Annotated in this window: 43 protein-coding genes (2 of these 43 running past the window's edge); 18 read left to right on the forward strand and 25 right to left on the reverse strand. The window is 44.1% G+C overall.

The genetic code is table 11. The features are described from left to right. The 4 genes from P0M28_RS21270 to P0M28_RS21285 form a co-directional block, all read left to right on the forward strand. Positions 1-973 carry the 3' end of a sialate O-acetylesterase gene (locus tag P0M28_RS21270; RefSeq protein ID WP_302204944.1) on the forward strand. Its footprint begins 974 nt before the window's first position, so only the last 973 of its 1,947 coding nucleotides appear in the window; its start codon lies off the left edge, out of view; its stop codon occupies positions 971-973. Between the two features lie 125 nt (positions 974-1,098). Next, a complete protein-coding gene (locus P0M28_RS21275) occupies positions 1,099-1,857 on the forward strand; it encodes a YceI family protein (RefSeq protein WP_302204945.1) in 759 nt (252 codons plus the stop codon). Between the two features lie 145 nt (positions 1,858-2,002). Next, on the forward strand, positions 2,003-3,037 hold the full coding sequence (locus P0M28_RS21280; RefSeq protein ID WP_302204946.1) for a phosphotransferase: 1,035 nt from the start codon (positions 2,003-2,005) through the stop codon (positions 3,035-3,037). A 6-nt stretch (positions 3,038-3,043) separates the two neighbouring features. Continuing rightward, the gene (locus tag P0M28_RS21285) at positions 3,044-4,345 is read left to right on the forward strand and encodes an ADP-ribosylglycohydrolase family protein (protein WP_302204948.1); all 1,302 of its coding nucleotides are present in this window, start codon (positions 3,044-3,046) and stop codon (positions 4,343-4,345) included. 38 nt (positions 4,346-4,383) lie between these two features. Here the strand turns inward: P0M28_RS21285 and P0M28_RS21290 are convergent, their stop codons facing one another. Then, positions 4,384-5,499 (reverse strand): DUF1573 domain-containing protein, encoded by a 1,116-nt coding sequence (locus tag P0M28_RS21290; protein ID WP_302204950.1) that lies wholly within the window; start codon positions 5,497-5,499, stop codon positions 4,384-4,386. A 309-nt stretch (positions 5,500-5,808) separates the two neighbouring features. Here P0M28_RS21290 and trpS point away from each other — a divergent pair, with 309 nt between their 5' ends. Then, on the forward strand, positions 5,809-6,792 hold the full coding sequence (gene trpS, locus P0M28_RS21295; RefSeq protein ID WP_302204952.1) for a tryptophan--tRNA ligase: 984 nt from the start codon (positions 5,809-5,811) through the stop codon (positions 6,790-6,792). Positions 6,793-6,855: 63 nt separating this feature from the next. Continuing rightward, entirely contained in the window at positions 6,856-7,173 is a 318-nt protein-coding gene (locus tag P0M28_RS21300) for a hypothetical protein (protein ID WP_302204953.1), read from the forward strand. Positions 7,174-7,381: 208 nt separating this feature from the next. Here the strand turns inward: P0M28_RS21300 and P0M28_RS21305 are convergent, their stop codons facing one another. Both P0M28_RS21305 and P0M28_RS21310 read right to left on the reverse strand, forming a co-directional pair. After that, entirely contained in the window at positions 7,382-9,619 is a 2,238-nt protein-coding gene (locus tag P0M28_RS21305; RefSeq protein ID WP_302204955.1) for a M1 family metallopeptidase, read from the reverse strand. Positions 9,620-9,715: 96 nt separating this feature from the next. Continuing rightward, positions 9,716-10,129: a hypothetical protein gene (locus tag P0M28_RS21310; RefSeq protein WP_302204957.1), complete on the reverse strand. Its 414-nt coding sequence runs from the start codon at positions 10,127-10,129 to the stop codon at positions 9,716-9,718. A 245-nt stretch (positions 10,130-10,374) separates the two neighbouring features. Here P0M28_RS21310 and P0M28_RS21315 point away from each other — a divergent pair, with 245 nt between their 5' ends. The 4 genes from P0M28_RS21315 (at position 10,375) to P0M28_RS21330 (ending at position 14,930) form a co-directional block, all read left to right on the forward strand. Continuing rightward, positions 10,375-12,114 (forward strand): phospho-sugar mutase, encoded by a 1,740-nt coding sequence (locus P0M28_RS21315; protein WP_302204958.1) that lies wholly within the window; start codon positions 10,375-10,377, stop codon positions 12,112-12,114. A 321-nt stretch (positions 12,115-12,435) separates the two neighbouring features. After that, positions 12,436-12,774, forward strand: a complete 339-nt coding sequence (locus P0M28_RS21320) for a MerR family transcriptional regulator (protein WP_302204959.1) — start codon at positions 12,436-12,438, stop codon at positions 12,772-12,774. Positions 12,775-12,830: 56 nt separating this feature from the next. Further along, complete coding sequence (dprA, locus tag P0M28_RS21325) at positions 12,831-13,919, forward strand: DNA-processing protein DprA (protein ID WP_302204960.1); 1,089 nt, start codon at positions 12,831-12,833, stop codon at positions 13,917-13,919. 27 nt (positions 13,920-13,946) lie between these two features. After that, positions 13,947-14,930: a J domain-containing protein gene (locus P0M28_RS21330; protein ID WP_302204962.1), complete on the forward strand. Its 984-nt coding sequence runs from the start codon at positions 13,947-13,949 to the stop codon at positions 14,928-14,930. Between the two features lie 93 nt (positions 14,931-15,023). Here P0M28_RS21330 and P0M28_RS21335 read toward each other — a convergent pair whose 3' ends face one another. The 4 genes from P0M28_RS21335 to tamL form a co-directional block, all read right to left on the reverse strand. Beyond that, positions 15,024-15,662 (reverse strand): tetratricopeptide repeat protein, encoded by a 639-nt coding sequence (locus P0M28_RS21335; protein WP_302204963.1) that lies wholly within the window; start codon positions 15,660-15,662, stop codon positions 15,024-15,026. Between the two features lie 139 nt (positions 15,663-15,801). Further along, positions 15,802-16,701: an oxygen-dependent coproporphyrinogen oxidase gene (gene hemF / locus P0M28_RS21340; RefSeq protein ID WP_302204964.1), complete on the reverse strand. Its 900-nt coding sequence runs from the start codon at positions 16,699-16,701 to the stop codon at positions 15,802-15,804. Between the two features lie 111 nt (positions 16,702-16,812). After that, positions 16,813-19,353, reverse strand: coding sequence for a fibronectin type III domain-containing protein (locus P0M28_RS21345; RefSeq protein WP_302204966.1), 2,541 nt, complete (start codon positions 19,351-19,353; stop codon positions 16,813-16,815). A 196-nt stretch (positions 19,354-19,549) separates the two neighbouring features. Then, a complete protein-coding gene (gene tamL / locus P0M28_RS21350; RefSeq protein WP_302204968.1) occupies positions 19,550-22,060 on the reverse strand; it encodes a translocation and assembly module lipoprotein TamL in 2,511 nt (836 codons plus the stop codon). A 32-nt stretch (positions 22,061-22,092) separates the two neighbouring features. Between tamL and P0M28_RS21355 the strand changes: the two genes are divergently transcribed. Further along, the gene (locus P0M28_RS21355; RefSeq protein WP_302204970.1) at positions 22,093-22,860 is read left to right on the forward strand and encodes a TrmH family RNA methyltransferase; all 768 of its coding nucleotides are present in this window, start codon (positions 22,093-22,095) and stop codon (positions 22,858-22,860) included. 29 nt (positions 22,861-22,889) lie between these two features. Here the strand turns inward: P0M28_RS21355 and P0M28_RS21360 are convergent, their stop codons facing one another. From P0M28_RS21360 to P0M28_RS21375, 4 genes are read right to left on the reverse strand one after another with little or no spacing between them, the layout of a single operon-like run. Next, positions 22,890-23,699, reverse strand: coding sequence for a queuosine precursor transporter (locus P0M28_RS21360; protein ID WP_302204972.1), 810 nt, complete (start codon positions 23,697-23,699; stop codon positions 22,890-22,892). Then, complete coding sequence (locus P0M28_RS21365) at positions 23,699-24,616, reverse strand: ribonuclease Z (RefSeq protein ID WP_302204974.1); 918 nt, start codon at positions 24,614-24,616, stop codon at positions 23,699-23,701. The genes P0M28_RS21360 and P0M28_RS21365 overlap by 1 nt, the downstream gene beginning before the upstream one ends. A 3-nt stretch (positions 24,617-24,619) precedes the next feature. Beyond that, complete coding sequence (locus tag P0M28_RS21370; protein ID WP_302204976.1) at positions 24,620-25,018, reverse strand: STAS domain-containing protein; 399 nt, start codon at positions 25,016-25,018, stop codon at positions 24,620-24,622. Positions 25,019-25,059: 41 nt separating this feature from the next. Beyond that, positions 25,060-25,995, reverse strand: a complete 936-nt coding sequence (locus P0M28_RS21375; protein WP_302204978.1) for a phosphoribosylaminoimidazolesuccinocarboxamide synthase — start codon at positions 25,993-25,995, stop codon at positions 25,060-25,062. A 112-nt stretch (positions 25,996-26,107) separates the two neighbouring features. On the opposite strand from P0M28_RS21375, the gene P0M28_RS21380 reads away from it, so the two are divergent. Beyond that, positions 26,108-26,707: a sugar transferase gene (locus P0M28_RS21380; RefSeq protein ID WP_302204979.1), complete on the forward strand. Its 600-nt coding sequence runs from the start codon at positions 26,108-26,110 to the stop codon at positions 26,705-26,707. On the opposite strand, the gene P0M28_RS21385 is transcribed toward P0M28_RS21380, so the two are convergent. The 6 genes from P0M28_RS21385 to P0M28_RS21410 all read right to left on the reverse strand — a co-directional run bounded on the left by P0M28_RS21385 (position 26,697) and on the right by P0M28_RS21410 (position 30,951). After that, complete coding sequence (locus P0M28_RS21385) at positions 26,697-27,578, reverse strand: hypothetical protein (RefSeq protein WP_302204980.1); 882 nt, start codon at positions 27,576-27,578, stop codon at positions 26,697-26,699. The two genes, P0M28_RS21380 and P0M28_RS21385, sit on opposite strands and share 11 nt — an antisense overlap. A 5-nt stretch (positions 27,579-27,583) precedes the next feature. Continuing rightward, positions 27,584-28,123 carry an RNA polymerase sigma factor gene (locus tag P0M28_RS21390; protein WP_302204981.1) on the reverse strand — a complete coding sequence of 180 codons (540 nt, stop codon included), beginning with the start codon at positions 28,121-28,123 and terminating at the stop codon, positions 27,584-27,586. A 222-nt stretch (positions 28,124-28,345) separates the two neighbouring features. Continuing rightward, entirely contained in the window at positions 28,346-28,792 is a 447-nt protein-coding gene (locus P0M28_RS21395) for a c-type cytochrome (RefSeq protein ID WP_302204983.1), read from the reverse strand. Beyond that, complete coding sequence (locus P0M28_RS21400) at positions 28,789-29,442, reverse strand: SCO family protein (protein ID WP_302204985.1); 654 nt, start codon at positions 29,440-29,442, stop codon at positions 28,789-28,791. The genes P0M28_RS21395 and P0M28_RS21400 overlap by 4 nt, the downstream gene beginning before the upstream one ends. Positions 29,443-29,499: 57 nt before the next feature. Continuing rightward, positions 29,500-30,039, reverse strand: coding sequence for a CopD family protein (locus P0M28_RS21405; RefSeq protein ID WP_302204986.1), 540 nt, complete (start codon positions 30,037-30,039; stop codon positions 29,500-29,502). Between the two features lie 201 nt (positions 30,040-30,240). Continuing rightward, entirely contained in the window at positions 30,241-30,951 is a 711-nt protein-coding gene (locus tag P0M28_RS21410; RefSeq protein ID WP_302204988.1) for a sensor histidine kinase, read from the reverse strand. A 537-nt stretch (positions 30,952-31,488) separates the two neighbouring features. On the opposite strand from P0M28_RS21410, the gene P0M28_RS21415 reads away from it, so the two are divergent. Both P0M28_RS21415 and P0M28_RS21420 read left to right on the forward strand, forming a co-directional pair. Continuing rightward, positions 31,489-32,547 (forward strand): hypothetical protein, encoded by a 1,059-nt coding sequence (locus tag P0M28_RS21415; RefSeq protein ID WP_302204990.1) that lies wholly within the window; start codon positions 31,489-31,491, stop codon positions 32,545-32,547. 12 nt (positions 32,548-32,559) lie between these two features. Continuing rightward, a complete protein-coding gene (locus P0M28_RS21420) occupies positions 32,560-35,403 on the forward strand; it encodes a CHAT domain-containing protein (RefSeq protein WP_302204992.1) in 2,844 nt (947 codons plus the stop codon). Positions 35,404-35,552: 149 nt separating this feature from the next. Here the strand turns inward: P0M28_RS21420 and P0M28_RS21425 are convergent, their stop codons facing one another. Both P0M28_RS21425 and P0M28_RS21430 read right to left on the reverse strand, forming a co-directional pair. Further along, positions 35,553-36,398: a tetratricopeptide repeat protein gene (locus tag P0M28_RS21425; protein WP_302204994.1), complete on the reverse strand. Its 846-nt coding sequence runs from the start codon at positions 36,396-36,398 to the stop codon at positions 35,553-35,555. After that, positions 36,391-37,008, reverse strand: a complete 618-nt coding sequence (locus P0M28_RS21430; protein WP_302204995.1) for an RNA polymerase sigma factor — start codon at positions 37,006-37,008, stop codon at positions 36,391-36,393. Before P0M28_RS21430 ends, P0M28_RS21425 begins: the two co-directional genes overlap by 8 nt. 152 nt (positions 37,009-37,160) lie before the next feature. On the opposite strand from P0M28_RS21430, the gene P0M28_RS21435 reads away from it, so the two are divergent. Beyond that, a complete protein-coding gene (locus P0M28_RS21435; RefSeq protein ID WP_302204996.1) occupies positions 37,161-37,805 on the forward strand; it encodes a hypothetical protein in 645 nt (214 codons plus the stop codon). Between the two features lie 4 nt (positions 37,806-37,809). Here the strand turns inward: P0M28_RS21435 and P0M28_RS21440 are convergent, their stop codons facing one another. From P0M28_RS21440 to rimO, 3 genes are read right to left on the reverse strand one after another with little or no spacing between them, the layout of a single operon-like run. Then, positions 37,810-38,379, reverse strand: a complete 570-nt coding sequence (locus P0M28_RS21440) for a 5-formyltetrahydrofolate cyclo-ligase (RefSeq protein ID WP_302204997.1) — start codon at positions 38,377-38,379, stop codon at positions 37,810-37,812. Then, positions 38,376-39,944: a bacillithiol biosynthesis cysteine-adding enzyme BshC gene (gene bshC, locus P0M28_RS21445; RefSeq protein ID WP_302204998.1), complete on the reverse strand. Its 1,569-nt coding sequence runs from the start codon at positions 39,942-39,944 to the stop codon at positions 38,376-38,378. The genes P0M28_RS21440 and bshC overlap by 4 nt, the downstream gene beginning before the upstream one ends. Further along, positions 39,901-41,286, reverse strand: coding sequence for a 30S ribosomal protein S12 methylthiotransferase RimO (gene rimO, locus P0M28_RS21450; protein WP_302205000.1), 1,386 nt, complete (start codon positions 41,284-41,286; stop codon positions 39,901-39,903). The genes bshC and rimO overlap by 44 nt, the downstream gene beginning before the upstream one ends. A gap of 119 nt (positions 41,287-41,405) precedes the next feature. Here rimO and P0M28_RS21455 point away from each other — a divergent pair, with 119 nt between their 5' ends. Both P0M28_RS21455 and P0M28_RS21460 read left to right on the forward strand, forming a co-directional pair. Beyond that, a complete protein-coding gene (locus tag P0M28_RS21455; protein WP_302205002.1) occupies positions 41,406-42,323 on the forward strand; it encodes a DUF6452 family protein in 918 nt (305 codons plus the stop codon). Further along, entirely contained in the window at positions 42,301-43,050 is a 750-nt protein-coding gene (locus P0M28_RS21460) for a DUF6048 family protein (protein WP_302205003.1), read from the forward strand. Before P0M28_RS21455 ends, P0M28_RS21460 begins: the two co-directional genes overlap by 23 nt. Here P0M28_RS21460 and P0M28_RS21465 read toward each other — a convergent pair. From P0M28_RS21465 to P0M28_RS21475, 3 genes are all read right to left on the reverse strand, one after another. After that, entirely contained in the window at positions 43,037-54,406 is an 11,370-nt protein-coding gene (locus tag P0M28_RS21465) for a T9SS type A sorting domain-containing protein (protein ID WP_302205004.1), read from the reverse strand. The two genes, P0M28_RS21460 and P0M28_RS21465, sit on opposite strands and share 14 nt — an antisense overlap. Positions 54,407-54,514: 108 nt before the next feature. Further along, positions 54,515-56,098, reverse strand: coding sequence for a glycoside hydrolase family 140 protein (locus tag P0M28_RS21470; protein WP_302205006.1), 1,584 nt, complete (start codon positions 56,096-56,098; stop codon positions 54,515-54,517). A 56-nt stretch (positions 56,099-56,154) separates the two neighbouring features. Continuing rightward, a complete protein-coding gene (locus P0M28_RS21475; protein ID WP_302205008.1) occupies positions 56,155-56,826 on the reverse strand; it encodes a DUF952 domain-containing protein in 672 nt (223 codons plus the stop codon). Between the two features lie 113 nt (positions 56,827-56,939). On the opposite strand from P0M28_RS21475, the gene P0M28_RS21480 reads away from it, so the two are divergent. Beyond that, positions 56,940-57,671 carry the 5' portion of a trans-sulfuration enzyme family protein gene (locus P0M28_RS21480; protein WP_302205010.1) on the forward strand. Its footprint extends 402 nt past the window's final position, so 732 of the gene's 1,134 nt are visible here — the first part of the coding sequence; its start codon is at positions 56,940-56,942; its stop codon lies beyond the right edge, outside the window.

The following is a 57,671-nucleotide window of genomic DNA, read 5'->3' on the forward strand; positions in this document are numbered from 1 at the left end:
AAAGGTGGGTGAAACGGAAGGGTACAATGTGCTACGCACCTACGAAATTCCGCCTGAGCTAGTGAAAGGCGGCGAAAATACGATTACGGTGCGCGTGCTCGATACGGGAGGAGGCGGAGGCTTTTCCGGCCCCGCCGACAAAATGTACCTAGCGCGTGATGGTCAGCAGCTATCCGTGAACATAGTGGGCGATTGGAAGTACGATCAGAACCAGGAAGGAGACTTCCCGAACGTATCACCGTATCCGCAGGAGCCTACGCTGCTATATAACGCCATGATTAATCCGCTACTGCCGTACCCACTAAAAGGAGTAATCTGGTACCAGGGCGAAAGTAATGCGGGGCGAGCCCAGCAGTACCAAACCTTATTTCCTTTGCTAATTGACGATTGGCGCGCACAGTGGAGTATTGGCGATTTCCCGTTTCTGTTTGTGCAACTAGCTAGTTTCAGTGCTCCGGGTTCTCATCCCGAAAACTGGCCCCGACTGCGCGAAGCTCAGTTAATGACGCTAAGCTTACCCAATACTGGTATGGCGGTTACCATTGATGTTGGCGACTCTATCGATATTCATCCTCGCAATAAGCAGGATGTTGGCTACCGATTAGCATTAGCAGCCCGAAAAGTAGCCTACGGAGAAGAAAATGTTTACTCCGGGCCCATCTACGAATCTATGCGAGTAGCCGATGATTCCGTTATTCTTACGTTTGAGGAGGTAGGAGAAGGAATCTTTAAAATGCCGGATGAAAAACTACGAGGGTTTGAAGTAGCCGGAGAAGATCGGCGGTTTTACCCTGCCCAAGCTACAATCATCAGCGATACTGAAATTTCGGTGAAAGCCTCGGAAGTAGCTCGCCCGGTGGCAGTGCGCTACGGTTGGCGCAGTAATCCTGACGTGAATCTGTACAACTCGGAAGGCTTACCGGCTTCTCCTTTTCGTACGGATGACTGGGAAGTGCTAGAGATTGAAAGTTAGGAAATTGTTACCACCCATAAATATTGTAGTTACAATAAACAAAATCTGGTACTATTCGTTATAGTGACTTATTGTTCTTTTTACTGTCAACCCCGGAGCTTTTCCGGGACAAACCCTTAACAATTATGAACATGACTCGCATTTCCATTTTGTCATTATTTCTAGGTGCATTACTCTTTAGTTGTCAACAGAAGCCCGGCGGAACTGAAGCCGAAGTAAGCGAAGCGCAGGAAGTAGAAGAGGTAAGCTCTGCTGCTACTGACTATTCAGTAAATACTGATCAAAGTCAAGTAGATTGGGTTGGCTTTAAACCGACTGGTCGCCATAACGGAACTATCGGCATTGAAGATGGAGCTATCTCGGTTCTTAACGGCGATGTAGTGGGTGGAAGCTTTACCCTGAATATGAACGACATTAATGTAGAAGACTTAGAAGGTGAGTATAAAGATAAACTGACCAATCATCTTAAGTCGGGCGACTTTTTTAGTGTGGAAGAATATCCAACTGCTACTTTTGAGATTACCGGTGTAGAATCTTACTCGGGTGAAATGGCTGCTAATGATGGCGACGATAAAATGAAGTTAGTGGTGAATGAAGAAGAGGTAGACGAATATAGTCTGGCTGATCCTACTCATTCTATCACTGGTAATTTAACCATGCGGGGTACTTCGCTAAGTGTCACTTTTCCGGCTAAAGTAAGCGTAACCGATGGTCAGGTAACTGCTAATGCAAAGTTTAATATTGATCGTACCAAGTGGGGTGTAAACTTCCGCGAAGAAAATGGCTACGAAGCTCGGGCTAAAGATGAGCTAATCTACGATACCGTAAACGTAGGATTTGATATTACTGCTTCAGAAGGAGAGCCTACTGCAATGGCTAAGTAATTACTTCATCAAGAAGTTAAAAAGGAAAGGGAGCCTCATCAGGGTCCCTTTTTTTAATGCTCTAAACTTCTTCAGAGAACGTTGCCGACCAGACAATTAGCCTTACTAATCTTTCCCACTTCTATAAATCTTGGTAGCTTTGGGTATGGACGAACTTCAAGAGAAATTTCGGCAGCAATTTCCAGAGATACTGTACCTGTCAGCGGAAAATAGAACCGAACTGGAATATTGTTTACGCCAGAAGCAGTGGATACATGCGGATGAAAAAATAGTGTCGTTGGAAAAGCCAGGGGAGGGGAACATGAATGTAGTACTGCGGGTTGTCACTGACCGTCAGCGATTTATCGTGAAGCAGCCTCGTCCGTGGGTACAGAAATATCCGCAGGTAGCCGCACCTATGAACCGAGTTGAGGTAGAAACTTCTTTTTACGAATTGATTTCCGCTCACCGCGAGTTGAAAGAAGCTACGCCCAAGCTAATTGGATTTGACTCAGCCCAGTTTATTTTGGCTCTGGAAGATCTGGGTGACGGCAGCGATTTCACCTATCTCTACCAAAAAAAGCGGGAAATTACTACCGAAGAAGTCAGCACACTAGTTTCTTTTATTTCCCAGCTACACCAAATTCGCGCCGATACAGCTTCCGTGAATTTTCCAGATAATCGGGCGATGAAGGAGCTAAATCATGAGCATATTTTCAATTATCCTTTTCTGGAAGAAAACGGTTTTAATCTGGATGATGTGCAGCCCGGGTTGCAAGAAATATCACTGAAATATAAGCGGAACGAAGAGCTGAAAGCTAAAATCACTCGCTTGGGTGAGCGGTACTTGGCTACCGGAAACACGTTGTTGCACGGTGATTACTACCCCGGTAGTTGGCTAAAAACTGCTTCTGATATTGCTATTATTGATCCTGAATTTGCCTTCTTGGGCGACCCTGAGTTTGATATTGGAGTAATGGTTGCTCATTTGATGATGGCCGAAACTGCGCCAGAAATTATTCAGCAGGTTATGAATGAATACCAACAGCCAGAAGGTTACGACGAATTGTTACAACACGCCTACAGCGGAGTAGAAGTTCTACGAAGAATTATTGGTTTAGCTCAGTTGCCACTATCGCTTTCGTTAGAAGAAAAACGAGACTTGCTAACAAAAGCATCAGATTGGATACAGCAATACTAAGAAAATATGAGGAGCGGGATTTTCATTTTCGTAGTAGTGATGATATGGGTTTGGAGCTGTAACCCTCCTTTCGAACAGCCAGCTCCCGAAACTCCGGCAGACGATTCATTAATGATTAAAAAGGATACAATCTCGGTGAAGCTTTCTCATGATGAACTCTATGACAAAGTACTAGGTATGCTGGTCGGCTCGGCTATTGGCGACGCAATGGGCGCGCCTACCGAGATGTGGCTGCGGGAGGATATTGTGACTGATTACGGTTTTGTAGAAAAGCTTGATACAATGGTGCGCGAACCTTCTGCCGAGGGCACCTGGGATTATAACCTACCGGCTGGGGGCACCACCGATGATACCCGCTGGAAAAAACTACTGACTGAATTTTTACTAACCCAATCTAAAGAACTTAGTGCTAAAGATTTTGCTGGGTTTATTGTGAAAAAGTACGAACAGGAAATTCATCAACTAAAACAAACCGATGGTTTTGATCCCGAACCTTTTGAAATCAATGTTCGTCGTGTGGCTTGGTTGCAAGAGTGGGCCAGAGTGGCCAAACCCTACGCTGAAGGTAATTTAGATGAGTACTCCTTTGCTCTCAGCCGATTTTACGGGGGCGAAATGACTTGCGCCGGAATGCTGTACGCGCCCAGTATTGGTGCATTTTATCCCGCTCAGCCTAAACGAGCTTATCTGGAAACCTACAAACTGGCGGTGTTTGATCTGGGCTTCGCCCGTGATATTAGCGGGTTAGTGGGCGCTATGGTAGCAGCGGCCATACAGCCCCAAGCCACTTCCGAATCGGTCATTAATACACTACGCGATGTGGATCCCCACGGCTACTTTAAAAGTCGTTTGGTGGGGCGAACCGCTTATCGCTTGCTGAAAGACGCTCGCCGCATTGTTCGTCAGGCAAAACAAACACTGCCGGAGGGCGAAGAAATTAGTATTGAGATGCCCACCAATTCAACCTTAGATACGCTCACCTTCTGGCAGATGCAGCGAGCGTTTGCGCTGTTGGATGCTAAAAACCAGGATATGCCCTTCCACGCCGGCGAAATTTTTCTGGTAAACCTAACTGCCTTACTGTTTTGTGATTTTGACTTTACCCAATCAATGGCCTTCGTTGTAAATTTTGGTCGGGACAACGATACTACCGCTGCCGTGACCGGAGCTATTCTGGGTGCTTACTACGGCGCGGACCAATTGCCAGAAGAAATGGTGAATTCAGTATTATCCGTAAACGATACGGTACTGGATGTAAATTTGGAAGAATTGGCTAGCCAACTGACGGATAGAATATTATCACGATGATCTGTAAGAACATCATTAATGATGTTCTTACACTAAATTTATTGACCCGCGGGAGCATCCACATTGGCGGTAATACTCACCTGCTGGGTGGGTGCTGAAGGATCGTTGGAGAATACAGTAATTACTTTATTCTGCTTGCCCCGCCGTCCGCGCGGGTTAAACGTAACGCTGATTTTACTGCTTTCACCAGGGGCCAGGGTGTCTTTGTCCGGATTAGAAACGGTGCAACCGCAGTTAGCCTTGGTCGCCCGAATATTCAAATCGCTCTTTCCGGTATTGGTGAATGTGAAATCAGTAGTTACTTTATTATCCTGCGAAATAGTGCCAAAATCGTGTTTTTTGGCAGCAAAAGCCAACTTAGGGGCTTTCTCTAGCTGCTCTTCAGTCAGTGGTTCAAAATATTCTTCTACGGTAGCCATCACCGTAAACTCTTTTAAACTGTCTTCGCCTTCATCGGTAAACAAACGGATGCGATCAGTAGAGAAACCTAATCGCTTGCGGTCTACCGCATCGGTAGCATTGTAAGTTACTTTAATAGCTCCTTTCTGCTTAGGCTGCAATGTCTGGGGTTGAATATCCACCGAGACGTGACCGGGCGTAACCACGTTGGTAGCAAAAGTCACGGGTTGGTCGCCATCGTTAAACACGTCAAACGTTTTCTCTACTGGCTCATTGGTCAGCACTTTACCCATATTGAACGAACGGTACTTTACCCGCAGATTACCCATTGCGGTAGGGTAGTCGTCTTGTGGAGTTTTAGGCTTAGGATTTACGTTACCTTTAATGTAAAGAACACTAGTACTAGGCTCAGCATTGGAGGTAACCGTAATGGATTTACGAAACGCACCCGGACGATTTTTTGGATTATACTGCGCGACAATGGTTCCTTTTTTACCAGGAGCTACGGGTTCTTTCGTCCAGCTCGGCGTGGTGCAACCGCAAGATGCTTTCACGTTACTGACAATGACCGGAGCTTTCCCGGTATTGGTGAACACAAACTCATGCGAAATAGGCCCACCTTCTTCTTTCACCGTACCAAAATCATGATCAGTGGTTTCAAAGGTTAATACCGGACTTTGGGCGATGGCCACCGTGGATACGGCCATACTCACGGCTAGCAAGAAGGTAAATACAAACGACAATTGCTTTTTCATGGTTCGAGTTTGATTTTATAATCTTTTAGATCGATATGTAACTGCTTTATGCACTATTTACTTTTCGTACAACGATCAATTTCTATCAATCATCTATTTTCGCAAAACGAATTTAGATGTAAAAGTTCAGGGGTAGTTCCTTTTTTCGGTTATGCGTAATATTTTACCTTATTTTGCAGTAAAACAGAACAATTGAACGTCACTGCGAGCGAAATGAAATGAAGCAAGGCAGTCTTACGAAGTGTTAGATTGCTTCACTACACTACGTTCCGTTCGCAATGATGTATCAAATTTATCTATCCTCTTCACATGGCACGGATACTTACGGGAATACAGAGTTCGGGAAAACCACATTTGGGAAATATTTTGGGGGCGATTCAGCCCGCCATTCAACTTTCTCGCGACAAGAACGCGGATGGCCGCCCCAATGAATCCTTTTTCTTCATCGCGGATTTGCACTCGCTCACAACCATTAAAGATGCTGAAACCCGGCAGGCAAACGTAAACGCGGTGGCGGCGGCTTGGTTAGCCTGCGGTTTCGATACTGAGAAGAATGTGTTTTACCGACAATCCAAAATTCCCCAGGTTTGTGAGTTGACTTGGTACCTGAACTGCTTCACACCGTACCCAATGCTGGCGAACGCCCACTCTTTTAAAGACAAAGCCGATCGTTTGTCCGACGTGAATGCCGGACTATTCACCTATCCGGTACTCATGGCTTCGGATATTATTCTGTACGATGCCAACTTTGTTCCGGTGGGTAAAGACCAGCAGCAGCACTTGGAAATGACCCGCGATATTGCCTCCGCCTTCAACCATCAGTACGGCGAAACCTTTGTAGTTCCCGAAGCCAAAATTGACGAAAGCCGAATGGTGATTCCGGGTACGGATGGGCAGAAAATGAGCAAATCGTACCAAAATACCATTGATATTTTTCTGCCGGAAAAGAAACTCCGCAAGCAAATTATGTCCATCAAAACTGATAGCACTCCGCTGGAAGAGCCTAAAAACACGGAAGGTGATACGGTTTTTGCGCTCTACAGCCTACTGGCGACTGATGAGCAAATTGCTGAGATGCGACAGAAGTACGAAGGCGGAAACTACGGCTACGGTCACGCCAAACAGGAATTGTTTGAGTTGATTCAGGAGCAATTTTCTGAAGAGCGGGAAAAATACGATTACTACATGAACAATTTGCCCGAATTGCACCAAGAATTGGAAAAAGGCGAAGCTAAAGCCCGAGAAGTGGCGTTGGAAGTGCTGGATCGAGTAAGGGAGAAATTGGGGTACTAAAGTTGTGTTGTCACAAAAGTCTACTGATTTCGTTATATTTATACAGCAATAGAAGATTAGTTCATGAATTACGCTAAGGTACACGAAGCATTACGAAAGGTGCATAGTCCGGAAGATGCAGAAACAATTGTCCAGGGGTTTAATGATCTGGAGGTACAAAATCTGGATAAGCTCAAAGATGTGTTTGCTACCAAACAAGATTTGTATGATACCAGAGAAATGCTACTGAATAAAATCAATGAGACAGAAAAAAGATTATCAGATAAGATAGATAATAAAATAGACGATAAAATTAATAAGGTTTATTGGTTCTTAATAGGGCAAATCGCAGCATTGGTAATGCTGGTTTTGGCTATTCTCCGGTTGGTAAACGTTGTTTAAGAATCGAAACTTTGGACTTACTCTTCGCGACTTTCTCCTTCCTTAAACTGTTCAAAGCGTGATTTTTCTTCTTTGCGGGGAAATACGTTATCGCCAGTAAAATTAATAAGGTTTATTGGTTCTTAATAGGGCAAATCGCAGCATTGGTAATGCTGGTTTTGGCTATTCTCCGGTTGGTAAACGTTGTTTAAGAATCGAAACTTTGGACTTACTCTTCGCGACTTTCTCCTTCCTTAAACTGTTCAAAGCGTGATTTTTCTTCTTTGCGGGGAAATACGTTATCGCCAGTATCAGCGTCGGCGGTGGCTCGTCTAGGGTCTAGCACAATTTTCACAGCTTCTTTATCTTTGACAAATACTTTCGTGGCTTGCTGCTCATTTTTTCGCCAGATTTCTGCCGGAATATAATCGGTTTCAGTGGTGCCATCGGCGTAAGTAAATTCTACTAGTAGCGGAGTTACCAAGCCACCTTCGTTTTTAAAGGTTACCTCATACAGATTTTTATCGCCGTACTTCCGGCGAACCTCATCGTCGCTAGTACGGTTGCGGAATTCACCAAAGTAACGGTCATCAGTATCAGTAATAGTAAGTTTTTGCGGCGTATCCGGCCAGTTCTTAGCGTTCTCACTCGTTTCTTCGTCCTGACTAATTGTACTTTCATCTGCCGATACCGTTTTTTCTACTTCCTCTTCGGGATTAGCAACGCGGTACCATTTTACGTCATCTACCGCCACATCTACGTAATCGGTGGTGTAGAACCAACCGCGCCAGAACCAGTCTAAATCTACTGCCGATGCATCTTCCATAGTACGAAAGAAATCGGCCGGGCCTGGTTGTTTAAATTTCCAACGTTGGGCATATTCTTTAAAGGCAGCATCAAATAGTTCTGGACCCATAATGGTATTGCGGAGCAAGTACAAAGCAGCGGATGGCTTGGCGTAAGCATTATAGCCAAATTGAACAACCTGCTCTGAATTGGTCATCACCGGACGGATAAAATCCTTATTGCCCGACATATAGTTTCCGATAGTCTGCGGGGTACCAAAGCGAAGTGGCATATCAGGATAATGTTCTTCTGAAGTCTGATTTTGCAAAAACGTATTGATGCCTTCATCCATCCACGTCCACTGCCGCTCGTCGGTGTTCACAATCATCGGAAAGTAGTTGTGACCCACTTCGTGAATAATTACCGAAATCATACCCCACTTCGTTCGGTCGGAGTACGAACCATCGGGTTCGGGCCTACCAAAGTTGAAGCAGATCATGGGGTATTCCATCCCAATAGAAGCGGCGTGAACCGATATGGCTACCGGATACGGATAGTCGAAGCTGCGGTTGGAGTAGGTTTCCAACGTGTTTTTTACCGCAAACGTCGATTCTTTCTCCCACAGCGGGTTGCCCTCTTTAGGGTAGAACGACATCGCTAGCGGCTGATTGTTCTCTAGCTTCACCGCCATTGCATCCCAAATAAACTTTCGGGAGGTAGCAAAGGCAAAGTCGCGCACGTTGCTGGCACTATACTTCCAAGTTTTCTTACCCGATGATTTGGTTTGTTCATTCTCCTGAGCCTCTTCTTCAGTAACGATCATTACGGGTTGGTCAAAAGTGTTACGAGCTTTCTGTAAGCGTTGGCGTTGCTGAGAACTCAATACCTCTTTTTCATTCTGAATTGTTCCGGTAGCGGCTACAATGTGATCGTCGGGTACGGTAATTTCTACCTCGTAATCACCAAAGGTAAGGGCAAACTCCCCTTGTCCCAAAAACTGCTTGTTCTGCCAACCGTTCAGATCATCGTATACTGCCATGCGAGGGAAAAACTGGGCGATGGTGTACACGTAATTATCATCTTCCGGAAAGTACTCATAGCCCGAGCGTCCCCGATCCATCATCCGGTCGTTGATAGGGTACGACCAATCAATGCTAAATTCAACCTGCCCCTTCGGTTGTAACGGCTCGGGCAGTAGCACTTTCATCATCGTTTGGTTGATGACGTATTGCAACGGCTTGCCCTGAGCATTTTTTACTGATTTGATTGTGTAGCCACCGTCAAAATCATCGTCATGCATCACCCGCGATTGTAATAAGCGAGCGTTGATAGAATCGCGTACTTGGGAGGTTTCTATCTGCGGAGTTGCCGAATTAGCCGACCGCATGTTTTGGTCAAGCTGTAACCAAAGATACGAGAGTGGATCAGGGGAGTTATTGTAGTAGGTAATTGTTTCCGAGCCAGTAATGGACTGGTTTTCATCGTTCAACTCCACCTTAATTCTATAGTCAGCCTGCTGTTGCCAATATTTGTATCCGGGTGCACCCGAAGCCGAACGGTACTCGTTGGGAGTAGGCAATTCGGGATCAAGCTGTTCAAACTTGCCTTGGTACACCTGAGCGAATGCGGGAGTAATTAGTCCGCTAATCAGAATAATAACCAGTAAGTAAGTATATTTCATAGTATACGTAGATTTGGTTTAGCCCAACAACTCCACAAATTACTAACGGTATTGGGTTCTTTTACTGAGTACTAAAAACGGCGATAAATCAGAGGATTAGGACAATCGCCAAACTTCTTCTTCTTTTTGTCGGCCCACCTGTAGCATCAAACGAGTTGGGCTAGGCACTAGCACTAAACGAGTGAGATGGTTCGGATATTCGTCTACGTCTACAATTACACCCCCTTCAGCTGCTTGGTAAGTTACCGTATCACCTTCTTCCTGTTTCACGTACTTATTAGCCAAATATGCCGTAGGAAGCAATACATCATCGTCAGGGCATAGTTCGTCGTGTACGTCAGCTAAAATATCCTCCAGAAAGTCACCGTACTTTTCTAGTAAATCATCTTCTTCATCGTGAATGGCCTCTTCCAAGTCGTCGTACTTAGCGTCGTTATAGTCAATACTGGCTAGTTGGTTTTTCTTCTCCACCAAAGCGATCAAAGCTTTCTCTAGTTCTTCATTGTTCATGGGCTTGTTTGTTATCTTTTCAATAGTTTGGGATAAAATTCCTAACATTTAACACAAGAAGCAACGATAGTCTCTATAAATTATCGGGGCTTACCTTATAGTGATTTGATCTTGCCAATACTTATTCCGAAAAGAACAGGTGAACCACCTGATGAACCGGTAAATTTTGTAAATTGCCTCTCCGGTAATTGCTTACTCTACAAGTATTTTTTAAGACCTTTAATTTAAACCTATTATTCTCAAATATGGATCAAGCCGTGAAAACTAAAGCTGAGCAGTGGCTCAACAGTAGTGCTATTGATGCCGATAGCCAATCCGAAATTCAGCGCCTTCTTAATCAGGATAATGAGACTGACTTGGTAGAAGCATTTTATAAAGATTTAGAATTCGGAACCGGTGGTTTACGCGGGATTATGGGGGTGGGTTCGAACCGAATTAATAAATACACGGTAGGCATGGCCACGCAGGGATTGAGCAACTATCTACTAAAAACGTATCCTGACGAACAAATTAAAGTAGCCATTGCCTACGACAGCCGGAATAACAGCCGCTACTTCGCGGAAGTGACCGCCGATGTATTTTCGGCTAATGGCATTCAGGTTTATTTCTTCGATGGGCTGCGACCTACCCCGGAACTTTCGTACGCCATTCGCCAATTAGATTGCCACAGTGGGGTGGTGCTCACGGCTTCGCACAATCCGAAGGAATACAACGGTTATAAAGCTTACTGGAACGATGGGGCGCAGCTCGTGCCTCCGCACGATAAAAACGTAATTGAGGAAGTGGATGCCATTGAAGGGTTGGAAGCGGTGAAGTTTGATCGGGATGATGCGAAGGTGCATATGATCGGAACCGATATTGACGAGCAGTACCTAGCCGATATAAAAGCGTTATCTCTTTCTCCCGAAGCCATTAAAAACCAGCACGATCTAAAAATTGTCTTTACTCCAATTCACGGTACGGGAGTTACTTTGGTGCCCCCGGTACTCAAAGAACTAGAGTTTACCAATGTGCATGTGGTAGCAGAACAGGCCGAACCCGATGGCAACGGAGATTTTCCTACCGTAGTTTATCCCAATCCGGAAGAAAGCGAAGCATTAAGTATTGCTCTAAAACAGGCAACCGAAATGGATGCCGATCTGGTAATGGGCACCGATCCCGATGCCGACCGAGTAGGTATTGCAGCTAAAAACCTAAACGGCGAATTTGAGATATTAAACGGAAACCAAGCGGGTAGTATGCTGGTGCACTATCTGCTAAAAAAATGGAAAGAAGCCGGAAAACTAGACGGGAAGCAGTTCGTAGCTAAAACCATTGTAACGACCGAACTGATCCGAAAAATAGCCGAGTACTACGACGTAGATTGTTACGATACCCTTACGGGCTTTAAGTACATTGCGGCTCTCATCAAAGATAAAGAAGGCCAGCAAACCTTTATTGGCGGAGGCGAAGAAAGCTACGGCTACCTGATTGGCGATTTTGTGCGCGACAAAGATGCAGTAGCGTCCTGTGCTATGATTGCCGAGATGACCGCCTACGTAAAAGACCAAGGAATGAGCCTCTACGATTTTTTGCTGGAAACCTATGAGCAGTTTGGCTTGTACCGCGAATCCTTAGTTTCTCTTACTAAAAAGGGAAAGAGTGGGGTAGAAGAAATTCGCCAGATGATGCGCGACTTACGGGAAAATCCACCCCAGACCATCGTGGGTGAGCATGTCACCACCGTGATAGACTATTTGAAGGGAACCGAAACCGATACTGCTTCCGGTACTCAGCGACCCATTGAATTCCCGGAGTCCAACGTATTACAATTCTTCACCGAAAAAGGAACTAAGGTATCTGCTCGCCCATCGGGTACGGAGCCGAAGATCAAATTTTACTTCAGCGTGAACGATCAGCTTCCTAACCGATCAGAATTCGCCCAAAAATGGACTGCACTGGGTAAAAAAGTGGATGCGGTAATTGAGGATATGAAACTGAAATAGCTAAGATTCCTTCTTACCAAGAGAGCAAACTCAATTTAATTTTGAGCAGGTATGTCTGTTTTTTTAGCAATTCAGGCATAACCTTACCAAGGTAAGCTATAGAGCAACCGAACGAAGTAAAAATCAGCCTTTCTGGGCTCTGATGCTCTCATTTTCGGTCAAAAAGAGGGAATAATAGCAATCATACTGTACGGCAAAGAACGAAATTACATGTAAGAAATAGTCACTTTCATGTAAATATTTGTATAATTCTTATGAATTATGGCAATATTTTATTAATTTAGCCTTTAGACAAGGGCGTATACTAACTATACCATTGCTATGTCCTACAAAGAAAAACAAATTGAAAAAAAGTACTTTTCCATTGGCGAGGTAGCTAAAATGCTAAATGTGGCTGCTTCGCAGATTCGCTTTTGGGAGGGAGAGTTTGACATAATCAACCCCCGAAAGAATAGAAATGGGAAGCGACAATTTACCAAGGAGGATATAGAGAAAGTAAAGTTGGTTTACCACCTGGTAAAAGAAAAGGGCTATACATTGCAGGGAGCCAAAGATAAATTGAAGAGTGGCACTCAGGCTACTAAGGATACTATGGAGATGATTGATACTCTGAAAGAGGTTCGCTCTTTTTTAATTGACCTAAAAGAAAAAATGGATTAGTGGCAGTAGAAGCAAACGATACAGTTAACACAACAGCATATGCCATTGCACTGAGCATGACACCTATGGTTGGTGGAGCTACGGCTCGTCAACTAATTAATCATTGCGGTTCAGTGGAGGCCATCTTTCGGGATAAACCTCATCATTTAAGCCGAATTCCGGGTATCGGGCCAAAAATAATCAGTTCGTTAAAGAACAATCAGCATTTACTACAACAAGCCTACGAAGAAATTGACCGTTGCCATCGCCAAGGTATCACGATACTGGGGTATGAACATCCTCAGTACCCGGAGCGTCTCCGCCATATTTACGACATTCCGTTGGTGCTGTATTATAAAGGAAAAGCCGACTTAAATCACCAGCGAGTAATTAGCATAGTAGGAACTCGTCAGGCTACATCCTACGGCTTAGATGCCGTGGAAAAGATTGTTGCCACACTGGCTAAGTACGATGTGCTGATTATTAGCGGATTAGCTTACGGAATTGATATTCAGGCTCACCGGATGGCTATGCGGTACGGCTTACCTACGGTAGCGGTGATGGCGAATGGAATAGACCAGATTTATCCGGCTGTACACCAGAAGGATGCTTGGAGTTTTGTTGAAAAGGGTGGGCTACTTACTGAGAACCCTTTAGGGACTAAACCCGAAGCGAAAAAATTTCCAGCTCGTAACCGAATTATCGCTGGCTTGGCCGACGCGGTGGTAGTGGTAGAGGCTGCTTCTAAGGGTGGTGCTTTAATTACCGCCGATTTAGCCAATGATTACGATCGAGAAGTTTTTGCCGTGCCGGGAAGTATTCATCATCAGTATTCACGAGGATGTAATCAACTGATTCGGCAACATAAAGCGCACCTACTAAGCCAAGGTGAAGATATTATCACCATGCTTAACTGGGATTTAGAGAAAGATATAAACTACCTAACTAATCAACCTAAAATTTTTGCGCCACCGGAAGAATTGAATGAGGATGAGCAAAAAGTATATAAAGTGCTCACTCAGCACCCCGATGGTTTATTATTAGATAAAATTAGTTGGTGTACCCAACTATCAATATCACAACTAGCCGCAGTACTACTCAATCTAGAATTTAAACAATATGTGCGGGCACGACCCGGAAACAGGTATCAACTTCGAACAGTATGAATAAGCAATGGGGGAAAGAATTGAGCTATGGAGAGTTACCAAGATTATTATCAAGTGCTGGATGTAGGCTATAATGCTTCATCAGAAGACGTAAAGTTGGCCTATCGTCAGTTGGCCAAACGTTATCACCCCGATGCTAATGCGGGCGATAAGGACAAAGAAGAGATGTTTAAGCTGATAAGTGAGGCTTACAATGTTCTCTCTAACACTGATAAGAAAGCTTCTTACGATTTATCGTTACTGCTAGGGCTGTATGAAGACGAAAAATCGCGGACAACCCGTACCACTAGGGCGCGCACTCAGCCACAGTACACCTACCGTCCACCGGTGTCGGTCTATTATTCAAAACTAACTTACGTAGGAATGACTGTGCTGGTATTGGCTCTAGTTGCCTCTATCTTGCTCGTTCCATTTGCTTTATCACGTTATTCTTCCTCCTATCATTACGATAAAGGATTAGAGTACTATCAGAATGAGCAATATTACGCAGCCCTAAACAGTCTAGAGCGATCAATCTTAGACTTTGGTAGCAAAAATGTAGAAGCTTGTCTACTAGCGGGTACTATATTAAGTGAAGAATACGGTCAGTTTAATTATGCAATTGATTATATGGATCGTGGTTTGGAAGTTGCTTCCTCCGATGGGGAAAGAGTGCAGTTGCTGTATTGTAAAGGGCAGTATTTACAGGGCAGTGGCGATTATAATGGAGCTATTGAGCAGCTCAACCAAGCATTAGAGCTATGGCCACAGTACGATAGTCTATATCTTACAATTGCCAGTATTTATGCGTTTAACCTAGACCAGTACGACAATGCTATTGAATATTATAAGCAGTTACAAACGGGCGGGGAAGTATATGATGAAGTAACTTACGGGTTGGCCTATTGCTACTATAAATTGGGTGACGTTGATCAGTCGGCTCGCTATATCAATAAATATATGGTAAATTATGGCATTAGTACTGAAGCGTATTTGCTACGAGCCAAATTAAATGCGAAGCGGGGGGAATGATCGGTTGGCGTGTGAGGATATAAAAAAGCCTCCCGGCTGCATTCCGGTGAGGCTGAAAATTTGGCTAAATACTATTGTATGTAAGGTAACTCCTTATTTGGTAGCTTTATTGCATACCTGACGAATCATTTCGTAGGCTTTTAGATCACCCAACTCTCCGGCTTTGCTAAGATCTAAACAGCCTTCTTGGTGAAAACCTCGTTCAATTCGAATTACTCCGCGTAAATAATAGGCATCAGGATTCTTTGGGTTTAACTCAATAATTTTGGTGAAATCATTAATAGCATCTTCGTAAACTTGTAGTTCACGGCGAGCCTTTCCTCGGTAGTAATACGCCTGAATCAGGTTTTTGTTGAGTTTTACGGCCTCGCCATAATCGGCAATAGCCCCGTAGTAATCTTGCAGTGAAAATTTTACATTTCCGCGTTCAAGATAGGCTTCAGCAAAGTCAGGATCAGCCTCAATAGCCGAATTATAGTCCTTCATAGCACCGTGATAGTCTTCAAAAACCGTTTTGGTTTTTCCTCGCAAATAGTACGCGTGAACATTAGAAGGGTTGGCTTCAATAGCTTGATTAAATGCCATGATAGCCTCCTTGTACGAGCCTTCCTCAAAAAGCATACGCCCTTTAGTGACTAAATCGTCTGAACCGGGAAGTGCCAGTAGCGATTGAGAAATTAAGAGAGCTATAGATAAAATACAGATGGTAGCCAGATTTTTCATTTGTTTCATATAATTGGTGTCAGTGTTCTTCACTATTATTATATACGCAAAAATGAGTATAAATAATGACTTTCTGTAAATGGGTAGTACTAGCTATGCGTAATTTTATAGTAATTATGTAAATTATTATACGATAAATCTTCAAAAATTAAAAATCAATCCAATTAATATCTTTCTTTAGATGGGAAAGAGTTTTAGCTTCTGTACTGTCGGAAGGAGGGGTGTGGTTGTACTGCCAAGTAGCCAAAGGAGGTAAACTCATAAGTATTGACTCGGTGCGTCCATCAGTATCTAGTCCAAATTTAGTACCCTTATCCAATACTAAGTTAAACTCTACGTAGCGCCCCCGGCGAAGATACTGCCACTGCTTATGCTGATCCTCGAAGGAAAGATCTTTATTTTTATTCATAAAGTAGGTGTAGGTCGGCGCAAATACTTGACCTACCGCCTGCACGAAAGCGAATATATCGGTTTTCTGCTTTCCCTTTTGGGCGGTTAGGCGGTCAAAAAATATCCCACCAATACCTCGGGTCTCCTGGCGATGTTTGATATAAAAATAATCATCAGCCCATTTTTTGTAGGTAGGATAATAGGAGGGGTCAAAACGGTCGCAAACTTCTTTAAGTGTAGCGTGAAAGTATTGAGCATCCGCACGGTCTACGTAGTGAGGAGTAAGGTCAATACCTCCCCCAAACCAATAGACTCCGTTACTCATTTCAAAATACCGGACATTCATGTGAATAATCGGGACAAAGGGGTTATGCGGGTGTAGCACAATTGAAACTCCGGTAGCGTAAAATTCAGCCGAATCAAGATTGAGCGCAGTTAGAATTTTAGCAGGAGTTTCTCCGTGTACGGCCGAGAAGTTGACTCCCCCTTTTTCAATGACCGAGCCGTTATTGAGAACCCGGGAAGTACCACCACCACCGCCCGGTCGGTTCCAGGTGTCGGGGATAAATTGCCCACTACCATCAGCCTCCTCAAGAGTGGTACAAATATCGTTTTGAAGATGCTTAAACCATTCTGCTATTTTTTCTTTGGTAATCATACTGCTAAGAATTATCGAACTTTCTACCCGCGCGAAGATAGCGGTTTAGCCAATATGATTCACAGGAAGGCGAAAACGATTCATTGAGGTACTAAGCTAGATAGGATAGTTTTAGGGAAGTATGATTGCCAATGATGATGTGCTGATTCGGCCTTCACGATTGGCTGATATAGCTACCGGATCACTCCAATCACTTGCGGATATGCCATTGATTGACCTAATACGAATGTAATATAGCTGACCAGATAGCAAAACATCTTTAGCTAGCAATAATGAGTTATCCTTAGTAGTTTGATCTGCTACTAAATGCTGAGAAGAGAGTTCTTCCAGAAATATTTGCACTTGGTAATTATGCGCTGATTCGGAATGGGGCCACTGAATTTGAGATTGTTTGGAGTTTTCCTGATAGCGTAATCGCATATCTTGTACACTGGGTGCAGTGAGACGATGAGTCACTACTATATCGTCTAAAATTGCTCCGCTGGCAAAACCATCCGACCCTAAGAAGCTACGATCTCCTACATGCTGAAAACGGATAATAAATTGATCGGTATAGTTAAGCGCCAGAGTTTCTATCAGAGAATCAAGGTTGATAGAATAGCGCACATACTGCCGAGGTACTGAAGGACGGAAACTATACGCATGCTGGTAGCTTTGCCCTCCATTTTGACTAACCCAGATGCCGTTTTCTTTCTGGCTTTCTGCCTTATGGCTGTACATACGGAAGTTTAGCTCAAGGTTTGATTGATAAGATAAGTCTAAGTGAAGATCGTAGGCACTAACGCCTAATTCTCCATTGTGAGCCCGCCCCAGTGCCAAAGCGTGAGGTGAGCTGTGTCCTAACCCATCTATTATCTGAGCACTGGCATCCGGACGAATTAGTTCTTCATCGGCGGTTTTGGATAAATTACCTGCTCGCCAGAATTTGGTTAATGAATCAGATTCAAACGTTTCTATAAGTGGCAATGCGGCGTAGTATTGGTGCGGAGGTTCCTGAATGCTGATGTTGTCTAAGTAAATACCATCACTCACCGTGCGGGTACCTTCAAAGTCATCATCATCGTGCTGTTGAAAGCGAATGACAAAATGCTCGGTTAATGCGAGTTGGTGGTTGGCGGCTATTGCTCGAAGGTTTAGTGCGTTAAATTCACCCCAGGCTTTGGTAGCCCAAGAACTTCCATCAAAGTGAATAACTTTGGTAAAGTGTTGCCCGGCATCATTACTGAAGTAAACGCCATCTAGCGAATGAGTTTCGTCGTAGTGATTAAATATTTTGAAACTCAACTCAGGATTTTCAGCTTGACTCAAGTTAATGTGCAGATCAAGGGCATTGGTGTTATACAGCCGATCTACTGTGTTCCCCAATGCTATAGCATATCCCTTCGCATGAGGAACTAAGGCTACATGCCCCGTGGGAGCTACCGAAACTGCGGTATCTCGCGTATCAGGCACACTTACTTTCCAGTAAGAAGCCAGTGAGCCGTGATTAAAATCCTCAAAAAGCGGATACGAAGCATAAGTAGCCGTAGCCTTCCGGAGTTCAATATCATCCAAATAAATACCATCGCTGCTGAGCCGACTTCCTGCAAAATCATCATCATCGTGCTGCTGAAAGCGAATAACAAATTGACTGGTTAGCGGAATTTTATGCTGCTGGGCCAATCGGTTAATATTTATTGGTGGGTAAGACCCAAACTCCTTTTCTCGCCAAGCTTCCAAGTCAAAGTCAAATACCTTAATGAATTGCTGACCACCGTCGGGGCTAAAGAAAATACCATCTTGCGGATGCGTTTCATCACCGTTGTTCAGTATTTTAAATAAAAGCTCAACTTCTTTCTGAGATGATAAGTCTACTCGCAAATCCAGCGCATTCGTAGTGAGTTGTTCGTCACGCTGGCTACCCATTCTTAGGATTTTTCCGCGCAGAGAATCATAGTAGACCGATTCTACTACGCCAAAGGGCGATAGCGGCTGATTAGGTTCGGTGATATTTCCTACTGATAAGGACGGATGCCATGCTTTGCTCTCAAAACTCTCTTTAAAAGGAATAGTGGTATAAGTATCTTCAAAGGCCAGCACCTGAATATTATCTAGTTGTATGCCATCACTGTATTGGGCACTTCCAATAAAATCGTGGCTACCGTATTGCTGAAAGCGAATAATGGTTTGGTTATTAAGTGAAAGACTCTTCTTACGGGCTAGTAGTGTTACATCTAGGGGAGAAGGAGTGCTCATGGTTCGGGCACTCCATTGGTCAAAAGAAAAGCCATAAATCTTGGTAAAAAATTTCCCTCCATCAGTACTAAGGTAAATACCATCTTGCGGATGGCTTTCTTCTCCGTAGTGAGCAATGTCAAACTGTAGTAACACCCGGGAATGAAGCGATAAATCCAAAGGTAAGTCCAGGCGATTTATTACTAGCTGTTTGTTGCCATCGTGCAGCTTTCCTAGTCGTATCACATAATTGGTATCCGGTGCAGTAAGTCGGTAGGTATTAACTACTCCGTTATCTATTCCCGGTTTAGCAACCCAGGCATCTGATACAATACCGGCCTCAAAATCATCTGAAAAAATAACATTTTGAGCTAGTGCAGTAGTAGCACTCAACCAGCTAATAATGAAATAAATGATAGGTATAGGTAATTTGCTCATTTAACTATTCATGTAATATTTAGTGTAAATTTACAATTTTTTAGTTAAAAAATTAAATTAATTATTATATTTTTTATATAAATATGCTTCCAAGGCTGTTCTGTCTTGTTTGTAGAAATACAGTGAACAAGTAATAGATACCTATAATTTAAAGAAAAAAGAAAGGGAAATCGAAAAAAGCGATAAATCGTACTTATCAGAACGGGTAGCCAATACCAATATTTAAGACCCCATTAGCAATTTCGTCCCACACATCAAACTTCTGACCAATCCACCTTCCGGTAGGCTCGTCTTCGTTGCGGTCGTATACCTCACGGGCAGGGTCATATATTTTTATACCGTAGTCGAAGCGCAGGATTAAAAAAGAAAAATCGAAGCGAAGGCCTGCCCCGGCTCCAACTGCGATTTGGGGAATAAAAGAGTTGAAGGCAAACTGAGCTGAACCTTGGCGAGATGGGTTAGGATCGGTGCCAGAATCAGTTCGAAATTCTCTCAAACGCCACACATTCCCGGCATCTACGAAGAGGGCACCATTTACAAAACCAAATAGGTTTTGGCGGTACTCAACACTAGCTTCTAGCAGTATTTCTCCGGGTTGCTCCAGGTTGTATTCAAAATATCCGTTAGAGTCTACGCTATCAGGACTCACTGATCCGGGACCCAAACGACGAGGGAGCCAAGCCCGAATACTGTTGCTTCCTCCCGCAAAAAAGTACTTCTCGTAGGGAAGCACCTGATCGTCGGGATCTTCATTGTAGGGAAACGCGAGGCCAACATTAACTCGATATGCTAATGTCTTTTCTTTAGAGAGCGAGATATACTGACGAAAATCAGGATTGAATTTCAAGAACTTGAAATACGCTAATTCGGCATCATCAAGGGTTTCGGTTCCAAAGAAATTGAGTAAGGTTCCTCCGCTTTCAAAAAATAGTCGTAGGTACGATGGAGTACCTTGATTTTTCTCTCCTAATAAAGGATTGGCACCATAATTATTAAAATTGAACGTAGCCGTGAAGCTGGTGCTGGTTACGAAAGATGGCTCGAAAGACCGATTTAGCGGAATCCCGTAGGTCTCTAAACTATTATTCAGAATGGTTTGAAAAGTATCTAGTTTAATTCTAGAGTCAATAAAGTTAAAGTCAATTGGAGTTAAAATATACTGAGCTTTCTGCCCTTTTTGCCAAGTATAGGCCATTGAGGTCTGAAAATTGGTTCGGGTGTACTCGGGTCGATCTACGTAGTTGTAGCCCGTCTGAAGCCGGGTCTTAGGGTTGAATCTACCTAAGTCTTGCTTCCAGCGTTCAGGAAGCGGAAGTATAAACTGCGGAAAGGTAAGCGATAGGTTACCCCCGGCTTCGCGACTGGCAAATACTGCGCCACCAGTAGCTTCTCCAACCACAGGAGGCACTCCTTCAATACCCGCCCGCCCGCTGAGTTCCAGAATCTCTAACCCACCAAATACATTACGCACTTGTAATGAGGCATTAACAAATGGCCCTGGCAACCCCTGGCTTACATTTAAGCCTACCTCGGTTGAAGTCTGAAATTTCTTAAGAGGGCTGGCGTAGATATTGGCAATAAACTTACCCCCGGTGGTATCATAGTTGATGTTAATAAACTTAAAAACATCTAGGTTGGAAAGTTGTCTTTGGGTCTCTAGTGTTTGCTCTCGGCTATACGGATTATTCTTATCAATTAATACCCGACGCCCAAGAATTTTTTTGTAGTACTGATAGCGGTGGTAGCGATACGTAACATCGTTGTAAGTACTTACCTTTCGTTCTCCGGTATAACCTCGCACATCAGCATCAGTAGTAAAAATAATAGAGTCTAGTTCAAACTGTTTGTGAAAACCTCGTTTGGCTGGCTCACGAATCAGCGTATACACTCGTACTTTTCGCTCGCCAATAGTAGAATCTACCCGAAACTCAATATACTGTCGGCTAAAGTCGTAGTAACCGTTATTCTTGAGCAGGTTTTCAATGCTCTCCCGCAACCTTCCCAACTTATCTTGATCGTAAATTTGATTCTCTTTAATGATTTTATTCCGAATGTTGTCCTGAACCAGAGTGAGAATGGTGGTATCATCACTCAAATAATTCATTGAATCAATCCGATAAGGCTCCTTCTCAATAATTGTGTAGGTAGAAGTTACCTGTCGATCTTCCACTCTAACGTTACGGCTGACTTCTCCTTCAAAAAAACCTTTTGTATGAAGGTAACTCTCCATCTGTCGGCGAGTGGCTTCAGCCTTGCTACTGTCATACACTGACAAAGGCTCTCCCCAGCGCATAAATAAGGTGCCCTCTTCTTTTTTCTTCTCTAGCTTGGCTAATTTTTCATTTTGTTTTCGCTCGAGTCGTTGTACTTTTCGGTCTTTTCCTTTGCGTTGGGCTTTGGTCACCTTCTGCTCATATTTCTCACGAACTTGCTCGGCTTCTTGCTCAATTTTTTCCAGATCATAATTTTTCTGGCCTTCGTGGTACAACCAAACATAGGGAGCAATGGGAAGAATAGGCAAACGACGATTAGGCTCTTGACGATAAAAATCACTTAATTCGCTTTCGCTCACTCGTTGGGCACCTTTTATTCGCTGTTCGTAGAGCAAATACTCGCCTTGTTCAAGGTAGCGAGTCCCTAAACAACCAGTGGCTAGTAGGCTTACTAAAAATAGAAATATATTGTATATACTTGGTCGAGCGGTCACAGATTGCTTATAAAAAATACATTACTACTGGTATGGTTCCTAAAAAGACGCTGAAACTAGTAAAATCTCTTCAGCTAAAAAAATACCGACAACAGGAAAAATTGTTTTTAGTAGAAGGGGTTAAGAGTATTACTGAACTCTTGATTTCTTCATTCAGAATTAGAACGTTAGTTGGTACCTCAGTGTTCATCGATCAACATAAATCCTTAATCAGTAAGCGTTTACCTGAATCGGCTATCTACCAAGCTAAAGAATCGGATATTTCATCGGTAAGCTCTTTCAAAAACAATAACGCTGGGGTGGCGGTCGTCGAAATGCCAGCCTTGCGAGCTCTACCAATAACGCTATTGGGTTACGCTTTAGTGTTAGATAATATCCGCGATCCGGGCAACTTAGGAACAATTATTCGGATTGCCGATTGGTACGGTATTTCTACTGTCATCTGTTCGCCAGAAACTACCGATGAGTTTCATCCTAAAGTAATTAGTGCTAGCATGGGCTCGTTTCTTCGGGTCTCCGTTTATCGAGCCAACTTGACTACCTATTTGCAAAAAGTAAAGCTTCCCGTTTACGGTACACTGGTGAGCCAAGGGACGTCCGTGCATGAGCTGAATTTTGCGCCACAGGGATTGATTCTACTGGGAAATGAGTCAGAAGGAATAAGTGAACCAGTGAAAGAATACATAACCGATGCGGTACACATTCCTCAATTTGGTACGGCAGAATCGTTAAATGTTAGCATTGCTGCTGCCGTAATCTGCGATAATATGAAACGGAATACGACAAAAAACGTCGGCTAGTTTCTTACGAGAAACCGTCTATTACCCTTCTAAAAAAAAGAAGTGTCGTGGCTGGCCTCAGCCATCATTTCTTCGGAGAGTGCTGGGCCCAGATAGCGATCAATAACGTAATGGGCTACGTATAGTAGGGGAGTAATAGCAATGGCAATAATGAATTTATAGCTATAGTTGACAATTCCCACGGCAACCACCTGAGAAATAGACCAGCGAGTACCTGCCGGAGCTAACAAGTAAAACGCAATAAATAATACTAAGTAGCTATCAATTAGCTGAGAAACTAACGTAGAGCCTGTTGCCCGTAGCCAGATACGGTTACCACCTGTTATACGTCGTAGCTTCTGAAAAACGAATACGTCTAGCAGTTGACCGAGCAAAAAAGCGGCGAGAGACCCTACAATAATTCCCATTCCCTGGCGGTAAACTTGATTAAAAGCAAAATCAATGTTAAACGGATTCCCCTGGGCATCTTCACGGTTTACATCCAGCCAAAAATCAGCTGGGGCTAAGCTGGTAGTGATAGCAATGGCTACAAAAGCATACGCAATAAATCCGGCCGTGAGGAAGCTAATTTTGCGAACTCCATTCTTTCCATAGTACTCGTTGATAATATCAGTAGTAATGAACACAATAGGCCACAGCACTACTCCGGCTGAAAGGTTGAAATCCAGCACAAAATCACCTAATAAATGTAGTTGAGCCCGAGGAACGCCCAAAGTATCTTCTAGTGAAAATACCTTTACCCCAATTAGCTCGGCAACAATAGCGTTAGTCAGAAAGATTCCGCTGAGTACAATGAATAAATTAGACTTTTTACGGGAAGAGGAGGTGGTGCTGGGCATTATTCCGGTATCGTAAAATCTTGACCTTCTATCGCTAACGATGTGTTGCTGAAAACGGTTTTTGCTTCTTCTAAAAGCGGTGAAAGGTCGCGGTAGCGACTGGAGAAGTGACCAATAAGCAGCGTTTCTACTTTCGCTTGTTTGGCAACCTCGGCTGCTTGTAAAGTAGTGCTATGGTAGCGCTGTTCTGCTAGTTCGCGCTCCTGATCCATAAACGTGGTTTCGTGGTAAAGCAGATCTACCTCACTCACCCATTCGGCCAGAGTTTCAAAATAGCGGGTATCTGCGCAGTAGGCGTAGCTACGGCTTTTGCGAGGGGGTAAGGTGAACTTTTCGTTTTGGTAGCGAATGCTTCCGTCAGTATTTACAACATCCTGACCATTTTTTAGGGCAATAATGTCTTCTACCGAAAGGTCGGCAGGCATGGTATCCTTATTAATTCGTCGTGGCTTGGGTTGCTCTCTAAACAAGAATCCCCAGCAGGCAATTCGGTGCTGTACCGGAAAAGTGGTTACTGAAAGTTGAGCGTTCTCATAAATAACGGTTGGCTCAGTAGCGCGTAGCTCGACGAAATGGACTGGAAATCCTAACACCGCTTGTGAGACTCTAAAATGAGCGGTTAACACATCATTCAAACCTGGCGGCCCATACAAGGTGAGGGAGTTTTTTCTGCCTACCAAGCTAAGCGTATTAAGCAGGCCAATCAGTCCAAAGTAGTGATCTCCGTGGAGGTGACTGATAAATATTTGGCTAATCCGATTCGTTCGAGCCCGATAGCGACTCAACTGCATTTGGCAACCTTCCCCGCAGTCAATCAGAAAGTAGTGAGAACCTACCGTAAGTAGCTGACTGGTTGGGTAGCGACCAAATGCGGGAGTTGCCGAATTAGAACCGAGTATTTTAAGTTGGAAAGACAATAATTAATCCTTACCGTTCTCGCTTTCTGAAGCTTCGCTGTTTAGATCATTCTCTAGCTGATTTAGAAATACAGCATCTACCGCTTCTTGAGGAGTAGGATAGATAGTAAGTACACTATCCAATTGAGAGATTTTTACCAGTTTCACTACATGGTCGTTTAGTGCTGAGAGTACAAATAGGCCCCCATCCTCCCGATATACCCGATTACCGACCAACAGCGCGCTCAATCCTGACGAGTCGGTGTACTTTACGTTAGACATGTCGAGGATCATATTTTGAGCACCCTCAGCGTGCATAGTGATGAGTTCTGATTTAAGTTCAGGGGCTACTGATGCATCTAATTTTTCTTCGTTGAGTTTGACGATTGTGTATTTTTCTTGTTTATCAACTGCGTATTTCATGGGCTGAAGCCAGATTAATGTGAATAAAATTGTAAAGTTAACTATAGGGTATTCATTATGTTTTTCTCAATCCTCTGTAGAATATCATCGGTTTCTCCCCTAATAAATTGCCGATTGACTAATTTTTCATACAGCTCTATGTAACGATCGGAGATAGTTTTTACTACCTCATCGGTCATTTTTGGTATTTTCTGTCCCTCTTTTCCTTGAAATCCTTCTGAAATGAGCCACTGCCGTACAAATTCTTTAGACAACTGCTTCTGAGGCTTACCTCTCTCTTGACGTTCTTCGTATCCGTCGGCGTAAAAATAGCGTGACGAATCAGGCGTATGCACCTCATCAATCAGATGAATTTTACCATCAAAAGTACCGAATTCATATTTAGTATCCACCAAAATTAACCCCTGGTTTTGGGCGTAGCGAGTGCCTAAGTCAAATAATTGTCGGGTATACGCTTCTAGCTGCTCATATGCTTTTTCTGGAACAATATTTTGCCGAATAATTTCTTCCCGAGAAATATCCTCATCGTGCCCTTCTTGCGCTTTGGTAGCAGGGGTAATAATTGGTTCAGGAAACGGGTCGTTTTCCCGCAGTCCCTCAGGGAGAGATACCCCGCAGAGAGTCCTTTTTCCGGCTTGGTATTCCCGCCAAGCGTGTCCGGCTAGGTAGCCCCGAATTACCATTTCAACCGGATAGGGGTGACACCGAAATCCGACTATCACATTGGGATCAGGAGCGTTTGCTACCCAATTGGGAATAAGGTCAGCGGTAGCAGTTAGAAATTCAAAAGCAATTTGGTTGAGCACTTGCCCTTTGTACGGGATGGGTTTAGGTAAAATAATATCGAAAGCCGAGATGCGGTCGGTAGTAACCATAAATATCTGACGATCTAGGTAGTATACATCACGAACCTTACCCCGGTAAAAATCCGTTTGGCCAGGAAACTGAAAATTTGTTTCAGAAATAGTTTGGCTCATATAATGGAGAAAGCGAAAATGGGTGTTATTGGAAAAAAGGTGGCACAAATTTACGAATTATAACGATTTTTGTGCGAGCTTCGGATGTTTATTGCGCCAAACGTCGCTGTAAATGGGATATGTTATTGTAAAATACGGAGTGGATTGGATAGTGGCACTGGTTTTACTGCTGCTATTAGCCCCGGTTATTAGCGGATTATTATTGCTCCTTACAATAGCGGGGCAAGAGTCACCCATCTTTTCTCAGGCCAGAGTGGGGTACCGGGAACAGGTATTCACATTGTACAAGATTAAGACGATGTATTCAACTGAAGTGCTTAAGCAGCAACCTTGGCTGGGAAGTTTTTGTCGGTTTCTTCGCCAGTATTCCGTAGATGAAATTCCTCAATTGGGGAATGTGCTAAAAGGAGATATGTCGTTGGTGGGGCCTCGCCCGTTGCTAGTAGAATATTTGCCTCTTTATAGTAATCAACAAAAAAGGCGACACCAAGTGAGGCCGGGCATCACGGGCTGGGCGCAAGTACACGGTCGTAATGCCCTGGATTGGCCGAAGCGATTTGCGTTGGATGTTTGGTACGTTGATAACTATTCACTAAAGCTGGATGTCAAAATCCTGGCTCGTACCCTTGCCCATTTAATACACCCCAAAGGAGTGCGTCCGGAAGGGTTAACTGATTTTGAAAAGTTTCGGGGCAATTCGGCTAATCAATAGCACTTAGCTTATTGAGCTGTTTCACTAAGGTAGTATCCCGAATAAGAATCATGGGCGAAATTTTGGTCTGCTCTTCTAGAAGGTAGTAGTTTTCAGCATATCGAAGAAAGAGATTGCGGTCACTTTTCGTATTGAGTGCTATAATTTTATAGGGTTCTTCCGCAAAATCACCGTGTAGAAACAGCTTATCATCGTAAAACTGGTAATGAAAAGAATATACCTTATCAACAATCCGTTCTATGCTAATATTCGTCTCGCCAGCATCGTTTGCCTGTAAGGCTTGCTTCTGAGGCATCTCAAAATCACTGTAGTCTACCTGAATCGCATCTTCAGAAAACTCTGTCGCAACTGCCGGGCGACGAACGGTAGGCAACTCACGGGTAGCAGATCGCTGAATTGTTGTTGGGCGAGCGTCAGCGACTAAGGTGCTTTCGTTGGGTTCAGGGATTACCACATCGGGAATGGGTTCCAGAACTGTCGCTGGCTTGGGAGCTTGAACTATGGGTTGCTCTTTCGCACTCAGTGTTTCGGGTGAAGCTATGTCTACCGGATTAAAAGTACTATCAGAAGGGGTAAGCGTCAGGTACGTACCTACCGAAGCAACAAGCAGCCCTGATACAACCGCAGCTACTCGGAAAGGAGAGCCAATTAACCAAGGTGACTGCTCAATCGGTATCTGATTTAAACGCGCTTTGATATTCGCTTTTCTAGTTTCGCCTATTGCCTGAAAAATCTCCTGCTGAAGCTTTACATTATTTTGCAATAGGGGGTCTTGTTGTATCTTCTCATCAAACGCAGCTCGCTCACTCGCTGAGAGTTTACCTTTCAGGTAGCGATCTACTTGTTCAGAGTATGTAAAATGTTGATCCATAGGGTCTAATCTAGAAAGTCACTGGCCGAATAATTGGTTTTTACTAAGTTATCCAACCGTTTTTTGCATTTGTACTTCTTTGTTTTTGCCGTTTCCGTATTCGCAAATCCTAATTTTTGGGCAATATCTTGTAAAGACATATCGTCAAAGTAATAGTACATCAGTATCTTTTGGCAGGTGTCGCCCAACTGTTGAATACAATCTCGAATAATCTTGTTTCGCTCTTGGCTTTCATTATCAATATATTCAATTCCGTCTTTTTCTTCGTGCGTTAATCGGCCTTTCCGGTCTAACTCTTTACGCCATAAGTTCAGGCAAATACTGTAGAGATACGTACTAATTTTAGAAGTAAGTACCAATTGATGACTTACTGCTTTTTGCCAAAAAACAATTAACGCATCCTGATAAATATCCTTTGCTTCCTGCTCAGTGCCATTATTTTTAATAATCGCCCGCGTCATCATTCGGTAGTACTTTCGATACAGCTCATCTAATGCTTTTTCGTCCCCTTGGCTGATGCGGTCTAAAATAACACTGTCTTTCATTACAAAAGCCTACAAAGGTTAATACTACAACTTAACAAAACGTAACCGCCCACGTAAGGTATTTCTTTAAAAATACTGTTCTTGGCGGTTATGCAGATACTTACTGAACGTTTAATTTTCGCATTTACTACAAATAAAGCAACTTTCGTACTAGTTATCTATTGTATTCAGGTAATTACAGATAGATGTAATTTTACGATAAAATATAAATAAAATAATATTCTATTGACATTTATTTATTTCTTCTGCTACTTTTTTGACTGGAATATACCCTTGCTCATGCCCCCATGAATTATATATATAGGTAGCAATTTGGGCTATTTCAATGTTGGTTAATTGCTCATTGGCTGGCATAGGTTGATTGTAAACTTCCCCATTAACTACAATCTCCTGATTTAAACCGTACTTGATAACGCAAAACGTTCGGGATTGATCGCTCAGCATATAATCAGATTGGAACAAGGGGGGGATTAACTGGCCGAGTCCGGTTCCGTCGGGTTGGTGGCAATTACTGCAATGCGTGGCGTAAAGTTGTTGCCCCTGAATCATGTACTGCTCGTAGTGTAGTTTATCAGCCCGGCTCAAGTTTTGAGTTGCCGAATTTTGGAACTTACCACCATCGCAGCCCGATAGAAAGCAGCATATTGAAACTAAAACGCACAGCTTCATGAAGAGGCCATTCGTTCTTCCTTCTGAAGCAGGCGACGAATATCATTAATGAGTACATCTACCTGTTCGGCTACGGTGCCATCGTAGGTGCCCCGGATGCGCCGTTGTTTGTCCACTAAGATAAATGCGCCACTGTGGATAAGCCCTCCCGGAGCTTCTTCGTCTTCCATCGCAGTTACCATGTAGCTCTTCAGTCCAATGTCAAATATTTTGTCTTTATCCCCGGTAACGAAGTGCCAGGTGTCGCTGTCAACCCCCAGTCGCTGCGCGTAGTCGTGCAGTAAGCCTACCGTATCGTACTCGGGGTCAATGGTGTGGGAAAGAATTGCTACTTGCTCGTTGTCTTTAAATTCTTCGTACACTCGCAGCATTTCTTTTTTCATAACAGGGCAAATGGTAGGACAAGAGGTGAAAAAGAAATCAGCTACGTAAATTTTATCTTCAAAAGTAGCCGGAGTAACTACGCTACTGTCTTGGTTTACGAAGGAAAAGTCGGCTATTTGGTGGTATACGGTATCTTGTAACTGGACATCGTAGTGACGCTCCCCGTAAATGGGCAGGGTAGCAGCTTCTTGAGACGAGGGGGCACCACAGGAGTAGAAGCCACCAACGAATAGACTATTAATAATAATTTTGATAACTCTCTTCATAGCTAGTGTATTGTGAAAATATAACGGTAGAAAGAAATGGCAAATTCCCGGTTTACCCTAAATTTTACGTTTAGTACGCATACGTTTATAAATCTGAATAGCGACCATCAGAATTGCGGTAAAGGCAACCAGCCCTACCAAGCCGTAAACCATGCTAAGTGTACTTTTCAGCACAACCAAAAAGACCACGGCCACCAAAATAATAGTGGCTACTTCGTTCCAGATGCGTAGTTGTTGCGAAGTGTAACGCACATCGCCCCGTTGAAGTTGGTGGTAGATGCGGTGACAAAGCAAATGGTAAACATATAAAAACACTACAAAAACTAGCTTAATCCACAGCCAATCCGGCATGTTGTTCGCGTAGAAGTGTAGGAAGTAGGAGCCAAGAAGTAGAGTAATTACAGCAGAAGGCCAAGTGATAGCGAACCATAGCCGCTTAGACCATAGTTTAAGGTTTTCTAGTAGAATAGACCGTTTGGGTTCATCTTCCGTGTGGGCTTCTACAGTGTAAACAAACAGGCGAACAATGTAAAATAGCCCGGCAAACCAGGTAACAACAAAGATAATGTGAAGTGCTTTAATGTAAGAATAGGCCATAGGTGCGTGCTTGCGCTCTCAAAGATACGCAGCATGGCGAGAAAAAAAATTGTGGTGCTAGGGTGTCAGTGTTTTTAGGTGTTCATGTTTTGAATTCAGAGTTCTAAGTTCAGAGTTTGATAATTTTGAACACTTGAACACTTGAACACTTGAACACTTGAACACTTGAACACTTGAACACTTGAACACTTGAACACTTAACTAAAGTCGCTCTCGGATAGGAAGGTTAATGAATACATTGGTACCAATTCCTTCTTCGCTCTCTAGCCAAATGCTGCCCTGGTGTTTTTCTATGATGTTCTTAGTCAAATATAAGCCTAAACCAGCAGATTCTTCTCCATTAGTACCTCGGCGAGCTGCTTTGGTAAACTTACCAAATAAGTAAGGACGAAGCTTTTTAGGAATACCAATTCCTTGATCGGCGATAGAAATATTAGCCACATTGGCGTAGCGAATAACTTTAACAACAACTTCGCTATCGGGTTGAGAAAATTTAACGGCATTGGATAGTATGTAGGAAAAAGCGCGCTTTATGGCCTGAGGGTCAATCATAATATGAATAGGATCGTCAATATCCTCAAAATGAAGTTTTACACGCTTTTGATAGATAGCTTCCGATTCATAACTGTTTACAATTTCCGATAAAAAGCGGTTTAAATGGGTAGGAGCAGGCTTGAGGTTAGGGTTTTCCTCATAGCAGCGGTCTAGATCGATCAAATTATGAATGATACTTTTCAGATCGGAACAATCTTGCTCAATCGTAGAAAAATACTTTTTATGATCTTCATCAGCCACGCTTTCAAAGAAAGTGGTCAATGTTTGGTTACATGAGCGAATTCGGGCAATTTTATTCTGCAACTCTCGCCCAATTTGGGTTAATACCTCTTCTCCCGAAACTGAATCATTAATCATAATAGCCTATAGTAAATACCTGTTATTTAGCTCTTTACAATTTTACCAAAAGAAATCCCAATATTTTTTATAGAAAGGTGTAATTAAGCAGTCATGTACTATATCTTTATATAATACAATTCATACTAAGCCGTATAGAAGCAAAAAGACGTCTATAGTGAAGAGTAGCGAAAGTACCCGACGGGTAAGTTTGTTAAACCGGGTACTTATCTATAGATAATATAAATTGACAAGGGATCAGTTTTTTACATCGCTGATTGTAGCGGCTCAGTAGCGGTTTTGCGAAAATTATAGGGCAAATTGGGATGTATTCTTTTGATAATAGAAAGCGACAGTTTGAATAAACTTCTAAAATCCGGTAATGAGTAAGTAGTTTGTAAAATAAAAAATATTAATAGGTATATACTTTACTACTGAAAATGTGCTATTATTTAAAATAATGAAAATAATTATTTAAATAAATCAAAAAAGTAGATACTTTTAATAAGAAATAAGGTGACATGACCGATAGTTTTACCACTAATCTAAAACAGTATCATGCACAAACTAACTACCAACCTACTAACATTAATCTCAATAGCAATACTTTTTTCCGGATGTGAATACATCTGTGATTGTGAAGATGATGGCCCAGAGCCTTGCGCCTTCTCCTACGAAAATATCGTCTACACTCCCAACGGCGCCCCCGGTGACCAACTAATTTCACCAATATTTGATGGTGATATTCCCGAAGGTAGCTTCTCCGCTACCCCTGCTGGTTTAGTCATTGATACAGTAACGGGAGCAATTGATGTAAACGCCAGCGAATTTGGAAAAGAGTATAATGTGAGTTTTCGCATTAAAGACTCTGAAGTGGTTTGCGAAACGAATATTTTTATTGATAACCCCGCCGACCAAACTTGTGAGTTAAATTACGAAACGAGCGTAATTGCTCCTGGGGAGAAAGATTTTCTCGCCCCATTTTTTGCTAATGGTTACGTACCCGATGGGAAATTCAGTGCCTATCCGTCCGGATTAGATATCAGTCCAGACAAAGGAATTGTAAGCGTAAGCACTAGTACCTCGGGTGTTCAATACTTTATTACTTATATCTCTAATGATAAAAAGACAATTTGTCAAACTACTCTATTGATTACGGGAGTAGATTATCCTGAGCGAATTATTGACCTTAATGCAGGAGATACTGTCTTAAGTCCTTACTTCAATGAGCAAGGAGGCGAAGAGGGAAGAACATTCGGAGAATACAGGGTGTCTCCAGCTGATTTAGCATTTGCTGATGGGACAGTAGAGCCTGGTGTAAGTATCTCGGATGGCGATATTAACATACTAGAAACAATTCGTAATCAAGATCCTGAGGAGCTATTTCCTGAAGAAGGTTTCTTTTCTAAAGACTATACAATTACTTATCTTCTGAGTAATGCGGAGAATGCACTATCAATAGAACTACGACTATATTACTTCCCCGATTTAGCTACATTAGAGGAGCTAGCCCCTGAGTTGCTGGAAGCTATAGAAGACCGGGAGCAATACATCGGAAACGGACGTATCGAGAAGAAACCAAGGTATTGTATAGCTATTGGCGATGCATTGAATTAAGTTTTCGTACTTATGTTCAATTCGAAAGTATTGGTAAGTACTGCTCTTGTTGGCTTTTTTAGCTCGCTCTCTGCGAAGTCTCAAGTACTAGAACCATCATCATCTAACGCTGAGGTTTATTTTGAGAAAGGGGAAGCTTTATTTAATTTAGATGACGCTACTGAAGATACTTATGATCTTGCTCTAGAGTATTATCAACGGACAATTAACCTCTTAAACAATCAAGATACTTTAACCACTACCTTAGCTCAGTGCTATCAGAGAATTGGAAGTATTTATTTGGATCGCGACGCATTAGAGGATGCATTAGAAATGTATCATCTATCTCGCTCTATCAAAACGGCTACTATCGGTATAAAAGATTCTCTACTATATAGCGATTACGTTCTAATTGGAAATGTCTACTACTATACTGACCAGTATGATTCGGCAGAGTACTACTACGGTCTGGCAGAAAACGTTGCATCAATCTACGAGGATAATCTAGCTGATATTGAGAGGCTGTACAACTCACTTGGAGTTTTCAACTTCACATTGGGAAACTACCAAAAAGCTACGACATATTACGATAAGGCTCTTTCTGTAATGCCTGAAGAAGGCTATGATTATGTAATTGCCAAAGTGATTTTTACTTACCACATTGCTTTAGCGAGGCATCGACTCAACCAGCATGATGAAGCAATTAAGCGTTACTATGATGCATTAGAATTTGAAGAACAGTTACCTCAGGTATATCGCGCGCTCATACATTCAGGGCTCGGTAATACTTATCTTGCTTCGGGTCATTATGATAGTGCGCTTCTCCATCTAAATCAAGCACAAAGAGCGGAACTACCATTTCTAAGAATGTCTAACAGTAACCGGTTAGGCAACTTGTTCATGAAAAAAGACCAACTAGGTATAGCCACTGAATATTATGAGCAGACTATACAGATTAACAACAATGAGAAGAGAGGGAAGAATACTCATGTGGCCACTGCGTATCAGGGATTAGGTGATGTAGCTTTAACAGGGAATGCTATCCAAAAAGCTCTAAGGTATTACCAGCTATCGCTTATTAATACTACATATGGCTTCAATGAGACTGATATAGCAAGGAATCCGAACAATAAATATCAGGCAATATTACCATTGAAGCAGTTTAAAGTTTTACATCGGAAAGGTAATGCCTTCGTGAAGTACTACGAGCAAAACCAAGATACTACTAATCTACAACATGCCTTAAATTGCTTTCAAGAAGCGATTCGGGTGGCGCGGTATACGCAGAAGACGTACGATAACGAGGAGGCGAAGTTGTTTTTTGTTAATCAGGTACACTCGCTGTACGAAGATGCTATTCGTACCACGTACCAACTTTACCAGCTTTCTGGTGATGATAGTTATGCTGAACTGGCACTACAGTTTTCGGAAAGAAGTAAAGCTTCGGTGCTTACCGAAATTCTGCGAGAAGTAGATATTAAAGCATCGGGTGAAGTAAACGATAGTTTGGTTAGCGAAGAAAGGCTGCTTAAACAACAAATTACGGCTAATCGCCTTAAGCTAGTGGAAAGCAGCGATTCAGCGCAGAATGAAGAATTCCGGAAGAAAATAAATGATCTGGAAATTGCGCTGGCGCGGGTGGTGAAACAGCTACAGCAAGACGAAAAATACTACCAACTCAAGTATCAGGAAGATACACTTGATCTATCGGTTTGGCAATCGCAGTTGCTGAGCGAAGATGATCTGCTGCTAGAATATTTTATGGGAGAAGAGCAGCTTTACGTTTTTGCAATTGAGCAAAACTCTTTAGCAATGCACCAAGTAGCGTTGGATACGGCTTTCCGAACTACCTGGAAAAAGGTGCAAGACCATCTTTTTGCCTATGATTACGGTGATACATACCAACCTCAGTGGAGTGTACAACTGTATCGCAAGCTGATTGAGCCAATTGCCGGTTCGCTGACTCAGAAAAAGCGGTTAATTGTAATTCCGGCGGGGGAGCTAAGTTATCTACCGTTTGAGATGCTGACCGAAAGCCCCCAGGAAGATAAGTTTTTATTACACGATTATACTATCAGCTATGCCTTTTCTGGCACATTGTTGTACAACGCCCACCTTCGGGAGACCACCCAAGCAAGTAAGCAAGAGGTGCTGGCAATGGCTCCGTTTGCGGGTCGTAATGTTCGCTCGGTGCGCGATAACTCGCTTAGCCCACTGTATTTTTCCCGGCAGGAGGTCGCCAGTGTGGGAGGAAGTTTGTACCTAGAGGAAGAAGCAACTAAACAGCTATTTTTGAAAATTGCTGGCTCCTATAATATACTGCATCTGGCTACTCATGCTTCGGTGAATGATGAAAATCCGCTACAATCATTTATTGCTTTTTATCCGCAAGAAGGGCAGTCTATTGCGAGCCACCGGCTATTTACACATGAGTTATATAACCTGCGGTTAGACAGTGTAAACTTAGTAGTGCTCAGCTCCTGCGATGCTGGAAACGGTCGGTTGGTGAAGGGGGAGGGAATTATTAGCCTGGCTCGGGCTTTTGCTTACGCGGGTTGCCCCAACATTATCACTACGCTCTGGAAGGCCGATGATAAAGCCGCGGCCGATATTGCTTCAAAGATGCATCAATATCTTAAAAACGGCTACGCCAAAGATGAAGCACTGCGACAAGCTAAACTCGATTACTTACGCGACCCGGAAACGAAAGAACTACGTACTCCGTACTACTGGGCTAATTTTGTTTTTATTGGCGATCCAACTCCCATTTACGAGAGTTCTCCTGGGGTGTGGTGGATTATCAGCGGGGTAATTATCTTGCTTCTAGCGGGGAGTCTTATCATCATTGTTAAACGACAGCAACGCTCGAATAGATAAGTCGTGTAGTAGGCTTTGCAAAAAAAAAGAGACTCGATGAATCAAGCCTCTACTCAAAACTCCATGCTAATGGGCGTTCAGCATTATGGAAAGGATGATAAACAGATAATCATTCACTATCAACTGTCTATTATCAATTGTCAAATGCTCTAATATTTCATTTTCAGTAAGCGCAATCGCCACAGGTACAAACTGCTTAGAGAGTCCTCGTAGTCGTGGTCATCGTTTTTACGAATTCCTTCCAACATACCCACAGCTGTTTCAATCTGCCCATCCTGAAGGTACGCGAGTGCTAGATAGTATTCAGCTTTGTCCTTAATCATGAACGCATTTTGATCCTGCATTACCCGCTGGAAAGCCGCAATAGCTTCACCGGTACGTTCTTGTTCCAAGTAGGCGTATCCAGCCCGAAATGTTTCGGCAAAGGTGGGGGTTTCTAACTCGCCGTACAGGCGAAGTACCTCTTCATAATTACCAAACTGGTACTCAACCCGCACTTGGTCGGCTATAGTATCTTCTCGATCTTCCATACTTCGGTTAGAGAGGCCAAGGTACGGAGGCTCACTGGCAATTTTCTCTTCGTACAAACGCTCGGGTGAAAGTGTGGCGTACTGAATGGTTAAATACCCTACTAATACAATAGCCAATCCGGCCGCTACCCGACCCATCCACTGGTACATTGGTACTGCTTTCACGTTTTCTTCAGCTTCTACTTTCGATGGTTTCTGCTGAGTAGAGAAAGTACCAGCACCCTTTTCAGCTAACTCCGGTTGGCTTTCTTCGGCTTTCATAGCTGCTCGCACGGCTTTTATCTCATTCTTGAGTCCTTGGTGCTGAAGTAGAGCCTGTGCTATCTGGGTATCTTCAACCTCTTGCTGTAGTGCGGTATCCTGCTGTATTTTGGCTCGGAACTGCTGAAGCTCTTCCGGATTCAGGTTATTTTTCAAATAGCGGTCAATCCACTCTTCCCTACTCATATCGTTTGATTTATCCATTTGCTAATAAACTTCTAAAGCTCTGTTTCATTTCAGGATGCTCATTGAGCAAGCCCTTTAGTTTGTTCATACAGCGATATTTCATGTTACGGGCCACCTGTTCCGTTTCGTAGCCCATGTGTTGAAATATCTCTTTCATGGGCAGGTTCTCATAGTAGAACAGCAAAAGAATTTTCTTACAATTATCGCCCAGCTTTTCCAACAAGTGGAGTAACTGGTCTTTGACTTCATGTTCACCAATACTCTCCTGAATATCCTGCTCTTCTTTTTCAGTTTGTTCGTAGTAGTTGGTCTCGCGCATTAATACCCGGTTCTGCCGTTTTAGCTCGTTGCGCCATAGGTTGCGGGCAATAGAGTATAAAAATGTTTTAATACTACTGTCACCTCTGAAATTTCCTTTACGAACAATATTGATAAAAACCACAATTGCCTCTTGAAAGAAATCCTCGGCATCTTCATCATTACCACTGTTTGCGCGAATATAGCTGGCTACACTGTCAAAATTAGTATGGTACAAATGGCGAATAACTGGATCCAAATTCTTGCTATGATTTATCGCTTCTATTATGTCTTGGTCTTCGTAACCCGTTTGTATTTTTTTAGTATTCATAGCTTGGTAAACATGGGGTAGTAAATTGTAACTAAAATAGAAAAAAAATTTTCTACTGTAAGAAATAAGTCCGAAGGGTATGTCGTAATTTTTTGGCGTATTGGGTGACAATAGGAGTGGTAAAACTACTAATAACAAAGGAAACTTCAACCATGCCCCCACGCTTAGCTCTACTACTCGGTACAATTCTCGCTGCCCTAAGTCTCACTCGCTGCGACCATCAGGTGCGCTATCGGCAACTCCCTTTCTGGGTACACCAGCACTTTCAGAAGCTATCCGACTGGCAGTATCCCCAAAAAATAGAAGTTGATCGCTACCAACGAAAAGTATACTGGCTTAACAAACAGGGCGAGATTTGGTCAATTGGGACAAATGGTAAAAACGAAATAGTAGTTAACCAAGGAATTGGTGCTCAAGTCGGAATCACATTTATTAGTGATTTTACTATTGATGATTGTAGCGGGATTTTATACTTTACTGATCTGATGGATATCGGTACCGGACAGGGCGCACTAAAGAAATCTGATTTAAACGGTAACCACACCCAAGTGATCGCTACGTTTCCTGACGAAGTGCCCTACGCCGTACATTGGGACGAGCCTGATAATCAGCTCTACTACGCAACTAGGCAAAAAAACAGTCAGCTTCATAGTTTACGTCAGTTAGGTAAGAACTTTTCTTTAATGACAACTACCCAAAAGGTGAAAAATATTGCGGCGATCGTCAATTTGCCTTCATCTTTACACTACCAGTCGCCGTTAATGGCTGACTACCAGCTAACAGATACTAAGAAATAGCTGTTTAGCAGGAAAATACTTGAGTGGGGGTGACGACAAAATCAAGCGGAATATCGTACTGGTCAATATCAGTAATTTGGCCAACAGGTGGTTCTAGCGATAATCCAATCTTCATGGCGTCGGAACGGCACTGCGGTAGAAAGCGATCGTAGTAGCCTCCCCCGTAACCTACCCGATAGCCTGAATCACTGAAGGCTAGCAGCGGAACCAGTATCCAGTCTATCTCCTTCTCGATAACCGTAGGTTCCGAAGCCAAAGGCTCCTGAATATTCCACTGATTAGTTTCCAGACTTGTATCGCGAGTGAAGCGATGATGGGTAAGCGTACCGTTAGCGTGGCTGCGAGGAACTATAACTTGTGCCTGCGATTGATTTAATAAATAGCTGATAATCAGACTAGTACTAGCCTCTCGTTTTTCTTCCGAAGACAGATAGCAATGCACGGTGATTGGTTGAGTAATTGGAAAGCGTTGCTGAAAATGCACGAAGATTTGCTCGTTGCGCTGAGCGTATTCTTGGAGAGTTAAGGCGTTTCTTTTGGCTTTATACGCTTTACGTAATTCAGCTTTCATCATCTGTCTTCTCCTTCACTTAAAATATGAAATTGAAAGTCAAATGGACTAAACACTGCCAATAGCTCGTCAATAAAATTATAATTATTCAAATAAAAATTAAGAAAATTTTCTTTCCGTTCTTGTAGCACTCCTGCGGGAAATAATTTTTCCTTTAACCCTTCCAATTGCTTCACTGAGGTGGCTTGATTTTGCTCTTCTGCTTTCTTGAGTCTTTTCTCAATATTGCTCAAACTTTTAAACGACTGGTTAGCTTCCGAACCGATAAATCCTTCCAGACTACCATCTACCGCGCGGACTTTTTCTTTAATTTTCTCAAAAACTTGAGCCAAAGCGGCTTTCTCCTCCTTTAATAAAATGCTAGCACTGGCATTATCTTCTACAAATTTCTTAACCAACGATTGGGCATCCAAAAATAGGTCTTCCACCGAAACGCCTACCTTGTGCAGTTTTTTTGCATTGGTTTTGTTAATAACCAGCGCGAAGTTTCGTGGCATCAGAATAGGGAAAGCTACTTCGTAGTGGTCAAAGACTGGCTTTAGCTGCAACCAGTACGATAGCTCGGAAGGGCCACCGACGTAGGCCAGGTTGGGCAGAATTACCTCCTGGTAGAGTGGGCGCAAAATTACGTTGGGACTAAAGCGTTCGGGGTGCTCTCTTAACTCCTGAAGTAACTCTTCTTCCGAAAAAGTGTAATCCGTATTGAGTGCCTGAAATTTTTCTTCTTCCCGAACAATTCGTTCCCGACTTGCTTCGCGCAGGTAAAACAAATTAATCTCTCTCGGGAAGACCTGAGTCTTGTAGTCCAGTTCCTCTAGTTTAGCCGAAGTTTCTTCCACCTTTTGTTTAGCGGTATGATTCAGCAAATCATCCTTCATGACAGTGATAAAGGACGATTTCAACTGGGCATCGTCAGCATCCAGTACTACTAACCCCTGTTCTCCGAACAACGCATTTACGTAGTAGCGCACAGCATCGGCCAGGGTTTCTTGCTCGCGGTAGGCTTCCTCAAAAATAGGAGCTTTCTCCGGTAGCTTATCCAGCACGTCACCCAAGCCATTGAGATGAAAGCGACCCACTGCGCCCCGCTGATCGGTTTCCCAGGTATACGTTTTTCCGAAAAGATTAAAGTAGCTGATTTCCTCAAAATCATGATCTTCCGAAGCCATCCAGTACACAGGCACAAAAGTATAATCGGGATGCGCTTCCTTCAACGCCCGACAGGCATTAATAACCGTTACGATTTTATAGATGAAATAAAGCGGGCCGGTAAAAATATTGAGTTGATGCCCGGTGGTTACCGTAAATGTTTTACCATCAGCCAGACGTTGAATATTTTCCGAAACAGCGGCAGGAACATTTAGCGACTGGTACTGCTGCTGGAGAACTTCTACCAATATGGCCCTTTGCTCAGAAGAAAGCTGCTTTTCAGCAATTTGCTCGGAAAAGCTAGCCAATTGAGGTGGACGATGGTAGAAAGAAGTAAGTTCAGGTTTACCGGCGAGGTAGTCTAGGAAAATAGGGTCAAACTGTTGGGTTTTGGCTAGGGATAGTTTTTCTAGTATCATTAGAGATGGTATGTCGATCAAAGTTGGTGGGCTGCGCCACAGTTCCAAATAAGTCGAACTCAGAAGCATCGGTAATGGTTACACGCGCGAAGTCGCCTAAACGCAAATAATTTTCCTGGGCAGGAATAAGTACTTCGTTATCCACTTCAGGAGAATCTGCTTCGGTACGCCCAATAAAGTAGCCACCTTCCTTTCGGTCGATCAGTACTGGCAGTGTTTTGCCAATTTTTTGCTGATTCTTTTTCCAGGAAATTGATTCTTGAACTTCCATCACTTGGTTTACTCGTTCTTGCTTCACTTCCTCAGGAATGTTATCTTCCATACTAAACGCGTGGGTGCCTTCCTCGTGCGAGTAGGCGAAAATGCCCAGCCGATCAAACTGAGTTTCTTCCACAAAATCTAGCATTTGGGCGAAATCCTCTTCCGTTTCTCCCGGGTGTCCGGCAATGAGTGTGGTTCGTAAAGTAATATCCGGTATTTTGTTTCTAATCTGATCCAGTAGCTGCTCGGTTTTTTCGCGGGTAATACCACGCCGCATCAGCTTGAGCATTCGGGTAGAGCCATGCTGAAGAGGCATGTCCAGGTAGTTGCAGACGTTAGACCGCTCGGCTATTACGTCCAATACATCCATCGGAAAACCGGACGGAAAGGCGTAGTGCAGCCGAATCCACTCGATTCCTTCTACATCCGACAAATGGCGTAGTAAGTCGGCTAACCGACGTTTTCGGTAAATATCCAAACCGTAGTACGTCAAATCCTGGGCGATAAGTAGTAGTTCCTTCGTGCCGTTGCGCGCTAAGGCCTGCGCTTGCTTCACTAGGTTCTCAATGGGTTGGGAGACGTGCTTGCCTCGCATGAGCGGAATGGCGCAAAAGGAGCAGGGGCGGTCGCAGCCCTCGGCAATTTTGAGGTAAGCGTAGTGACGGGCAGTGGTGGTGATTCGCTCACCCACTAGCTCGTGTTTGTAGTCAGCTTTAAATTTTTTGAGCAGCAACGGCAATTCTAAGGTACCAAAGAAAGCATCTACCTCGGGGATTTCTTGTTCCAGATCATCTTTGTAGCGTTGCGAGAGGCAGCCGGTGACGTAGAGTTTTTCTATTTGTCCATCTTGCTTAGCATCGGCGTAGCGTAAAATGGTATCGATAGATTCTTGCTTGGCATTATCAATAAAACCGCAGGTGTTGACAATCACTACGTTAGCATCATCTTTTTCCGATTCGTGGGTAGCGTCAATTTGGTTGCCCTTCAGTTGGGTGAGCATCACTTCGGAGTCCACCAAGTTCTTAGAACAACCTAGCGTTACGATATTTACTTTATCTTTTTTTCGTCCTTTCGTCTTCACAGGCGTACTTCGGTTTTAATTGTCTGCAAAATTAGCAAAATTTGCCGCTCGTTAATTCACTATCTCACCAAGTGCTGAGCAACAAGGCTGGTTGTTACGCGTTGGTAGGACGAACGACTATGAAGCATAACGCATTTTGGTACAGAAAGAATCACTTGGGCGTGTTGATCGCGCTCATTTTTTTTGGTTTGGCCGCCTGTCAAGATGAATCTGACTGCACCACTGATTCTACTAATATAGTTCTACTGGAATTTATCAAACTCGTGAATGCAGGCAGCAATAATGAAGCTGATGAAATAGATAGTGTGATTGTCATTGCTGAAGGTACAAATGCCGGAATACCATTCGGAGCAACCAGCCAGATCGGATTACCTCTTAATCCATTAGAAAACTCTACTACCTTCTATATCTTCCGACAGGAAGAAGAGGGGGTATTTACTAGTGATACCTTAGTAATCACTTACCAGCGCGAACAAACGCTAATCTCCCCGGAGTGCGGTCCCGACCAACAATTTATTGGACTAGGCTACGATAGCGATCGAACCACTTTTGATTCGCTGAGGTTGCGAGTGTCGGAGACCAGCCAATCGTCGGCTAGTGCCAATTTTCAAATATACACCTGTCGGTACGAAATGAGCAACGTGTTGCAACTGCGGTTTAACTATCCGGCTAATGAAGATACAATAGTTGATACACTGGTGGTCAGCCGGGTTTACTCGGATGTAGGCAAGCAGGAAGACCTAAGCGTTAACGACAGCATACCCGAAAATGGGAGTCTTACAGTTAGCGTTCCGATTGATGAAGAGCGAGATCAAATTCAGGTGTTTTTGGAGATTGACCAAGACGACGTTCCGGTTCGGGAAGTGAATGTGTTGTACCGACGCGATACTTTTCAGGTACCTACTTGCTTGGCGCAAAACCGCTATCAGGTAGATTCAGTGTGGATGACTGATACTACTCGGCTGTTTGCTCCTGAAATTACCGAAGAACTTCTCAATATCAATAATCCTACGAATGCTCAGGTTTCTATTCGGTAGTATTTTAGTCAGCTTATTAGGCATTACACTGGTGCAGGCCCAGGAAGAGGACTCACTGAGTGCAGTAGGTAAGTACGAACCCTTAGCTCTGCGGGTAGGGGTTTCGGTGAATAATCTGTTGAGATCGGCCATTCGGGAGAACGATACGCAGTACAGTTTTCAGGCCGATGCCGTGTTTGGTCGCTATATGCTGGCGGCAGAATATGGGCGGGCGGAGCTTAGCCGAAGCAGCGTAGCCGAAAATCCGTTTACTTACGAAAGCGAGGGTTCATTTTTCCGAGTAGGGCCGGATGTGAATCTGCTAGTAAACCAAGCGAAGACTAGTTTTCGGGCCGACGGTGATATTATTTTCTTCGGATTGCGATTTGCCCGAGCGCAAGTTACCGATAAAATGACATTGCAAACCCGTGACGATACCATTGGTCCAGATGAAAATAATAATGCTTTTTGGCCTTCGCAGGAAATTACCGCAGAAAACAGCAATCGGGGAGTGATCTGGCTGGAGATGACGGCGGGAATGAAAGTGCGCCTCTACCGTAATATTTTTCTGGGATATAATTTACGCTTTAAGTTTGCTCGCAACTTTCTGGGTAATCCTTCGCTTATTCCTTACGAAATACCTGGTTTTGGTCCCGGTGAAAACGAAGAAGCTTTCCGTTTTGACTACTACCTGATTTACCAAATTCCCTTTAAAAAGAAATCCAGAACTTCTCCTAAGGAACAATGAGCTTGTCTACGTGACGAAACTTGCCAGAAACCAAGGTTACGGTATATAAACCCGATGCTAGTGCATCCAAATCAGCTAAAGTAAGTATAAGCCCACCGGTAGCGTCGGTATTTCTCTGGTATTCACGCACCATAAATCCCGTCATATCAGCCAGCCGAATGGTTACAGCTTGTTCAATAACAAGCCCGGTAGCAGTAACTACCGTTTGGTAATTTTCTATCGGATTGGGTTGAACATTCACTTTGGCCTGTTGAGGAGAGTGTGTAATAGCAATAACCTGAGAATAGGCGGTCGTTCCATCAAAGTCAACTTGCTTTAGGCGATAGTATACTGTTCCGAACGGTGCACCAGTATCCAGACTTTCATAGTATATTGGGTTGACACTATTGCCCGCTCCTTCTACCCAGGCTACCTGGTTAAATACTACAGCGTCTGTGGACCGTTCTACTAAAAAGTGGCTGTTATTAGTTTCGCTGGCGGTCGTCCAGAATACCTTGGCTCCTTTGGCGGTAGATAATGCTTGAAATTCGATCAGCTCTACCGGAAGGGGATTAAATGCTTCGGAAGAAGAGGCTAGTACAAAATCGCTAAAAGTAGTAAAGTTAATGTCTGATGTAATGGTACCCGCCACAAAATCACCCGCTACCGTACCTGATGTAGAACCAGTTCCGCCAATATTTACCCAACTGCCTGATCCATTACTTTTGGCAATCCGCAGTGTGGCTCCTTCATCTGACTCATCATCTTCATTGTAAGCAATAGTTACACTAGCAGAAGCTACTGCCGCGTTGGGAGATTGGTTGATACTGTAATGGCGGGCACCCGATACCCGAACAAGTTCGCTCGGAAGAGTTCGCTCGGTGGGCGCACTTTCAGTGAGCGAACCAATGTAAGTACGGGTTACTGCATCGTCTTGGGCTAAGTTCAGGGTGATTGGCCGATAAAAACCACCGTTTCCGAATGGGAAGAGCTTGGTGGTAGCCCCGGTTGAATTCTCCGTGTGCTGTAGTGGGCCGTTTAGGTAGCTAGAAGCTGACCCACCTGATATAGTACCATCGGCACTAATCACCAGTAAGTCAGAATTAGTGGTGTTAATAACACCATCCGTCAGGGTTAGCGTACCGTTAACTGTACTAGTCCCGCTTAGGGTAAGCGTATCGCCCGCTTGCTTGATTAAATTATTGAAGGTGATCGCTCCGTTGATACTTTGTTCACCAGTTCCATCAAAAACAACAGTAGCGGTGCCCGTACCTGTATTAAGTGTCCCACTAGTAACGGTTAAATTATCGGCAATAGTGGTGGTTACATCGTTGGCGAGCGTAATTCCACTAGCATTATCGACTACTAACGAACCAAATGTATTATTCCCGGTGACTGACTGAGCAACACTTCCATTTAGGTTTACGATGCCAGTGGTGGAAAAAGAACCATTGTTAGTCCAATTGCCTAAAAGGTTAAAATTAGCGGTGCCGCTCACTGCGTCATCTACAGAAATAGTAAAGTCACCTCCGTTAGCACCATCGTTCAAAGTAATGGTACCGCTAACGTTCACCGTATGCCCGGTTCCAGATTTATCGATGTCCAAATTGTGGAAGGTATTGATTCCAGCTACATTTTGATCAGCGTTATCATTTAAGGTCAAATCCTCGACATTGCTGTAGATATTTGCTCCACTGGCACTAGCGTTAGACCAGTCGCCGGTTAGGGTAATGTCAGTTCCGGTAGAGAAACCTACTGAGCCGGAGGCTGACAAAATTCTAAAATCGTTGGCACTAAAGGTGTTCGCATCGGGACCGATGGTAGGAATGCTAATTGATTTGGTTCCTACGTTATCAAACTGTAAGTTGTTAAACGTAATGCCCGAAGGAACGGACTGGGCTGATGCACCTACCAAGGCGAAAGTGCCTTCACGAGGCTCAAGCGTTCCACTATTGAGCAAATTGATGTTTCCGCCCAGAGAAATATTATAGCTATTCATATTATCGGCATCTAACGCAACTCCATCAATAGTAAGATCGTTAGTGATCGTTGTATTTCCGCCTAACACTTTATCTCGGTCACCACTAATTATTAAGTTATTGTAGCTTAGTATTTCAGTAGGTAGGGCGTAGGCTGCACCTAGCCCATTATCGGTAAACTCTACGGTGCCATTATCGAAGAACGTAGTGCCCAGTACATTGAAAGTAGGCAGAGCACCTGTATTGAGAATCAACTGTCCATTTCCGGTAAATGCTTCAAAGCTGTAGCTGGATGCCGCGTTGGTAAGTTCCAAACTACCATCTAGTTGTAAGGCTGCTACCGACGCATCGGCTGAAGAGGTAATATCGTGGGTTGCTTGGATTTCTACTTCGTTGTACTGAGTAGGAGTGGCAGTACTTCCACTACCATCGGCCTCGGTATTCCAAATAGGATCAGTCCAGTCGCCACTGGCTATGCTGTACAGCTTAGTAAAGAAAGCTCCGGCTTCTCCGGCTATCCATTCGGTAGTGGTAGTATTTATCGTAATATCGGTTGAGCCGAAGGTGTTGGCACCCGGAGTGACAAACTCGTTACTGGCTTCATCCAACGCACCATTGTAGAACCACGACAAATAATTAATCTCACTCCCCTGAATATCACTATCAGCGTAGGTGAAATCAAGCTGACCAGTAATATTGGTAATGCTGTTCAACTCCAGTGTGAAGAAACGGTTGATAGCTCGAGTAGGGTCTATCAGAGTGAAGTTAGCATTGGTAGCAGGATTATTGATTGAGCGTACTCCTACACTTCCTCCGGCAGTAGTAACTGCGGTAGCATTAATAGTTACCGGGGTATAATTACTGCCTACCCCGATAGGAAAAGTGAAATCGTAGGAGTTGGCGGTACCGTCTCCTTGTTTAATTACTTGCGAGCCATCAGTGTTACCATTAGTTACAATCATTCGGTTGCTGCTAAACGAGCCGGTGATTGTGGTGGCGGAACCAAACGTAAGATCATTGGTAGTACCTGATAATACTAAGTTACCGTCGTTCTGCATATCCAGCACTCCACCAATGCTCACTGGTACATTGAGTGTGAGGGTAGTGCTCAAAGCTTTAGCCATTGTGACATTACCAAAATCTACTCCACTAGTACCATTTATTTCCTGGTTCGCTGAAGGGTTGTTGAAGCTAACGTTGCTGGCATTTGCGATTGTTGTAGAACTTGCGCTATTGTTAATAAGGTCACCCAAAATAGTAAGGGGTTTATTTTGCAAATCCAGTGTTCCGGTAGTGAAGGTGAGGTTGCCAGTGATAGCAAGCTGAGTTATCTGGGCACCGCCATTATCTAAGCGTACTCCAGCTGGGTTATTAATCGTGACATTACCAAAAGTTTCGGCACTGCTGGTATTGGTTCGGTCTATCTCCTGAGCAGAAGCACCATCAAAAATGACAGTTCCTGTACCGGGTAAAAAGGCACTGCCGTTACGGCTATCCCGGTTCCAATCTCCCCGTACGTTAATGTCAAAAGATAGAGCCGATAGCACTGAGCGTTCGTTTATTGTAAGATCATCGGCGATAATAATATTATCACTCAACGTTTTAGTACTGTTGCCACTGAGCTGCAAATCCCAGTAGCTATCACCATTAAGGGAGGCCACTGTTTGAGCGTTGTTACTGTTGTATCTTACCAAGCTTCCCGATTGCATATCGTAAGTCCCAAAGCCAGCGGGGAAGCTATTAGCACCTTCCACTCGTAACTCCGACCCGCTCGTTACGGTGAACGTTCCACCGGGCGTGCCAACAAAGGTAAAAGTATTATCTTCTACTCTATCGCTGGTACTTATCGTTAAGTCGCCGTTAATGGCGTAGTTTGTCCTTAAGTTATAACGCCTCGTCCCGGATATTACTAAATTATTGTAGGTACTTTGGCTGGTAGGAAGATCTCTGTTTGCTGTATAGTTGTACTCTACCGTTCCGCCGCTAGCATCAGTAAAATCGTTATCCAGGGTAGGCACATCTGGGGTAGCCCCTACCGTAAAGCGAAGCGTTCCGGTGCCACTGACGGTACCGATATTGTACTCGCCACCATTAGTTTCCAGAATTACTAGCACCCCAGTGTTCTCGATGGTTGTGTTTGCGGCCTCTACCAACGTTGTAGCCGGAATAGTTACTATATCTCCGGATTGTACGATAACCGGATTGGAGAGGGTAGGGGGCGTTCCCGCCGTTGGGCTGCCCGATGGGTTAGTAGACCAAGTGCTGGCCGTGTTCCAATTACCGGTAGTACGGCTGTAGTAAATAACGGGTGGGGCAAAGTCTTCTCCCGCTGTAAACTGAAATTCATCAATACTTCCGGTAGTGGTGGTGCTCATTGTATTAGTAGCTTCATCTACATTATCAGAAGGGGGAAGAGGCCCCTCTATCCACGTTGTTCCATTGAAGTAAGCATCCAAATAATTAGCTTCCGTACCAGCTACATCACCTTCATCATAATTATAGGTATGGCTAACATCTAGATTAGTCCCAAAACCAGTCGTCTCTACGATCCACTGATAATCTAGGGTTGTACTGGCTTCGGCCGTAGCATCCCGACTATTTACGGGGTTAACACTTATTGTTCCGGCAGCACCGTCGGCATCAGTTACATTGATCGTTGCCGGACTATAAACATCGGTACCAATTGGAAAGGTGAACGAACCACCCGCTGCTGAGTACATCTTCTGCACCCCTAGGGCACTTGCCAAACCACTGGTCTGAATCATAGTACTCGCTCCCAGTGTACCCGAAGTAGCTACGCTAGCAGTTTCTGCCAGTATCAATCGGCTATTGGCGATGTTAAAAACTCCGTTGTTAAGATTTAAAGTGTTACTAACCGTCATTTGGCTAGCGTTGAGGGTTACATTATTGGCAGCTTTATCTATAGTAATATCATCAAAGCTAAACGGACTGCCATTAATAGTTTGATTGGTGGTTCCACTAAAGGTAACTACGTGTGTATTCTGATTGAATGTACCAGTAGTGTATGTCCAATCACCTTCTACAGTAATGGCATCATCCAGCCGAACACTACCACTGGTATTATTGATATTTACACTATAAAAAGTAGGTGCCCCGCTGATTACCTGCGGGGAAGTTTGCCCACTCAACCCCGAACCATTGAAGGTAACTATGCTAGGCTCGCCTGACTCAAAGGTGCCATTTACTAAGGTGAAATTTCCGCCTAAATTGAGATTAATGTCGCTTTGGGTTCTATTATTTGAATTAGCCCGATAGAGCTGAAATTCGCCACCTACCAAATTAATTGTTAAATCGTTCAGTACGGTCAGATTCTGCTGGCCTCCGTTAGGGGCACCTATCCGCTCGGTAAAGCTATTCCCATTGCCAATCTCCAGATTCCAGAAGGGGGCCGCCGAGGTGATACCGACATCGAAGTTAGTAGCAGTATTCGTATTAAGTACGCGAACTGTCCCGCCGCTAACGGTATGCGATATGCCACCGTTAATGCGGAGAGCTTTACCATCGGCTCCCGAGTTACGGCGAACTATCTCCAGTAAGCCGTCTGACATTACGAAACTACTGCCACTGCCAGTTTCTATACAAAAGTCAGCTTCACTATTATTATTCATACTTTCGCTACTGCTGCGATTATTAGCAATAACCACGGTTCCACCAGACTGGTTATAGGCCAGCGTGGCAGCCTCGGGGTTAGGACGGATAGCACCCCCAATGGTTAAGGTGCCACCTTCTACCGTTATTGTGGCATTTCCGGGGGTATAAAGAATAGCGTTTTGCTCTACCCCAGTAATATCGTCACCAATATTAACAGCCCCATCGGTAAGGCGAAGCAAACCGGCTAGTGAAAGGTTAGAAGAAGCCGATGTGATTTCGGCTACTGCTCCCGCATCATTTATCCATAGCCCTCCGCTAGACGGAATAGCAAAATTACTACCACCCGTGCTCAAAATAATGGTATGGGCTGCACTTAATCGGAGCGTACCATTTTGAATTTCCAGTGCTTTTGCTGTTGTATTGGTTGGTGCCCTCAGGGAGAAGTTTATTGAAGTGATTTCCAGTTCGGAAGAATTGTCGGTACCCTTGTTGACGATAAGTCGGTAAAATTCAGTAGTACTTCCGGCACCCGCAATACTAGCATTCGCTTCTCCGGTAAAGGTTACGTTAGCCCGGTGCGATCCGGCATCATCAGCAAAGTCTAGCGTTCCATCATTCGTAAGTGATCCGCCAACAGATATACTGTGGGTGGCCGAACCACCCAGGGCTACTTGCCAAGTTCCGGTATTGAGGATGTTGCCTGCTATTGCAATAGTACGGTCGGTGCCAGATTGAAATTGTAGCGTGGCCCCTGCGTTGTTTACATTCAGATCACCACCAATCGTTAAATTTCCATTAGTAGCGTTGCTGATTAGCGCGGCAACTGTACCATCAATGGTTAAGTCACCGAGTAAGGTAAAATTGGCATCGGGCAGGGTAACGGTTCCCGACCCCGAGATGGTTAGGTTACGAAAAGTAGTGGGCGCATTTAAAACAGTATAATTTCCGGTTCCGGTATATTCTACTGTTCCTCCGGTAGCTCCCAGTAAATCAGTGTAAGTACCTCCCGGAAATTCAGTAGCATCAGTATCATTAGTGACTATACTAAGGGTGCCTTCGCCACTTACGTTACCTAAATTGTGCCCAGTGGTGGCATCACCGACTACTAGCGTGCCGGTGGCTTGTAGTTCAACACTGGGGGCAGTAGTGTTGTCATTGCTGATGGTGATGATATTGTTGTTACCAATAACCACGGGAGTACTGCTACCCGGAATGGTGGAGGACGCTGCTCCTCCTAACTCGGCGGTAGACCAAGAGTCTGCGGTATTCCAGTCGCCATTAGCCCGGCTGTAGTAAGTAAGTACTACGCCAAACTCGGAGGGTTCAGCCGCGGTGAATTGCCCTTCAATGTACGTGACGTTATTAAACGAGATGGTATTGGCCACTTCATCTACTAAAGCTACGTTATTGATATTGTCCCAGGTAGTAGGGGAGTAGCGAGCGGGGACGTAGGCCGACTCATTGCCTCTTCCGGTGGCATCTGCTTGATCGTAAGTAAATGAAAGGTTAGCGGTTTCAAACCCAAATCCTGATTTACTTACAATCCAGTAGTAGTCTAGGGCAACGTCGGCTGCATCGGTAGTAAATGGGTTTTCAGCATCTACTGGATTGAGAGTGATGGTGCCGCCACTAGTAGCGTTGATTACTTCCACTGTGGCGGGAGTGTATTTTCCATCTACGCCAATAGGCCAGGTGAATAATTCGGTTCCTGAACCTACGTAGGCTTTTTGCACGCCAGCAGCTCCTACTCCGGCGTTCACCTGAATCATGGTAGTGGCCGAAGGTGATGCGGCACTTACGCTAGCGGCGGTAGGTAATGTAAGGAGAAAGTTGTCTATATTTAGTATGCCACTGGTGAGTGTGAGTGTTCCATTGATAGTTTGCGCCACCGAAAGGTTAGCACCGTTATTATCATCTAGTTCTAAGTTTTCGAATTGTCCAGTGCCATCGCCACCGATGGTTCGCTGGGCTGAGCTTCCGGTTAAATATATTTTTCCGGTTCCGGTGTGCAAGGATGAGTTACTTACATCGCCACCTACAGTGAGTGTGAAACCTGCATCAGCTAAAATACCTTCAGTAATGGTTAAGTTTCCCTGAGCGGTAAGGTTACGATGAAGAGTCAGTGTTTCACTGGCATCTAGATTGACGATTAGTGACTTTTCGCCACCACCCGACCACTCGGGGTCTTGTGAGGTTTTAGAAGTGCCTTCGTAAGCAATATTGTAGGCATTTGTACCCTGAATGGTTCCGGTCATCACTCCGTCGGTTCTAAGAACTGTAGAACTCGTGCTCATTGTTAAGTTTGAACCGGAAGCAAAAGTGCCATTAGCTAGCGTTAAGGTACCGCGCACAGCTTCAGTATCATTTAATGTTTTAGTACCACTACCGGAGATGATAAGGTTGCCAAATTGAAGACCATCGAGCAGCGATACCAATGTGCTGCCATTCCCATCATATTCTACGGTGCTGCTAACATCAATGAATGAAGAGGCTAATGAGAAACCGCTTGGAGAGCGATCATTGCCGTTGTTATCACCTATAATTAAGCGGCTGTTAGCTGATAGAGACAATCCGCCTGAGCCGTCACCATTGATAGTATTCGTGCCAATATCCAGTGTTCCGGCCGTAATAGTGAGGTCTCCATTTAAATTGTAGGTATTGTTGTTATTAGTGAATTCTACTTGGCGATTATCCCCGCTGGGATTATTCACAACTAGTGAACCGTAGGTATGATCGTCCGATAGATTAAGGTCGAATCCGTTTTCAGAACCATTCAAATTAGCCGAACCGTCTCCGAAGCGAAAGGAGCCTCCGAATGTGATAGCCGTAGGCGAACCGCCGGGACCACTTACTCGGTCATTGCCATTACCCACATTTGTAATACGCATCGCGTAGCCACTACCCGCCACGGCATGTGGATTGACGATAGTAACTGTACCATCGCTCATGTTCACAATCCCGCGTTCCAGATCAAAAATATTTATATCACTGTCCAGATTCTGGTCACCCTGAGGGTTCAGATTAAAATCTCCACCACTCATTACGAAGCGAGCGTTGGCATCGTCTAGGTTAAAAGATCCGTTAAGGTTAAAGGTGCCTCCCGCAATCTCCAATAGACTGTAGGCAGTTTCGGAGCCAAAGGCCGGATTGTTATTATTGTTACCGATGTTAAGCTGACTATTGCCATCGCCTACGTTAATTGTTCCATCGTTTAAAGTGAGGCGCGTAATTGCTGTGGGATTATTCTGAGAGTAAATAATTCGGTTGGTGCCATTACTGGAAGATGTACCGACATTCAATGTTCCCCCGTTCACTTCTACGGTTGTTCCGTTGTTAATAGTTAAGGAAGCAGTGATATCGCAGATGCCCCCGTTCATTACGAACTGAGCCCCGTTGGTATTGAGGCGTAGATTACCAATATTTCCACCTCCCACACCTAGGTAGCCATCTGAATTAATAGTCAGTACACTATTGGCACCGTCCATGTCTAGAATATTGCGGGTAGCAGGCAGTGGTAGTTCAGCCACTAAGTTGGGGGCAATAATGAGTTGGGCGGTATTTGCCCCTCCCAACCCATCGCCAATAGTAACTACTCCGTCGCCCCGGGTAGCATCTTCGCCGGCATCATCATTAGATGTATTAAAAGGATTACGGTTGGCCAGAGAGGTGAGTGCCGGACTGGTCAACATGCTGAACGTGCCCGTATTGATTGTGAATACCCCACCGTCGTAAACCTGTAGGAGATTTCCGTTGGTGATACTTGTAATGCTTGCCCCAAAATTAATAATTCCTCCACTCATGGTAAGGTTACCACGAATCTCCATTCGGGTATCATTGGCTGTGGTGGCACTAGGTAAGATATTGATCGTTCCTGCCGAAATATTCAGGTTTGCCCCGGCTTCAATATCGAGCCCTTGGTAAAAGGTACAAGTAGCGGTAGCACTTCCGTAAGTAAATGTGCCATTAATATCTACTTTAGCTCCCCCAGCAGTTCCGGTTTCCAAGGTTCCGCTGCCGGTAAGGGTAATATTGTCTAAGTCGCCCCCTCGGCCAAAGCGAGCTACCGCATTATCGTTGATGGTGAGCGTTCCCTCGTGAAAGAAATTATCTACGTTGCCACTGCTATTGTCAGTACCCACTAGCAGAGAGGCATTATCAGAAAGTGTAATATTGCTAACAGACCCCACCGTGCCTCGTTGTATCCGGTTACCTACTGTAACACTGGCCGTATTTGAAATAGACAAGCTAGTAGTTTCAGAGGCTGCCTGACGAAAATCAATATTGCCGGTGCCTGTAGTGGCATTCCCCATTACCACTGTTCCACCCTGGATAGCTACTGAAGCATTGGCTCCTTGTAAACGGAGTGCATCATCATTGTCGTTACGGTCGTTGCTGTTGGCCATAATATCCAATGTACCATCAAGCATAGTAAACGAAGCATTGGCTCCAGCTAGCTGAAGCGATTCGGGGTTGCCTCCCACAGTAACTGCTGGGGTGATATCTACGTCACCATTGTTAATAGTAAACGCACAATCTTCGCCCAGCGAAATTCTATTGTAGACAGTAAGCTGAGAAGTAGCTCCGCTCATCGTTAGCGAAGAACCATTACCCGTAGCTCCGTTTAGGGTTATGCTACCTCCGGTTCCCCGACCAACCGAAACATCGGCACCATTTTCTAGACTTAAATTTGCGCCAGCATTCAGAATTAAGTCGCGGGTGTAAAGGGTGGCACCATTAACTGACGAACTGCTTCCGCCAATCGTTAGCCGGCCCTCCGTAGGAAGGGTAGGCGTGCCTGGATCGCCGTCTCCAACGTTTAGTACTCCGGTTCCTGAAACAATTACATCGCCATCTACGGTAAGATTAGTAATATTGCCAGAATTTCCTCCCCCATTGAACCTTCCTCCGGTGATAGTAATGCTTCCATTTGTTAAGTCTACATTACGATCGCCAGTATGATTCACGACCATATTAAAACTGCCGCCCTCAATAATGAAGGAAACATTATTGTAATCATCACCGCTATTATTCTGGTTGTTATATGTTCCGCTATTGTCATGTACATAAGTGCCTCGAGCGAAAGTGGATCGCCCCGCGTCTATCTGATTGGTGAAGTTAATCGATCTGTTAATAATTTGATTGCTGGGGTTACTACTGTTGTAGGTAATATCGTAAGTATCCCAAGATCCTTCTCCAGAAATAGTTTGGAAAGTACCATTGAAATGCAACGCTACTTCGTAAGCAGCGTCGTTATCGTTTTGCAGATCAAGTACATTATTGTTAATCAGATTGCCCCCAATAAAAATATTGTGATTATTCCGGTCAGCGGGAGTGCCATTCATGGGGGTTCCCGCCGGATACTGATCGCCGCCTCGGGTAGTAACTAAATGTCCATTAGATCCAATAGTTACATTACCAGTGACAATTAGGTTATAATCTCCGCTAAGCTCATTTACGTTATTGCTATTAAAGTTAGCGAACGGAAAGCGGAGGTAGCCTTCCGTACCTTGGCCTATTTGTAGTGTGCTAATAGTGGCCTCATTGCTAACACCTTCGTCGGCATTATAATCTATTACGTGCCCCGCCCCAATAATTACAATATCACTACTCGTATTACCAGGAACTGTTGTAGCAGGAGCTCCTGAATGACCAACGTCTATTGACCAAGTATTAGGATCGTTCCAGGGACCACTTTGCCGACTGTAGTAGTCTTGAGCAAAAATACTATGGTAAGAAAAACACAGTAAAAAAATAGAAAGGGTAACTGATATGATTAATGATCTCATTCTCCCAATATAAGTGCCTCACATTGCTACAAAGCTACGTCTACCAAGCAGGGTAAAATGATCTTATTTGCTAGTTTTCTGTGTAGTGTAAGAAATGAGTGGAGAACACTAGTTTTGCCCAAATGGCTGCAAAACGAGTGCTAATGCCTCGGTAGTAGGTGGGGCAATGTGGATTATATCGGTTGGGCTTAGTGTAGTTTTATCAAGATACTTACCGCGTAGGGGATCGTACCACCGTGCTTCGTACGCTAACTGGTGAGGATTGTGTACCTTCAGGGGAATATCCGGGTGGGGAACGTACAGTAGTATGGTACAGTAGTCTTCAGAACACACTACCGATACAAAGTGAGCGTGGTTTTGATCGCCTGGCTGATTCAGTAGGAGCGAAGTGCTGGGGCGGAGTTTCCACCACTCAAACTGCTGAATAAATTCTGCCAAATGGCTTATTTGCTGGCTACCAGGTAGGTTGATACTTTCTTCCCAAGTAGAAACCGACTGACGGCTTAGTTCTCCGTGGTTTAGAATAGTCTCTCCTTTCCGAATCCAGGGCCAGATACCATTGGCACCATAGGTTACTCCTGCTATCGGAGTACCCAACAGACTCCAGTAAGCAGCATCGCGTACGTCATCTGCCGTCACACGTTGGAATATTTCCTCGTAGCAGGGTTCCATATTGATAATAGGGCGAGGGGGAAGTTGGCTCCATTGCCGGGTGGCTGGCCCTTTGGTAATGTATTCTACCGACGGTTGACTACTGCTGTGCCCCGATTGGTAGCCAATAATATCCACCCAATCTTCTTCGGCGTAGGTATCGCCTACCCAAGAGCGACCCATCGGGTGTAAGGCTACCAAGCCAGGAGGTTTTTCTGAGAATACGGCTCGCCCGATATTCTTCCAGCGCTTCTCGTAAATACTGGTGTATAAGCCATCGCCCCCCGGCAACCAAACTACATGATGAGCCCCGTAGCGGGCTACCAAATACTTGGCTAACAGTATAGCTTCCGCTTGAGGCAGTTGAAACCCCGGACTTAGCTCTCGGCCTTCGCCGTAGGGTAATGCCCACAGTAGCACTAGTGCGACTACCAGTCCGTACTCATTAATTTTATTAATCTTCCGATCGAGATGTTGAAAGAAAACGGGATTTATCTGAATAGATTTTTGTCCGGTAAAAGCCACTTGAAGATGATTATTCATATCACCACCCCGCCACTGAGTAGCTACGCACTGAATGACGGTATAATGGTGGTTGGCACGGTGCATTAAGTAAGTATCCCACTCTTGGTCAGTAGATTTTAGTAGGCCATTCCAGGCAGTACAACCAACCCACAGAAAAGGCAAACCATCGGTGTGCTTGAGATGGTAATCGCCCGGTTGGTGCGTAATAGCTCCATTTCGGTAAATAGGGAGCGAGCTAGTGTTGGGTACACAAAGGAAGGTGCCAGTTTGTTGATGTAATCCGGCATTGGTGGAATCAGAGCAACTGGTTTGGTAACACCAACTCCCCAACTCATCAGGCATGAAGCGGATACACCAATTTACATCACCATCCCAGAAACCGCAGACCTTCTTTCTTTGTCCGGTAGGAGAGATGAACTCTGCAAAAAAGATTTCTACTTCGTGCAGTGGGTTCTGATAGATAATCTGACTAGTAAATGCGACCTCATAGGGAGCCCATTGGCTGGCTTGTGTCATAGTGGCCGAAAGTTAGCCTACATTGTTTGTCAGAGCAAGTACGAGTTAGAGCGATCTTATCTATGCACTGCTCCTACTGGAATGGTACCGTAAATGCGAGGGAGAAGCTGCTTCCCTTCAGCTTCGTAACGAACAGATGATGTTAAGCGGAGCGAATTCACCATCAACCAGTCTTCTCCTTGTGAAGGTTGATTTTTCCACTGCTCTTCGGTATAGGCCGGAATAAAACCCTGCTTTTGCAATATATCTGGGGCATAATAACCTGTCTGTTGAGCTTCTTGCCAGGCTTTAGGGTCTTCTTTTACGTAGAGCGTTGGCAGCCCTTGTCGCAGAAAACGATTGGTGAACTTTATAAATTCTCGCAGGTTTTGGCTAACCAATGTCAGGGCAATATCTTGCCGATGGTGATGCTGATGAATGGCCAATACCTGGTGCTGGGTAGCTCCCCAGTACCACAGCAGCATAGAACCTACCAGCAGACTAATTAACCACCAGGGATTATACAAATTGAGCAGAATGGCTAGTAAACTCAACGGAGCTAGAATGCCTCCCGCCACTACCGGAAACCACCACCGACGGTTTTCAATCGCCACTCGCTGAATGCGTTCTATGTCGAACCGGCGAAGTTTGCCTCTAACTTGCACGTAAAAGTGCTCTTCCGTAAGCCAAAGTCGGTTCTGCTCATCATTTTCCTGAAGCAAGTAGCAGATAGCAATGAGGGAATTCAAAGAATTTAGTGTTATGGTGTCAACATGCTATAGTATTCGTGTTTTTAAGTTCAGAGTTTTGAGTTTTTGAGTTCAAAGTTCAGTAAACTTGAACACTCAAACATCTAAATCTCATGAAAAAGGCAACTACCTGTGTCCACGCGGGCAATAATAATCATAATCCGGCTCACGGATTGAACACTCCCGTATACACTTCTTCCGCTTTTGGCTATCTGGATACCCAAGAAAATATCTATCCACGCTACTACAATACTCCCAACCAAGAAGTAGTCGTTCAGAAGCTATGTGCTTTGGAGCAGGGCGAAGCGGGCTTATTGTTCGGGTCGGGAATGGCGGCGATCAGCACTGCTATGCTAGCCCTATTGCAGGCGGGCGATCATGTAATTTTACAACGCGACCTCTACGGTGGCACCCATCATTTTGTAACTACCGAATTAGAGCGCGTTGGAATTTCCTATACCCTGGTAGAAGAACCTACCGTAGATCAACTAGAAGTAGCCGTTCAACCTACCACAAAGTTGGTGTACATTGAAACTCCGTCGAATCCGCTACTTAAAATTACTGACGTGGCAGCGGTTGGTAGCTGGGCGCAGCAGCACAAGTTAATCAGCGTCATTGACAATACCTTTGCTTCCCCAATTAATCAGAACCCTATTCCGCTGGGTGTTGATGTGGTTCTTCACAGTGGGACGAAGTACTTAGGCGGGCACAGCGATTTATGCTTTGGTGCGGTAATTACCTCTCAATCGCTTCGTGACCGTATTTACGCTACGGCGATCAATCTGGGTGGATCAATCAACGCGGCTACCTGCGCCCTGATTGAGCGAAGCCTAAAAACCCTTTCG

It is taken from the genome of Tunicatimonas pelagia (genome assembly GCF_030506325.1).
In the GTDB taxonomy this organism is placed as follows: Bacteria; Bacteroidota; Bacteroidia; order Cytophagales; family Cyclobacteriaceae; genus Tunicatimonas; species Tunicatimonas pelagia.

Bases quoted from the DNA above. Each gene is read 5' to 3' on its own strand.
- bshC (WP_302204998.1), bottom strand. From the start codon at position 39,944: ATGATACTAGAAAAACTATCCCTAGCCAAAACCCAACAGTTTGACCCT.
- P0M28_RS21395 (WP_302204983.1), bottom strand. From the start codon at position 28,792: ATGAAGCTGTGCGTTTTAGTTTCAATATGCTGCTTTCTATCGGGCTGC.
- P0M28_RS21415 (WP_302204990.1), top strand. From the start codon at position 31,489: ATGCACAAACTAACTACCAACCTACTAACATTAATCTCAATAGCAATA.
- P0M28_RS21360 (WP_302204972.1), bottom strand. From the start codon at position 23,699: ATGCCCAGCACCACCTCCTCTTCCCGTAAAAAGTCTAATTTATTCATT.
- P0M28_RS21390 (WP_302204981.1), bottom strand. From the start codon at position 28,123: ATGAAAGACAGTGTTATTTTAGACCGCATCAGCCAAGGGGACGAAAAA.
- P0M28_RS21285 (WP_302204948.1), top strand. From the start codon at position 3,044: ATGAGGAGCGGGATTTTCATTTTCGTAGTAGTGATGATATGGGTTTGG.
- P0M28_RS21275 (WP_302204945.1), top strand. From the start codon at position 1,099: ATGAACATGACTCGCATTTCCATTTTGTCATTATTTCTAGGTGCATTA.
- P0M28_RS21380 (WP_302204979.1), top strand. From the start codon at position 26,108: ATGGGATATGTTATTGTAAAATACGGAGTGGATTGGATAGTGGCACTG.
- P0M28_RS21375 (WP_302204978.1), bottom strand. From the start codon at position 25,995: ATGAGCCAAACTATTTCTGAAACAAATTTTCAGTTTCCTGGCCAAACG.
- P0M28_RS21315 (WP_302204958.1), top strand. From the start codon at position 10,375: ATGGATCAAGCCGTGAAAACTAAAGCTGAGCAGTGGCTCAACAGTAGT.
- P0M28_RS21425 (WP_302204994.1), bottom strand. From the start codon at position 36,398: ATGGATAAATCAAACGATATGAGTAGGGAAGAGTGGATTGACCGCTAT.
- P0M28_RS21335 (WP_302204963.1), bottom strand. From the start codon at position 15,662: ATGAAACAAATGAAAAATCTGGCTACCATCTGTATTTTATCTATAGCT.
- P0M28_RS21440 (WP_302204997.1), bottom strand. From the start codon at position 38,379: ATGATGAAAGCTGAATTACGTAAAGCGTATAAAGCCAAAAGAAACGCC.
- P0M28_RS21465 (WP_302205004.1), bottom strand. From the start codon at position 54,406: ATGAGATCATTAATCATATCAGTTACCCTTTCTATTTTTTTACTGTGT.
- dprA (WP_302204960.1), top strand. From the start codon at position 12,831: ATGACACCTATGGTTGGTGGAGCTACGGCTCGTCAACTAATTAATCAT.
- P0M28_RS21290 (WP_302204950.1), bottom strand. From the start codon at position 5,499: ATGAAAAAGCAATTGTCGTTTGTATTTACCTTCTTGCTAGCCGTGAGT.
- P0M28_RS21345 (WP_302204966.1), bottom strand. From the start codon at position 19,353: ATGAGCAAATTACCTATACCTATCATTTATTTCATTATTAGCTGGTTG.
- P0M28_RS21355 (WP_302204970.1), top strand. From the start codon at position 22,093: ATGGTTCCTAAAAAGACGCTGAAACTAGTAAAATCTCTTCAGCTAAAA.
- P0M28_RS21310 (WP_302204957.1), bottom strand. From the start codon at position 10,129: ATGAACAATGAAGAACTAGAGAAAGCTTTGATCGCTTTGGTGGAGAAG.
- P0M28_RS21405 (WP_302204986.1), bottom strand. From the start codon at position 30,039: ATGGCCTATTCTTACATTAAAGCACTTCACATTATCTTTGTTGTTACC.
- P0M28_RS21455 (WP_302205002.1), top strand. From the start codon at position 41,406: ATGAAGCATAACGCATTTTGGTACAGAAAGAATCACTTGGGCGTGTTG.
- P0M28_RS21370 (WP_302204976.1), bottom strand. From the start codon at position 25,018: ATGAAATACGCAGTTGATAAACAAGAAAAATACACAATCGTCAAACTC.
- P0M28_RS21300 (WP_302204953.1), top strand. From the start codon at position 6,856: ATGAATTACGCTAAGGTACACGAAGCATTACGAAAGGTGCATAGTCCG.
- P0M28_RS21435 (WP_302204996.1), top strand. From the start codon at position 37,161: ATGCCCCCACGCTTAGCTCTACTACTCGGTACAATTCTCGCTGCCCTA.
- P0M28_RS21420 (WP_302204992.1), top strand. From the start codon at position 32,560: ATGTTCAATTCGAAAGTATTGGTAAGTACTGCTCTTGTTGGCTTTTTT.
- P0M28_RS21320 (WP_302204959.1), top strand. From the start codon at position 12,436: ATGTCCTACAAAGAAAAACAAATTGAAAAAAAGTACTTTTCCATTGGC.
- P0M28_RS21330 (WP_302204962.1), top strand. From the start codon at position 13,947: ATGGAGAGTTACCAAGATTATTATCAAGTGCTGGATGTAGGCTATAAT.
- trpS (WP_302204952.1), top strand. From the start codon at position 5,809: ATGGCACGGATACTTACGGGAATACAGAGTTCGGGAAAACCACATTTG.
- P0M28_RS21280 (WP_302204946.1), top strand. From the start codon at position 2,003: ATGGACGAACTTCAAGAGAAATTTCGGCAGCAATTTCCAGAGATACTG.
- P0M28_RS21460 (WP_302205003.1), top strand. From the start codon at position 42,301: ATGCTCAGGTTTCTATTCGGTAGTATTTTAGTCAGCTTATTAGGCATT.
- P0M28_RS21430 (WP_302204995.1), bottom strand. From the start codon at position 37,008: ATGAATACTAAAAAAATACAAACGGGTTACGAAGACCAAGACATAATA.
- P0M28_RS21400 (WP_302204985.1), bottom strand. From the start codon at position 29,442: ATGAAGAGAGTTATCAAAATTATTATTAATAGTCTATTCGTTGGTGGC.
- P0M28_RS21385 (WP_302204980.1), bottom strand. From the start codon at position 27,578: ATGGATCAACATTTTACATACTCTGAACAAGTAGATCGCTACCTGAAA.
- hemF (WP_302204964.1), bottom strand. From the start codon at position 16,701: ATGATTACCAAAGAAAAAATAGCAGAATGGTTTAAGCATCTTCAAAAC.
- P0M28_RS21470 (WP_302205006.1), bottom strand. From the start codon at position 56,098: ATGACACAAGCCAGCCAATGGGCTCCCTATGAGGTCGCATTTACTAGT.
- P0M28_RS21410 (WP_302204988.1), bottom strand. From the start codon at position 30,951: ATGATTAATGATTCAGTTTCGGGAGAAGAGGTATTAACCCAAATTGGG.
- P0M28_RS21305 (WP_302204955.1), bottom strand. From the start codon at position 9,619: ATGAAATATACTTACTTACTGGTTATTATTCTGATTAGCGGACTAATT.